38 protein-coding genes and 8 pseudogenes (1 of these 46 only partly in view) are annotated in these 57,671 nt (G+C 62.9%); 18 read left to right on the forward strand and 28 right to left on the reverse strand.

Going from position 1 to position 57,671, the window contains the following annotated elements:
• From KWO_RS16790 to KWO_RS16805, 4 genes are all read left to right on the forward strand, one after another.
• A protein-coding gene (locus tag KWO_RS16790) for a glycoside hydrolase family 43 protein (RefSeq protein ID WP_026113113.1) crosses the window boundary here: on the forward strand, positions 1-1,228 show its 3' portion. 431 nt of this gene lie to the left of the window's left edge; the window shows 1,228 of its 1,659 coding nt (coding positions 432-1,659); its start codon lies off the left edge, out of view; it ends in the stop codon at positions 1,226-1,228.
• A 2-nt stretch (positions 1,229-1,230) separates the two neighbouring features.
• Positions 1,231-3,939, forward strand: a complete 2,709-nt coding sequence (locus KWO_RS16795) for a glycoside hydrolase family 3 protein (RefSeq protein ID WP_010377886.1) — start codon at positions 1,231-1,233, stop codon at positions 3,937-3,939.
• 227 nt (positions 3,940-4,166) lie between these two features.
• Complete coding sequence (locus KWO_RS16800; protein WP_010377882.1) at positions 4,167-5,630, forward strand: mannitol dehydrogenase family protein; 1,464 nt, start codon at positions 4,167-4,169, stop codon at positions 5,628-5,630.
• Positions 5,631-5,839: 209 nt separating this feature from the next.
• Positions 5,840-6,943, forward strand: coding sequence for a type I restriction endonuclease (locus KWO_RS16805; RefSeq protein ID WP_010377880.1), 1,104 nt, complete (start codon positions 5,840-5,842; stop codon positions 6,941-6,943).
• 91 nt (positions 6,944-7,034) lie between these two features.
• Here the strand turns inward: KWO_RS16805 and KWO_RS16810 are convergent, their stop codons facing one another.
• From KWO_RS16810 to KWO_RS16825, 3 genes are all read right to left on the reverse strand, one after another.
• Entirely contained in the window at positions 7,035-7,421 is a 387-nt protein-coding gene (locus KWO_RS16810) for a bleomycin resistance protein (RefSeq protein WP_010377878.1), read from the reverse strand.
• 25 nt (positions 7,422-7,446) lie between these two features.
• Positions 7,447-7,782 carry a hypothetical protein gene (locus KWO_RS16815; RefSeq protein WP_010374520.1) on the reverse strand — a complete coding sequence of 112 codons (336 nt, stop codon included), beginning with the start codon at positions 7,780-7,782 and terminating at the stop codon, positions 7,447-7,449.
• A 422-nt stretch (positions 7,783-8,204) separates the two neighbouring features.
• The gene (locus KWO_RS16825; protein ID WP_010374524.1) at positions 8,205-8,624 is read right to left on the reverse strand and encodes a hypothetical protein; all 420 of its coding nucleotides are present in this window, start codon (positions 8,622-8,624) and stop codon (positions 8,205-8,207) included.
• A 229-nt stretch (positions 8,625-8,853) separates the two neighbouring features.
• Between KWO_RS16825 and KWO_RS16830 the strand changes: the two genes are divergently transcribed.
• The 3 genes and pseudogenes from KWO_RS16830 (at position 8,854) to KWO_RS16845 (ending at position 11,343) form a co-directional block, all read left to right on the forward strand.
• On the forward strand, positions 8,854-9,012 hold the full coding sequence (locus KWO_RS16830) for a DUF2256 domain-containing protein (protein ID WP_010374525.1): 159 nt from the start codon (positions 8,854-8,856) through the stop codon (positions 9,010-9,012).
• Between the two features lie 293 nt (positions 9,013-9,305).
• A pseudogene (locus KWO_RS22620) lies at positions 9,306-9,768 on the forward strand (hypothetical protein).
• Positions 9,769-10,320: 552 nt separating this feature from the next.
• On the forward strand, positions 10,321-11,343 hold the full coding sequence (locus tag KWO_RS16845; RefSeq protein ID WP_026113115.1) for a Kelch repeat-containing protein: 1,023 nt from the start codon (positions 10,321-10,323) through the stop codon (positions 11,341-11,343).
• Between the two features lie 100 nt (positions 11,344-11,443).
• Here KWO_RS16845 and KWO_RS16850 read toward each other — a convergent pair whose 3' ends face one another.
• The 14 genes and pseudogenes from KWO_RS16850 to KWO_RS16925 form a co-directional block, all read right to left on the reverse strand.
• Complete coding sequence (locus KWO_RS16850; protein WP_010377872.1) at positions 11,444-12,193, reverse strand: TetR/AcrR family transcriptional regulator; 750 nt, start codon at positions 12,191-12,193, stop codon at positions 11,444-11,446.
• 212 nt (positions 12,194-12,405) lie between these two features.
• Positions 12,406-13,058: pseudogene (locus KWO_RS16855) on the reverse strand (aldehyde dehydrogenase family protein); the annotation flags it as partial.
• Positions 13,045-13,490 (reverse strand): annotated as a pseudogene (locus KWO_RS16860) (TorF family putative porin); the annotation flags it as partial. The pseudogenes KWO_RS16855 and KWO_RS16860, both read right to left, overlap by 14 nt.
• 83 nt (positions 13,491-13,573) lie before the next feature.
• Positions 13,574-14,020, reverse strand: a complete 447-nt coding sequence (locus tag KWO_RS16865; RefSeq protein ID WP_010374538.1) for a DUF2147 domain-containing protein — start codon at positions 14,018-14,020, stop codon at positions 13,574-13,576.
• A 551-nt stretch (positions 14,021-14,571) separates the two neighbouring features.
• A pseudogene (locus KWO_RS16870) lies at positions 14,572-15,578 on the reverse strand (SMP-30/gluconolactonase/LRE family protein).
• Between the two features lie 210 nt (positions 15,579-15,788).
• Positions 15,789-16,976: an endo-1,4-beta-xylanase gene (locus tag KWO_RS16875; RefSeq protein ID WP_407830804.1), complete on the reverse strand. Its 1,188-nt coding sequence runs from the start codon at positions 16,974-16,976 to the stop codon at positions 15,789-15,791.
• Between the two features lie 583 nt (positions 16,977-17,559).
• The gene (locus KWO_RS16890) at positions 17,560-18,615 is read right to left on the reverse strand and encodes a hypothetical protein (protein WP_026112077.1); all 1,056 of its coding nucleotides are present in this window, start codon (positions 18,613-18,615) and stop codon (positions 17,560-17,562) included.
• 398 nt (positions 18,616-19,013) lie between these two features.
• Positions 19,014-19,891 (reverse strand): annotated as a pseudogene (locus KWO_RS23415) (hypothetical protein).
• A 585-nt stretch (positions 19,892-20,476) separates the two neighbouring features.
• Positions 20,477-21,322: a hypothetical protein gene (locus KWO_RS16905; RefSeq protein WP_017112403.1), complete on the reverse strand. Its 846-nt coding sequence runs from the start codon at positions 21,320-21,322 to the stop codon at positions 20,477-20,479.
• Positions 21,226-22,863, reverse strand: coding sequence for a glucuronate isomerase (gene uxaC / locus KWO_RS16910; protein ID WP_017112404.1), 1,638 nt, complete (start codon positions 22,861-22,863; stop codon positions 21,226-21,228). Before uxaC ends, KWO_RS16905 begins: the two co-directional genes overlap by 97 nt.
• Before the next feature lie 40 nt (positions 22,864-22,903).
• Positions 22,904-23,881, reverse strand: coding sequence for an endo-1,4-beta-xylanase (locus KWO_RS16915; RefSeq protein ID WP_010376986.1), 978 nt, complete (start codon positions 23,879-23,881; stop codon positions 22,904-22,906).
• A gap of 64 nt (positions 23,882-23,945) precedes the next feature.
• Complete coding sequence (locus tag KWO_RS22630; RefSeq protein ID WP_159102187.1) at positions 23,946-24,401, reverse strand: hypothetical protein; 456 nt, start codon at positions 24,399-24,401, stop codon at positions 23,946-23,948.
• Positions 24,398-25,389, reverse strand: a pseudogene (locus KWO_RS16920) (endo-1,4-beta-xylanase). The gene KWO_RS22630 and the pseudogene KWO_RS16920 overlap by 4 nt, the downstream one beginning before the upstream one ends.
• A gap of 9 nt (positions 25,390-25,398) precedes the next feature.
• The gene (locus KWO_RS16925; protein ID WP_026113116.1) at positions 25,399-26,712 is read right to left on the reverse strand and encodes an MFS transporter; all 1,314 of its coding nucleotides are present in this window, start codon (positions 26,710-26,712) and stop codon (positions 25,399-25,401) included.
• A gap of 456 nt (positions 26,713-27,168) precedes the next feature.
• Here KWO_RS16925 and KWO_RS16930 point away from each other — a divergent pair, with 456 nt between their 5' ends.
• The 4 genes from KWO_RS16930 (at position 27,169) to KWO_RS16945 (ending at position 33,627) form a co-directional block, all read left to right on the forward strand.
• On the forward strand, positions 27,169-30,102 hold the full coding sequence (locus KWO_RS16930; RefSeq protein WP_010376993.1) for a TonB-dependent receptor: 2,934 nt from the start codon (positions 27,169-27,171) through the stop codon (positions 30,100-30,102).
• 98 nt (positions 30,103-30,200) lie between these two features.
• Complete coding sequence (locus KWO_RS16935; RefSeq protein ID WP_010376995.1) at positions 30,201-31,688, forward strand: MFS transporter; 1,488 nt, start codon at positions 30,201-30,203, stop codon at positions 31,686-31,688.
• Positions 31,689-31,722: 34 nt separating this feature from the next.
• Entirely contained in the window at positions 31,723-32,757 is a 1,035-nt protein-coding gene (locus KWO_RS16940; RefSeq protein WP_010376997.1) for a glycoside hydrolase family 43 protein, read from the forward strand.
• Between the two features lie 336 nt (positions 32,758-33,093).
• Entirely contained in the window at positions 33,094-33,627 is a 534-nt protein-coding gene (locus tag KWO_RS16945) for a lipocalin family protein (protein WP_010376999.1), read from the forward strand.
• 59 nt (positions 33,628-33,686) lie between these two features.
• Here KWO_RS16945 and KWO_RS16950 read toward each other — a convergent pair whose 3' ends face one another.
• From KWO_RS16950 to KWO_RS16960, 3 genes are all read right to left on the reverse strand, one after another.
• Complete coding sequence (locus tag KWO_RS16950) at positions 33,687-34,040, reverse strand: ribonuclease E inhibitor RraB (protein ID WP_010377002.1); 354 nt, start codon at positions 34,038-34,040, stop codon at positions 33,687-33,689.
• 208 nt (positions 34,041-34,248) lie between these two features.
• Complete coding sequence (locus KWO_RS16955) at positions 34,249-34,452, reverse strand: DUF5076 domain-containing protein (RefSeq protein ID WP_010377004.1); 204 nt, start codon at positions 34,450-34,452, stop codon at positions 34,249-34,251.
• Positions 34,453-34,708: 256 nt separating this feature from the next.
• Entirely contained in the window at positions 34,709-35,281 is a 573-nt protein-coding gene (locus KWO_RS16960; RefSeq protein ID WP_010377006.1) for a hypothetical protein, read from the reverse strand.
• A 152-nt stretch (positions 35,282-35,433) separates the two neighbouring features.
• Between KWO_RS16960 and KWO_RS16965 the strand changes: the two genes are divergently transcribed.
• Positions 35,434-35,637, forward strand: a complete 204-nt coding sequence (locus KWO_RS16965) for a YdcH family protein (protein WP_017112409.1) — start codon at positions 35,434-35,436, stop codon at positions 35,635-35,637.
• A gap of 277 nt (positions 35,638-35,914) precedes the next feature.
• Here the strand turns inward: KWO_RS16965 and KWO_RS16970 are convergent, their stop codons facing one another.
• The 3 genes from KWO_RS16970 to KWO_RS16980 all read right to left on the reverse strand — a co-directional run bounded on the left by KWO_RS16970 (position 35,915) and on the right by KWO_RS16980 (position 40,857).
• Positions 35,915-36,895 (reverse strand): zinc-binding dehydrogenase, encoded by a 981-nt coding sequence (locus KWO_RS16970; RefSeq protein WP_010377007.1) that lies wholly within the window; start codon positions 36,893-36,895, stop codon positions 35,915-35,917.
• A 321-nt stretch (positions 36,896-37,216) separates the two neighbouring features.
• Positions 37,217-39,886 carry a glycerol-3-phosphate 1-O-acyltransferase PlsB gene (gene plsB / locus KWO_RS16975; RefSeq protein ID WP_113622317.1) on the reverse strand — a complete coding sequence of 890 codons (2,670 nt, stop codon included), beginning with the start codon at positions 39,884-39,886 and terminating at the stop codon, positions 37,217-37,219.
• The gene (locus KWO_RS16980; protein ID WP_017112458.1) at positions 39,886-40,857 is read right to left on the reverse strand and encodes a hypothetical protein; all 972 of its coding nucleotides are present in this window, start codon (positions 40,855-40,857) and stop codon (positions 39,886-39,888) included. Before KWO_RS16980 ends, plsB begins: the two co-directional genes overlap by 1 nt.
• Before the next feature lie 410 nt (positions 40,858-41,267).
• Between KWO_RS16980 and KWO_RS16985 the strand changes: the two genes are divergently transcribed.
• The 4 genes from KWO_RS16985 to KWO_RS17000 all read left to right on the forward strand — a co-directional run bounded on the left by KWO_RS16985 (position 41,268) and on the right by KWO_RS17000 (position 50,225).
• Entirely contained in the window at positions 41,268-42,320 is a 1,053-nt protein-coding gene (locus KWO_RS16985; protein WP_017112457.1) for a LacI family DNA-binding transcriptional regulator, read from the forward strand.
• Between the two features lie 167 nt (positions 42,321-42,487).
• Positions 42,488-45,244, forward strand: a complete 2,757-nt coding sequence (locus KWO_RS16990) for a TonB-dependent receptor (RefSeq protein ID WP_010377014.1) — start codon at positions 42,488-42,490, stop codon at positions 45,242-45,244.
• A 319-nt stretch (positions 45,245-45,563) separates the two neighbouring features.
• A complete protein-coding gene (locus tag KWO_RS16995) occupies positions 45,564-48,596 on the forward strand; it encodes a TonB-dependent receptor (protein WP_010377016.1) in 3,033 nt (1,010 codons plus the stop codon).
• 108 nt (positions 48,597-48,704) lie between these two features.
• Positions 48,705-50,225: a tryptophan halogenase family protein gene (locus KWO_RS17000; protein WP_010377019.1), complete on the forward strand. Its 1,521-nt coding sequence runs from the start codon at positions 48,705-48,707 to the stop codon at positions 50,223-50,225.
• 392 nt (positions 50,226-50,617) lie between these two features.
• On the opposite strand, the gene pyrF is transcribed toward KWO_RS17000, so the two are convergent.
• Both pyrF and KWO_RS17010 read right to left on the reverse strand, forming a co-directional pair.
• Positions 50,618-51,349, reverse strand: coding sequence for an orotidine-5'-phosphate decarboxylase (pyrF, locus tag KWO_RS17005; protein ID WP_010377021.1), 732 nt, complete (start codon positions 51,347-51,349; stop codon positions 50,618-50,620).
• Positions 51,346-52,305 carry a 5'-nucleotidase, lipoprotein e(P4) family gene (locus KWO_RS17010; protein WP_017112454.1) on the reverse strand — a complete coding sequence of 320 codons (960 nt, stop codon included), beginning with the start codon at positions 52,303-52,305 and terminating at the stop codon, positions 51,346-51,348. Before KWO_RS17010 ends, pyrF begins: the two co-directional genes overlap by 4 nt.
• A 458-nt stretch (positions 52,306-52,763) precedes the next feature.
• On the opposite strand from KWO_RS17010, the pseudogene KWO_RS17015 reads away from it, so the two are divergent.
• Positions 52,764-53,431: pseudogene (locus KWO_RS17015) on the forward strand (YceH family protein).
• Between the two features lie 285 nt (positions 53,432-53,716).
• Here the strand turns inward: KWO_RS17015 and KWO_RS17020 are convergent.
• The 3 genes and pseudogenes from KWO_RS17020 to rep all read right to left on the reverse strand — a co-directional run.
• Positions 53,717-53,908, reverse strand: a pseudogene (locus KWO_RS17020) (DUF4272 domain-containing protein); the annotation flags it as partial.
• A gap of 152 nt (positions 53,909-54,060) precedes the next feature.
• Positions 54,061-54,615, reverse strand: coding sequence for a GNAT family N-acetyltransferase (locus KWO_RS17025; RefSeq protein ID WP_010374593.1), 555 nt, complete (start codon positions 54,613-54,615; stop codon positions 54,061-54,063).
• 88 nt (positions 54,616-54,703) lie between these two features.
• Positions 54,704-56,680, reverse strand: a complete 1,977-nt coding sequence (gene rep, locus KWO_RS17030; protein ID WP_010377030.1) for a DNA helicase Rep — start codon at positions 56,678-56,680, stop codon at positions 54,704-54,706.
• Between the two features lie 207 nt (positions 56,681-56,887).
• On the opposite strand from rep, the gene KWO_RS17035 reads away from it, so the two are divergent.
• Positions 56,888-57,517 (forward strand): thymidine kinase, encoded by a 630-nt coding sequence (locus KWO_RS17035; RefSeq protein ID WP_010374599.1) that lies wholly within the window; start codon positions 56,888-56,890, stop codon positions 57,515-57,517.
• The last annotated feature ends 154 nt before the right edge of the window (positions 57,518-57,671 follow it).

A 57,671-nucleotide genomic window follows, 5' to 3' on the forward strand; every position in this document is an offset into this window, starting at 1 on the left:
GTGGTCGGCACTGACGTGGTTGCCCAGCATCGATGGCATCGACCCGTCATTGTTCTTCGACACCGATGGCAGCGCCTACCTGCTCAACAACGGCCCGCCGGAAGGCACGCCGTTGTACGACGGGCACCGCGCGATCTGGATGCAGCGCTTCGACATGGCCACCAACCAGCCGGTCGGCCCGCGCAAGGTGTTGCTCAACGGTGGCGTGGATCTGGCCAGCAAGCCGATCTGGATCGAAGGCCCACATCTGTATCAACGCGATGGCTGGTACTACCTCTCGTGCGCCGAGGGCGGCACCGGGCCACAGCATTCGCAAGTCGTGTTGCGTAGCCGCACCGTGTGGGGGCCGTATGCGCCCGCGCCGGGCAATCCCATCCTGACCCAACGCGATCTGCCGGCCGAGCGCGCACACCCGATCAGCAATGCCGGCCACGTGGATCTGGTGGACACACCCGATGGGCAATGGTGGGCGGTGTTTCTCGCAAGCCGCCCGTATAGCGGCGATCGCTACAACACCGGGCGCGAAACGTTTTTGCTGCCGGTGCAATGGCGCGATGGCTGGCCATCGATCTTGCCGGCGGGGCAGCCAATCCCCTACGTCGCCAAGGCACCCGCTGGCATGAAGGCAAGTGCTGCGCAGTCGCCATCGTCGGGTAACTTCATCTGGCATGACGACTTCGACCAAGCCACGCTGCAGCGCGAGTGGCTGACCGTGCGCGTGCCAAAGCGCGACGTGGCCGATCTGCGCACGCGTGCAGGCTGGTTGACGCTGCATGCAGACGCGCAGGGGCTGGACAGCACCCGCACGCCGGCGTTCCTCGCACGCCGCCAGCAACATATGCGTTTCACCATCAGCACCGCGCTGGAAGTGCCGACGCAGCCTGGCGTGCGTGCGGGGTTGGCCGCATTTCAGAATTCCAATGCGTGGTACGCGCTCGGCGCCCGCCGCGATGGCGACGCGGTGCAGGTATTTCTGGAAAAGCGCGATGGCACAACCACCACCACGCTGGCGCAGACCCGCATCCCGGCAACGGCACAGCTGCGGCTGCAGATCAGCGGCGATGGCAGCGCGTACAGCTTCGCCTTCGATGCCGACGGCCGCGGCTGGCAATCGCTACGCCGCAACGACGACGCCAGCTTTCTCAGCACCGAACAGGCCGGCGGTTTCGTCGGCAGCATGATCGGGCCGTTCGCCCAATCGCACCCCGACCGCTCCTCACAGGACTGACCATGCCTTCGCATCCGCCCGCCCCGTTTCGTTCGCTCACACATGGCGTCCTGCTCGCGCTGGCATGTGCCGCAAGCGCTGCCCATGCCGCGACACCGCCGCCGTACCTGGACACCCAACGCAGTTTCGAACAACGCGCCGCCGATCTGGTCTCGCGTATGACGCTGGAAGAAAAGGCAGCGCAGATGCAGAACGCCGCGCCGGCGATTCCGCGTTTGGGGGTGGCTGCCTACGATTGGTGGAACGAGGCGCTGCATGGCGTGGCGCGCGCAGGCGGCGCAACGGTATTCCCGCAGGCAATCGGCATGGCCGCTACGTTCGACCTGCCGCTGATGCACGAGGTCGCCACCGCCATCAGCGATGAGGCGCGTGCCAAGCATCATCAGTTCCTGCGCCAGAATCAGCACGAGCGCTATCAAGGGCTGACCTTCTGGTCGCCGAACATCAATATCTTCCGCGATCCGCGCTGGGGCCGCGGTCAGGAAACCTACGGAGAGGATCCCTTCCTCACCGCACGCATGGGCGTGACCTTCGTGCGGGGCCTGCAAGGCGAAGGCGGCGACGCACCGAAGAACGCGCAGGGCGAGAGCTACCGCAAGCTCGACGCCACCGCCAAGCATTTCGCCGTGCACAGCGGCCCGGAAGCCGATCGCCACCACTTCGATGCGCGCCCCTCACAACGCGATCTTTACGAGACCTACCTGCCCGCGTTCGAAGCGCTGGTCAAGGACGGCAAGGTAGACGCAGTGATGGGCGCCTATAACCGCGTGTATGGCGAGTCGGCCAGCGCCAGCAAATTCCTGCTGCAGGACGTACTGCGCCAGCAATGGGGCTTCAAGGGCTACGTGGTGTCCGACTGCTGGGCGATCGTGGATATCTGGAAGCACCACAAGATTGTCGCCACCCGCGAACAAGCCGCCGCGCTGGCGGTCAAGCACGGCACCGAGCTGGAATGCGGCGAGGAATACTCAACCCTGCCGGCGGCTGTGCATCAAGGCCTCATCGAAGAGGCACAGATCGACACGTCCCTGCAGACCTTGATGACCGCGCGTATGCGCCTGGGCATGTTCGATCCGCCGGGGCAGTTGCCTTGGTCGAAAATTCCCGCCTCGGTCAACCAATCGCCGGCGCATGATGCGCTGGCGCGACGCACTGCGCGCGAATCGCTGGTGCTGCTGAAGAACGATGGCCTGCTGCCGTTGTCGCGGACCAAGCTCAAACGCATCGCGGTGATCGGCCCCACCGCCGACGACACCATGGCGCTGCTCGGCAATTACTACGGCACGCCGGCCGCACCAGTGACCGTGCTGCAAGGCATCCGGGCCGCGGCGCCGAATGCGCAGGTGCTGTACGCGCGCGGCGCCGATCTGGTCGAAGGGCGCGACGACCCCGCCGCCACGCCACTGATTGAACCGCAATACCTGCGGCCATCGGCCAACTCGCCCGAGCGCGGTTTGCGTGGCGAGTACTTTCGCAATCGTGAGTTGTCCGGCAAGCCGGCCTTGGTGCGCGTGGATGCGCAGATCGGCTTCAAGTGGGACCGCGGCTCGCCGACCGACAACCTGCTGGCGCGCGGCGAAGCCGGTCCGAGCGAGGCAGTGCCGGCAGACAATTTCAGCATCCGCTGGAGCGGCCAGCTGGTCCCACCGACCACCGGCAACTACCACCTGGAAGCGGCCGCCGATGACGGTGTGCGCCTGTACCTGGATGGCAAGCCGGTGATCGATCGCTGGAGTACCAGCGACCGCCTGCACGCCGACGGCGTCGATGTGCAGCTACAAGCTGGCCGCACTTACGACCTGCGATTGGAATACTTTGAGGGCGAACGTGATGCCGCAGTACGCCTGGCCTGGCGCCAACCTGGCGCCAAGCCACCGTTGCAAGAAGCGCTGGACGTCGCGCGCAGCGCCGAGGTGGTGGTCTTCGTCGGTGGCCTGACCGGCGATGTCGAAGGCGAAGAGATGAAGGTGAACTACCCCGGCTTTGCCGGCGGCGATCGCACCGACCTGCGCTTGCCCAAGCCACAGCGCGAACTGCTCGAAGCCCTGCAGGCCACCGGCAAGCCGGTGGTGGCGGTGCTGACCGCCGGCTCGGCGCTGGCCATCGATTGGGCGCAGCAACACGTGCCCGCCATCCTACTGGCCTGGTATCCAGGTCAGCGCGGCGGTACCGCGGTGGCCGACACGCTGTTCGGCGATGCCAATCCTGGCGGCCGGCTACCGGTGACGTTCTACAAGGAAAGCGAAGCCCTGCCGGCGTTCGACGACTACGCCATGCATGGCCGCACCTACCGCTATTTCGGCGGCACACCGCTGTATCCGTTCGGCCATGGCTTGTCGTACACGCAGTTCGCGTATTCCGATCTGCGCCTTGACCGCAACACGGTGGCGGCCGATGGTTCGTTCACGGCCACTGTCACAGTGAAGAACACCGGCCAACGCGCAGGCGATGAGGTGGCGCAGCTGTATCTGCATCCGCTCACGCCACAACGCGAACGCGCAGGCAAAGAGTTGCGTGGCTTTCAACGCGTCGCACTGCACCCGGGCGAACAACGCGAGCTGCGCTTCCCCATCAACGCAAAGGAGGCGCTGCGCATCTACGATGAACAGCGCAAGACCTACACGGTGGACCCGGGCGCCTATGAAGTGCAGATCGGCGCCTCTAGCGCAGATATCCGCGCCAAACAGCGCTTCACCGTGACTGACAAGTAGCAGCCATCGACACGCTCGCCATGCGGCCATGGGCGAAAAATTCCTTCGGCCGCGGCTGCCCTAAAGCCTCTTTTTCCCTTTGGAGCGAAGAGGCACCGCTCACGCGCGCCTTGCACGCGTGCCTTGGAGCGCCCGCGTCGCAAGCGCGGGCCCGGGCGCGCAGCGGGCTTGGGACGCGGCGACGCTGACCGAGAGACCTTGCGGCACATCCTTCGAATTGAACACTTATGGCCATCACACGACTCTCCATCACGACCCTCGCGCAGCTACCGAGCGCCGTCCTCACCCCTAACTACACTCCCGAACATACCCGCATCGGCATCGTGCATCTCGGCGCGGGCGCCTTCCACCGCGCACATCAGGCCGTCTACATCGACGACCTGCTTGCCGAAGACCCCAGCTGGGCGATCTGCGCCGTCTCGCTGCATCGCCCGCAGGTGCGCGATGCCTTACGTCCGCAGGATGGCCTGTATACCCTCGCCCTGCTCGACGAACAGCCGCAACTGCATGTCATCGGTGCGATTCGCGAAGTACTCTGCGCCGCCGACGAACAGGCTGCCGTGCTCGCGCGGCTTGCCGACCCTGGGGTGCGCCTGGTCACGCTCACCGTCACCGAGAAAGGCTATTGCCTGGCCGGGGACGCCCTTGACCTCACGCATCCCGACATCGCGCAGGACATCGCCACCCCCGCAAGCCCGCGCAGTGCCATCGGCTACCTCGTTGCCGGGCTGCAACAGCGCATGCACAACGGCACCGCGCCGTTCACCGTGCTCAGCTGCGACAACCTGACCGACAACGGCACGCTGCTAAAGCGCGCCGTTGTGCGGCTTGCAGAACAGACAGCCCCCGCGCTCGCGGAGTGGATCACGCAGCACGTGGTCTTTCCGCGCTCGATGGTCGACAGCATCACGCCCGCCACCGATGACGCGCTGCGGACGCATGTGCAAGATCAGCTCGGTGTGCACGATGCCTGGCCGATTCAGCGCGAGCGCTACAGCCAGTGGGTGATCGAAGATCGCTTCTGCAACGGCCGCCCTGCATTCGAACGTGTGGGCGTCACCTTGAGCCAAGACATCGCCGGCTACGCACGCGCCAAGCTGCGCCTGCTCAACGCACCGCACTCTGCGCTGGCGTATCTCGGCAGCCTGCTGCAGCTGGAGACGGTGGCCGACGCCATGCGTCACCCAGAGCTTGCCGGGTTCGTCCAAACGCTGATGCGTACGGAAATCGCCCCCACCCTGCAACCGATGGAAGGCTTTGATGCGCAACGTTACAGTGCTGCCATCCTTACCCGTTTTCGCAATCCCGCCATCCGCCACCTGCTCGCCCAAATCGCCTGGGACGGCTCGCAAAAAATTCCGGTGCGACTGCTCGGCACGATCGGCGACGCCCTCGCTGCCGGCCAACCGATCCAGCGCTTATGCCTGGCGGTTGCCGCGTGGCTGCACTTCATCCGCAGGCAAGCACATGACAGCGTGCCGCTGGTCGACCCGTTGAGTGATCAGTTGAGTCAGATTGGGCACGACGCCAAAGGCTCCGCCAAAGATGACATCGCAGCGTTTCTCGCCGTCGATGCCGTATTTTTCCAGCTTTCTGGCGATGTCCGCTTTTTAGAAGCACTCCATGCCGCCTACGACACTTTGAATACAGGCAGCCCAGCGGACGTGCAGCATGCGCTCGTGGCTAACTAGTCTCGCAGGGCTAAATCACTCCTTCTTGGATGCAAATTTCGCTCTACTTAATTGAAAGTAGCGGGTCTTCCAACGGTGGGGCTAATCATGAAATCTGGGCGTTTGGCAACCGAGCTGATCCGCAACCACAAATAAAAATCAAATGATCAGCAATTTAAGTCCGCTCTCTGTGGTAAAAATTGCTCAACAGGGCAAAGGAGCAAAAAACGATGGACTTCATCGATCAGCTGCGCGTACTGGCAACGCGCATTAGTACGACGCGTGCACTAATTCAGACCGAAGAAGCCACCAAAAATGCGATGGTGATGCCTCTGATCCAGATTCTTGGATACAACGTCTTTGACCCGCTTGAGGTCACGCCTGAAATCGTCGCGGACGTGGGAACCAAAAAAGGCGAGAAAGTCGACTACGCCATACTACGCGACGGTAAGCCCATCATTCTCTTCGAATGCAAGAAAGCGGGTGCTGAGCTGAGCATCAATCATGCTGGACAGCTGTTTCGCTACTTCCATGTCACCGCCGCACGCTTCGGCGTTCTCACTAACGGCTTGGTCTACCGATTTTTCACTGATCTGGAACAGCCAAACAAGATGGATGAAAAGCCTTTCTTCGAGTTCAATGTATTGGACTTCAAGGAACGGGATGTCGACGAGCTGAAAAAGTTTGCGAAGTCTGCATTCGACCTGGACACAATCCTAACGACCGCGAACGAGCTGAAGTACACGCGCGCCATTCAGACACGACTCGCAGAGTGGATGCACCAGCCTACCGAGGACTTCGTCAAACTTGTTTCTGCAGATCTTGTAGGGAATCGACGTTTTACACCTGCGATACGCGATCAATTCACATCGATAACGCGCCGGGCCTTCGATCAGCTGATCAGCGAACGAATCAATGAGCGGCTCAAAGGCGCAATGGCGCCTGAGGCAATTTCAATCAATGATCCCGCACCGGTTGTCGTTGCCGATACGCCCACCTCCACGACGGCACCATTAGCAGTTGACCCTCTAATCGTTACGACTCCGGAAGAAATTGAAGGCTTCCATATCGTTCGAGCCATCGTGCGCGAGATTATTCCTGGCAAACGTGTTTTCATGAGAGACGCTCAGAGCTACTGCGCTGTGCTACTCGACGATAACAACAGAAAGCCGATTTGCAGACTTCGCTTCAACAACCTTCAGAAGCTTCGACTGGGCATTTTCAATCAATACAAAGAAGAGGAGCAACTCGACCTTAGCTCTATCGACGAAATCTACAGCTTTGCAGACAGGATTAAGGCCACTGTAACTTCCTACCTACCTCAGGAAGCCTGACCACGAGTGAGTGGGGCTTGGTTGATGACTTCTGTAATCGACCCCACTCCTTTCAGCACCAAATAATCAGCCTAGTTGGTGGATATAACACTCAGCCTCTAATCACCTGCCCGATCCGCAGCAGATTGCCGCTTTCATCGACAATGGCGAACTCACGCATGCCCCAGGGCTTGTCGCCGACCGGATCGAGCCGTGGAATGCCGCGCTCAGGCAGCGCGGCGACCTTCATCGCTGCGTGGATGGCATCCACATCGCCCACCCGGATGTAACAGCCCGCATAACAGTCGACCGGATCCAGGTCCGGATGCGCGAAGAAATGCAGTTCCACATCGCCAAGTCGCAGAATCGCGTAACCCGCATCGTGCGGATGCGCATCGCCGACGAAGCCGAGTCGCCGATAGAACGCCACCGTCTGCGCGATCGAACGGCTCGGCAGTGTTGGGATGGTTTGCGCGTCTACGTTGATGCTGGTTTCCATCGCCAAGCTCCGTCGGGTCTAAGCGTTAGAGTCGCACGCTGGCAACGACAGTTGCACAGCCAGTTTGTCTGACATACCAACTCAGCTGGCGCAGATAGCCGCCAATACAGCAGCTGAAAACGTAACCCAACGCCAACACCAGCTTACCGCCCCATCCCATGCAACTCTCACGGCAACCAGGCATCAGCCTACCCAGCACCACCGCACCAAACTGCCCTGCCAGCACATAGGCGAATAAATCCAGACCCAGCGTATCCAGCATTGGCACCAGCGCTACGAGTTCCGGATTCGAAGCGATACATGCAATGACCACCGCGGTCAGCGCGAAGAGTAGCTTGCGGTTCCATTTGATTCGCCACATCTTAGAGAGCTCCCAAGGCACCAACCACGACTAAATTTTTCGAAAGGACCAGGCCGCTCTGGCTCTTATCATTGATGGACTCGTTGCCCTATTGCCGTACCCCGGCCACAACTCAGAACTTCGATCTGTCTATTTGGCGAGCAACTGAAAACTTGATAAAAAATAATACCGCCATAGGTGGAATCAAACATGCCACGCCATAAAGCCACGGGTTCTTACCCATTCCCTTTGCCGCTCTTGACATGAACCATGCAACCAAAGGCATCACAGCCCACAGGACCAAAATCGGCACGCTATCGTGGTAGCCGTTTTCTGCAAGGATAGGTGCGAGAAGAACAGACCCCAGTAGCCCGAATAAAAAATAACCGCGGATCGACCGAGATTTTTATCAAAATTCTGCATGACTGTAGATACCAAGTCCGTTAACTGATTGCTTTTGGATTAACATCACGATTTTGGGCCATATGCATCAATACCACGACCAGCAGCGCCAGAAAGCTCAACTCCCAAACGTAGAAGGCTGCACCCACATGGTCGATGATGACTTCATGCCCGGCTTCGTTCTTTAGATAACGGGTGGCACGAAAGGTATCCACGCCGACCAGACATGCCAAAAGCAGCTGGCCAAATGCTGCTCTATCAGATTTGAAGACGTAACAGAGCCACGCACCGAAGAACAGCAGGTTGCCTAACCAGGCGAAGCATTGGCCGTCGAGTACCTGGATCCAGCCGAACATGAGGAGCACCACACCGCTCACTTGCTCGGCACCGCCATGCAGCGCAGGAAGATAGAGTGCGGCAACGTACAAAAGTGCCGACACGACCAGCAGAGATGCTTTCACGAACGTCCTTGTTTGAGATGGTGAGCGTGTACAGTTAGCGCTTTCCGGTATCGGACGCCAAACCGCTGCCTGCGGACTATAACAAAGCGCGTGCGCTTGCATCCCAACGCCATGTCCCGCTGTGTGCTGGACCTTTGCTTGCATGACGTCCGAGACGGAGTTCTGCATTCAACGTCCCTATGACATGCTTGCACCCGTTCACCAACACATGCTTCAGATCCTTCGACCTATGGCGATGCGTAAGAAACAGGATCTACCGGAGAAGGTCTGCGTGCAATGCGGGCGGCCGTTTCGTTGGCGCAAGAAGTGGGAGCGTGTTTGGGATGAGGTGAAATACTGCTCGGACCGATGCCGCGGCGACAGCAAGCGTCACCGCTCCACGCCTTAGTCGGCATTCCCGCAGAGCGGGCCGCCTGCTACACGTCATGAGCATTAGCTGCACACCTCCGAGCGCAGCATATAGTGCCCACTGCGCTTTACCGATACCGCTATTTCTTTGCTGCACGTTTGTTTGTGGCACTGGACTTGGCCGCGCGCTTGGTCGTGCTGCGCTTGCTCGCCACCGCCATGTTGTCCACCAGATTGGGATAGGGCCGGCCGGCAGCGTTGGCGCGCTTGCGTGCCTGAGTCTTCTGTGCCAGCGACAGTGGCTTTGAGCGCGAAGCGCTCTTCGGGCTGGGCGTGTTCCAGGGCGCGGACGTCTTGGTTGCGCGCTTTTTCGCAGCGCTTGCTGTGGACGTGCTCTTTTTCCCCGCACTGCGCTTTGCCGGCGCTTTCTTGGTCGCATTTTTCTTTTTGGTCGCGCTGCTCGTTGTTGCAGCTTTCTTGCTTGCCTTCCTTGCGACCGTCGATGATGGCGTCTTTCTAGCGCGGGTGCTCCCGGCCGCAGCTTTTTTCGTGGCGCGCTTTGTCGTTGTGGCCTTTTTCGCAGCAGCTTTTTTTACTGATTTCTTTAGCGCTACTGCTTTTGCCACAGCTTTCTTGGTTGCGCTCTTCTTCGCTGCGGCCTTCTTTACAACAGTTTTTTTTAGAGCCATTTCTGCTGCTAGCGCCCTGCTTCGCGCTTGCCTCCTGCAGACGCGCGTACAAATGCGCTGCCCAACGCTGGCCTGCATCGCCGCCCCACAGCAACCAGGCGATGTAACCAGCCGATGGCGCCTTGGCATCCGACCATCCCTTGCCGTTCTTATCCACGCTGTGCCGCGCGAAGTAAGAACGCATACGTCCAATGGTCTGTGCGGAGAGCGACGTTTGCGCAGAAAGGTCACGCGCACGCGCCACACCGATCGCGGTACCGCCACGGCCATGCTGCTCGCGCAGGCGAAGTCCACGCGCTGCCGCAGCGGCAACGCTCTTGGGCGGCGTTGTCGCCGAACGGGGAATTGTCGAGGAATGCGCCACACCGATCTCCTGCCATTGCGATGTCTGTCGTGTTCGCATCTGCGGTGCTGCTGAACGTGAAGAGCCGGCGTATGCGCGGCCGCGTGCAAGCAATGCAGGGCACTGCGTTAGATAAAGCGCGCTGCGTAGACGGCACGCACCCAGCAGTGCAGATGGTCGACCACTGCCATCGTCGGTCACGGCAACACGGCACTGTCCTGGTCGCTACATGCATGGCGGCTCTGTCCGCTTTCTGCTGTTTCTCTGCGTTGATAGGTGAGTAGACTGGCCGCTCTCGGTAACCAAGGGAACACCGATGCATCGATTGGCAACGTCTTTGTGCGCGATGTTCCTGCTCGTCGTTACCGCGGGCGTGCTTGCCAGCGGTAGGGCGAATGACGTCGAACAAACTGCATCGACGCGCAAGCTGCAATGGCGCCCAGCGCCATCGCAGGGCGAGCCGCACGCACGCCATGAAAACAGCATGGCCGCAATCGGCGATCGCCTGTATTTATTCGGCGGTCGTGGCGAACGCCCGCTGGATATTTTCGATACCCGCACGCGACGCTGGTCGCATGGCAGCGCACCGCCGTTGGCGGTCAACCACGCGCAGGCTGCGGTCTGGACAGGCAAGCTCTACTTGGTGGGTGGATTCACTGGGGACTATCCCAACGAAGCATCGTTAACGCATCTGCTGATCTACGACCCTGCCACCGACCGCTGGCAGGTGGGTGCGGAGATTCCAGCCGATCGCCGCCGCGGTTCGGCCGGCACCGTCGCGCACGATGGCGTGCTGTATCTGGTGGGTGGCAATACGCGCGGCCACAACAGCGGCTACGTGCCGTGGCTGGATGCTTTCGACACGCGGACCCAGCGCTGGACGCGCCTGCCCGATGCACCGCATGCACGCGATCATTTTCAAGCGGCGGTACTCGCCGGCAAGCTCTACGCAGCCGGCGGGCGCAGGTCTTCGCACGATACCGGCGACACGCTGTCGCAAACGATCCCGCAGCTGGATATCTACGATCTTCAGCAGGCGACCTGGTCGGTGGCCGATGCCACGCTGCCAACCCCGCGTGCGGGCGCGGCGGCCATCGCGCACAACGGCCGGATCATGCTGTTAGGCGGTGAAAGCACCGCCCAGGTCGCCGCGCATGCGGATGTGGAGTTCTACGATCCGGCCACTGCGCGTTGGGACACTGGCCCCGCCTTGCCGCGCGGCAGGCATGGCACGCAGGCGGCACAGGTGGGCGGTGATCTCTACATCGGCGCAGGCAGCGGCAACCGCGGCGGCGGACCGGAACTGCAGGATCTACTCGTGTTGCGGCCGGTACCCTGAGCGCCGCGGTTGGCGTTCGCTTGCGTGCGGCGCTCGGTGCCTGCGGGCAGTCGCGTTGCGACGCTGAGGATGCGTCTGGGCGCGCGCCTGGCGTGCACCGTCACTCAGCGTGCGTTGAACGACGTGCCGCCGCTGTGCGGCGTCGCGGCCGTTCCACGGTGTCATCCTTCGGCGCATCGGACGTCGCATGACGCAACTGCTCGATGTGGCCGGCGATCATCGTGCCGACTGTCTCGGCCACCGCCCGGCTACTTAAGCGCACGTCGAACAGCAGCTCCACGGTCGCATAAATCAAATCCACCACGATGCGGCTGACCAGACGCAGCTGGCGCGAATCGGCATCGGAAAAGAAATCGGAAAGCATGCGCACCTGCGCCTTGGTGACCTGCGCGTGCGAATCCAGGCGCACCTGCTGCAAGGCCGGCACCGCGCGCAGCGCGCGCAGGATCCACACCCCACCCTCGGTCGCCTTGGTCACCCGGTAGGTGTCCAGCACCAGGCCAGTGAGCGCCTGCTGCACCTGCTCGCGCGAACCGGACATCGCCTGCGGCGTGATCCACTTGGGCACCAACGCGTTCTGCCGCTGCATCAGCCGCGTGCCGAGTTCGGACAGCAACGCGTACTTGTTGGGGAAGTAACGGTACAGGGCCGGCGGCGTCAGCCCGGCATGCGCGCACACCAGATTGGTGGACAGCCGTTCCACCCCGACATCGCCGAGCAATTGTGCGGTAACCGCCAGGATATGTTCGTAGGTCTCGGTCGCACGATGCTGGGCCGGACGCTTGTTGCCGGTCAGCCTGGGCGCGGGCGCCTTGACCGGTGCCTGCGGACGGGACTTGGTCGTGGACATGGGCAGGAAATTCCTCGAACACAGAGTGATGCGTCGGCCAGACCACCGCGATTGCACCTGAGCCGTTGCGCCGCCGCTGCATTGCGCCGGCCAGGCGGCGTCCATCGTCCGCAGCAGCGTTATGCCACCGCCAAGTCGTGCGCCTGCACGACCGGTGTTTGCCATCAACACATCATACGCGTTGCGCCGCGGGCGATCCGTGCCGGCGCGCGTTATCGGCGAGCCAGCCAGGCGGTCAATGCGGTGGCCAGGCGCTGCTGCCATCCCCGATACGGTGGAAAAAATGCACGCGCGGTGAGCAGAGGGCCGCCGCGCAAGACCGCTCGTTCGTGCGAAAACGCCTTGAATTCATGCACGCCGTGCGCACTGCCGATGCCCGACTGGCCGATGCCGCCGAACGGCAAGCCGGTGTGCATGAACTGCTGCAGGCAATGATTGACCACCACGCTGCCGGAACTGCTGCGCGCCAGCACGCTGGCGACCTGCGCGGCATCGTTGCTCCACAGATACAGCGCCAAGGGCTTGGCGGCGCCATCGAGCCGGGCGAGTACATCGTCGATGTGGTCGAAGGTCACCACCGGTAAAACCGGGCCGAAGATTTCTTCCTGCGCAACGCGCGCCTGCTCTGGAACATCGGCCAACACGGTTGGGGCGATGAAACGCTGCGCCACGTCGTGCTCGCCGCCGGCCACCAACTCGGCACCGGCGGCGCGCGCTTCGTCGATCAAGGTCGCCAACCGCGCCGCATGGCCGACATGGATCGTGCGCGCCAGGTCGGGGCTGGCGGGCACCGCTGCCGCAGTGCTGCCATAGCGCTACGGCAGCGCTGCAGCAGCGCGGTGCGGACCTCGCGATGCACGAACATCGGTCGGCGTGCCGGTTTCAAGGTCGATGCTGTGCGGCGCCATGAAGCGTGCCCCCGGGAATCGCTCGGTGGCCAGGCCCACGCCGGCGTGCCAGCGGTCCGGATCGCCGAAGCGATAACCGCCGGCCAGGGTGACGCCCAAGCCATCGCCATTGACGAACTGTTTCTTGCTGACCCTGCCACTTCCAGCAGCGCAACCAGCCCGCTGGCGTGGACGAACTGCGTGCTCCACGTGGCCGAGGGCCGCAACAGCGAATCGGAGATGCCGCGCGTGCGCTGCTCGCTCATCAGCTTGAGTTGGTTGTCGAACTGATAGGTGGCCACGGACCCTTCGCTCGCGGTGCCGGTTTGCTGGGCCTGCGCCGGCAGACAAGCCGCACCCTGCAGCAGCAACGCACACGCGACGACTGCGCTGACGTGGATCTTCGCCATCTGGATTCCCCCCGGTAGATGTAAGTGAGGACCGACGCGAGCGCGGCGGTGGATGCTGCGCGGTCGTACCGCGCTGGCCGCAGCTAGTCGCTAGCGCACACCCGCGTGGACGGCAAGGTCTGCACGCGCGTGAACAGCATGTTTTCGCCCAGCACCTCAGCGCCGATGAAGGCGCGCAAGGTCAGGCTGGCGCCCTTGCTGCGCAGCGTGGCCTTGTAGCGCTTGCCGCTGCGCGGATCGAACGCCCAGCCATCGCGCCAGGTGCCGTTGTCGTCGCGATCCAGGCGCGCGATCTGCACGCCACAGGTGTCCTTCGGCGTGTCGGCGTCCTTGTCCCACACAATCCGTCCGCACACCGAGCTGGCCGCATCGCTGCAGGGAGCGAAGGCGATCACCGCATCCTTGGCCGAGGTGAGCCATAAGCCCTGTACCGGCGAGGACGCGGCCGCCATTGCAGGCATCAGCGGCAGTGCCGCTAAGAGCACGCACGCCAGGGGGCGCAGCAGTCGGGAAAGGCCAACTTCGTTCATTGCCGCACCCCGCGGGCAAGCCGCTCAGTAGTGAAAACTACCGTATAGCGATGATTATCTTTTTCGCAACAGCCTCGAGCGTGGCGGCTGCGTAAACAGCGCCGCGCCTTGTCGCAGCAAGGGTTGCTGCGATCGGCACGGTCTGCAGCGGCTAGAGGGCCCGGCTGTTTTGACGCGGCGCACCACGGTTGTGGCTACCAGCGGTTGTTGGGACCGCGAGATGTATGGCCCTGGTGCGCGGGCGCTGCACTCGGGTACCGGTGGAGCAGGCATGCGGACGCGCGCTACACGTAAGGCACGCAAGGGGGGGCGTCGCTACCGGCGAGGACGCTGCGTATGTGTGGATCGTTTGCGGGAAATCGTCGTGGCCGCCGATCCATGGCTGCAACGGAGTGGCCTGCGACCAAGCCACGCCTTACAAAGCAGTACGCAACGCAGCCGACGAAGCGGCTGCACGAAGCGATCCGCGCTGCCGTCAAATGCGAGCGCCGTTAGATGCTTGGTGGTTTTTCAGCCAGGGCACGGCGATGCCGCGGCATCGCCGCGCTCGTCTAGCGCACGAACTGCAACCCCAGCGACTTCACCCGCACGCGCGTCAGCATCGCGTGCGAGGTCATGTACAGCGTGTGGCCATCATTGCCGAAGGCACAGTTGGAGACCGCATCGCCGGTGGCAATGCGGCCAGTCGCTGTCCAGCTGGGTTGAACACGATCACCCAGCCGGGGCCGGTGGCGAACAGCGTGCCGTCGGCGGCCACGGTCATGCCATCGGGCAGACCCGGAACATCCTTGGCAATGAGATCGGACGCATCGGCAAACACGCGCTTAGCGGTAACGGCGCCCCGCGCATCGAGCGCGTACGCCATCCAGATCGGGCGTTGCGGATCGGAGTTGGAGACGTACAAGGTGCGCGCATCCGGCGACAGTGCGATGCCGTTGGGAAAGCTCAAGCTGTCGTCCAGCAGATGCACACTGCCATCGGTGTCCAGGCGATAGACGCCGTTGAAGCGCAACTCCTTGACCGGCGATTTATCCAGGTCTTTCAGCCCGTACGGCGGATCGGTAAAAAACACCACACCGTCATCGCGACGCACGACATCGTTGGGGCTATTAAAACTGTGGCCTTCGAAAGCGGTCGCAAGCGGTGTCTTCTTGCGCGTGCCAGAATCGGCAAGCAGCACGGTGCCGCTGGGCTCGGCGTACAGGCCATTGGCGCCGGCTTCGCGCAGCGTCGGCAGTTCCGGGCCGGTGTAGCCGGAGGGTGACAGCAAGACCGACAGGCCAGCCTCCTCCGACCAGCGATACAGCTTGTTTTCCGGTACATCGGTGAATAACAGGTAGTCGCCGTTGCGTACCCATGCCGGGCCTTCGGACCAGGTAAAGCCTTCGGTGAGCTTCTCGATGCGCGCATCGCTTGCAACCACATCATTGAAGCTGCGGTCGAATGTCTGCAGCTGGCCGATGGCCGGAAAACGCGGCGTCGGTGGGGTCTGCTTGGTGCATGCAGCAAGCACCACCAGCAACAGGACGGCCAACAACAGATAAGGCGGCAAGCGCATCGGTCAGTCCTGTCTCATGGTTGAGGAATGATGCCATCATGCGTGTGCACGCTACTGCGTCGCGCGGCAATCAATCCGTCGTACGCTTCCATCAGCTGCATGGACGGCACCCAGAAGCCGCAGTATCGCGCAACATCCACTGAGCAGCGGCAGCGCTCGCGTGGCGATAAGCGCGGTTGCATTACCAGCGTCTCTTAGGTGCAGCAAACGCTAGCGTGCGCCCGCCTCCGCGGGCACCGCCAGCACCGCGTCGAGTGCCGGCTTGGGCTGGCGCTCGCGATCGAACAGCAAGGGATAATTGATACGCCCCGGCACCGGATAATCGTTCTTCCATGACATGCCGTCGCTCACACCCCACGCGCTGACGCGCGCGAGTTTGTCGCGCTTGCGCCAGAACAGCACGAACAGTTCGGCGTAGCGGTCGCGCAACTGCGCCTGCACAGTGGCAGGCAAGCCATCGCGATACGGATCGAGAAAGCGCTTGAATTCCGGCAATTGAAACTGCTTGTGCGCCATGCCGGTGCCGATGACCTGGCCCTCCTTGGTAAGCGGCAACACGTCGATGTCCAGCTCGGTGATCATGACCTTGACGCCGAGTGCGGCGTACGCATCAATCGCATCTTCGATATCGCGCAGACTTGGGTAATCCAGCCCCCAATGGCCTTGCATGCCCACGCCATCAATGCGAACGCCGGCTTGCTGCAGCATCTTGACCATGCGCACGATGCCGTCGCGCTTGGCTGGCCGCCAGGCGTTGAAGTCGTTGTAATAGAGTTGCGCATCTGGCGCATAGCGCTGCGCGAAGGTGAAAGCGTTGCGGACCACGGTGTCGCCATTGCCAACACGCTGCACCCAGTTAGTCGAACGGTAACTGCCGTCTTCGTCGATGATTTCGTTGACCACATCCCAGGCCTGCACCTTGCCGGTGTAGCGCCCTGCCACCGTTTCGATGTGCGCACGCATGCGCTCTATCTGCTGTGCCGGCGTATTGGGTTGACCACCGGCGGTAGTGAAAAACCAATCCGGCGTCTGGTTGTGCCAGACCAGGGTGTGACCCACCACAAACATGTGCTGCGCGCGCGCGAAATCGACAAAGGCATCGGCGGCTGCGAAGTCGTTGACGCCACGACGCGGCGCCACCACTTCGGCCTTCATGACATTCTCGGGCGTGAGCGCATTGAAGTGGCAAGCGACCAAGGCCGCAGACACAGCATCGTGGCCGGACACAATCTCGGTATTGACGGCCGTGCCGATCAGGAATGCATCGGCATAGACCTGCCTAAGCGTTTGCGCCGGACACGGCGAGGTAGCGACCGACGAAGGCGCAGCGGTGGCGATTGCGATGTTGCCCACCACGCCGGCCAGCAACAAAAAGGACAACCGGCGACGTGCGGACATGGCGGCAGGCTCGATCAGGAAAGGGACGGTGCACATGGCTGGAACGCAGCGACACACGGAAATGCATCCGTCAGCCGCGGATGCGCAAGCCCATGGCACAGCTCGGCTGCAGCACCGGGCAGTAATGCAGCATAGTTGCTTCCGCTCGCGATGGCAGCACCGATCCGCGTCGAAAACAAAAAATCACCGAACGTCCGTGGTGGCCTCGATCATGCCACGGCAGTTTGCGCATCTGCGGCAATCGCTTCATGGCACAGCAATTAAGGCAGCGCCTATGCTATCGAGAGCGCATGCACAGCATCGAACGATGCAGGGTGTCGGTTGCCAAAAACACTGTCCGCACACACACGGCTTGCCGGATGGTGGCGCAAGGATTGCGTTGTGTGAAGCACTACGCAGCAACGCACCTGTCGAAATGGTCGAGTTGTGCAGTTCGGGATGTTCTGTTTGAAGGTCTCGGTGATGTTGCGCACGCAGATTGGGTACTGCGCACGCACCAACTCACGCTGCAGACAGCGCCCGGCAGCCACGGCAACGAAAAACGCCCGGCAAGGCCAGGGCCTTGCCGGGCGTCACACGCGCGTCAGTTGCTTTCGGTAAAGGTGATGGAAGGCGAGGCACCACCAGACGCGGTGCATTTGCCAAGCGTGAGGTTGTTCTCTTGCGCCGAATAACCGGCGTTGGGACCCAGGCACCTCGGAGCATTGGAGGTCCCATCTTTGACGGCCACGTTCACGGTGACATGCGAGCCCGAATTGAACAACACCAGCGGGTGGTCACTGCCGTTGCCGAATATATTGAACTCCGAGCGCCGCCAAATCCTGTTGATGTTCAGAGTGTCGGCGTTTTGACTCACGCTGTAGGCCCTGCCGTTGATCGAGAACGTCACGGTGTCCACGCCGCCCGCGGTCGCCGAAGCGCTCATCTTGATGCTGCCGATCTGCGAGATTGGAACCAGCGGCACAATCACCCCATCGCTGGTGCTATAGCACGCGTTGTAATCGAAGGTGGAGTAGGAATTCCAACCAGACGGGCAGCCCTTTGCCTCAAATTCCTCGGCATTGCCGGCATAGAACCAGTTCTCGATAAAGATGACCGGCGTGCGGCCGTTGATCGGGTCGCCGTCGTAGTCGGTGGAGTAGAAGAACTGCTGCCAGGTCCAGCACGAGGAATATCCGAACTGTGCGCAGGTGACAGCGTTCCTATCGAGATTGGTGTTGATCTGTAGCGAATAGTCGGCCACGCCAGTGGCCACGCCAGTCACGCTCGGGAATGTTCCCAACGTCGATTGGATAAGCTGGCGTGTGCCTGCAACGTAGTCGACACTGTTACCGGCGGTCAGCGCCGCATCGGTGCGCGCGGTGATGGTGCCATCCTTGTGGACAGTGATGGCCGGCGGCCTCGAGCGCAGCTTTGGCGAGGGCACGCAGGCGGTTGCCTGCCAGCCATTGTTGGGGAACGACGAACGGAAGCATCCCTCCATCGTGGGAGCTTCCTGCCGGATCGTCGTTTCCCAGGACGAGATCGCCGCGGTGCGGCCCGCCGATGCGCTCGCCGCAGTTTGCCCGGTTTCCGCTGCATTAGCCGTGCTTGCGATGATGCAAGTGGCAAGCAAGAGCTTGGCTCCGATATTCATCATTTGCGTTCCTGGTGATGGGTTGAGCGCTGGATCATGCTCGTCAGCGACGCGGCACGACGGCCAAGCCGGAAGCGATCTGCGCGTTGGCGAAGGCGCCGATAAGGCGGTATGTACAAGTCGGCTTCCATCACAAGCATGCTGCGATGCAGTGCAATCTGCGACCCGCTGGGTCCGGACTGCGGCACCGATATCGGAGCGATGCGGCTATCGACGGCGATAAAGGCGATAGACATGTTTCAGCAGCACCGCGCGCGAAGGCACGGCACGCGTGATCCGCAGACGTAGCGCATGCCACGGGCACAGCGCAAGCATCGCTTCATAGGACGGCTAAAACGCATACAACGACAAACGCCCGGGAAGGCCAAAGCCTTCCCGGGCGTTGAGCACGCATGCGTCCTTTAGTTGCTTTGGGTGAAGCTGATGCGCGGCGACGAACCACCCGAGGCGGTGCAACTGCCGAGGGTCAGGTTGTTCTGCTCAAACGTGGTACCGGCGTTGCCCAGGCACGTCGGCGCATTGGTCGTGCCGTCGTTGACGGCCACGTTCACTGTGACACTCGAGCAGCGGTTGAACGACACCACCGGATTGTCGCTGCCATTGCCGAAGATATTGAACTCGGACTGCCGCCAGATCTTGTTGATGTTCAACGTGGAGGCGGGCTGGTTCACGCTATAGGCCTGGCCGTTGACCGAGAACGACACCGTGTCCACGCCACCAGCGGTCGCCGAGCCGGTCAGCTTGATGCTACCGATGTTCTTGACCGCGACCAGCGGCGCACTCACCGCGTCGCTGTTGCGATAGCAGGCGTTCTGGTCGGGATAGGCGTTCCAGCCGGACGGACAGCCCACCGAGTTGTACTGCGAGCTGCTGCCGGCCAAGAACCAGTCCTGGATGAAGACGACCGGGGTACGGCCATTGGACGACCGGGGTACGGCCATTGCTGGCGTGCTGCGTAATCGGTGCCATTACCGACCGTGAAGACGCCATCGGTACGTGCGGTGGTGGTGCGGCTGTTGCCATTGGTGACGGCCGGCGGTACCGACACGAGCTTCGGGGGCGCCGCGCAACGCGTCGCCTGCCAACCGTTGTTCGGGAACGCCGAGCGGAAGCAACCCTCCATCGACGGCGCTTGCTGATGGATCGTCGCTTCCCAGGACGACATGGCCTCGGCACGGCCGGCGGCGCTGATGGCCGATCCCTGCGTCGCGGCCCCTGCGCTGGCGACACTTCCGATGATGCAGACAACAAGCACTGACTGTAATCCGAACTTATTCAGTCTCGCTCCTTATGAAAGTGTAGTAAACGACCTTCCTCGCACGGCCGGTCCCGCGATGCGCAGTCATGAAGAGGCATACGGAAAAGCGAAGTCGACCGTTCGCAAAAAGCGACAACTATGGGGCCCGTCACGTTCTTTTGTTAAGCACGCATCCGCACGGCGTCGATGCTGCGTTACGGCACCGGCAATCGGAGTCGCCGATGCGTTCACTGCGGGGTGCTGCCATGTCAGTGCCGCTGGTCAACCGCCGGGGTTTGCATGGGCACCGTCATGGGCGCCCGTAAACCTGCGCACTGTCACGCAAGTTTTGTGACGGATCAGCTTTGAAGAGGGATTGCCCGCCAGAGTCGGCTGGTTCGGCCGTGGACAGCGCACGGCGCCCTTGGGTTCACGCCTTGCTGCCACTGCCGATGCTCGCGGGTTGCGCATCCCTGTGATTGGCGCATGGGCCGCACCTACCAATCGCTGCCCACGACCACAGGCTAGCGTCTATGCCAGCTGGAAGCAGGGCTCTGCGGCGATGGGAAGCTACCAGAATGACAAACGCCCGGAAGGCCAAGGCCTCGCCGGGCGTTTGCGCAGGCGTCAGTTGCTCTGGGTAAAGGTGATGGCAGGCGATGCCCCCCCAGACGCGGTGCAGCTGCCCAGCGTCAGGTTGTTTTGTTCGAACGTCTGGCCGGCGTTGGGACCCAGGCAGGTCGGCGACCTGCGCGTACCGTCGTCGACGGCCAATTTCACCGTCACTTGCGAGCCGGAGTTGAACGAGACCAATGGAGCGTCGCTGCCGTTACCGAAAATATTGAATTCGGAGAGCCGCCAGATCTTGTTGATGTTCAGCGTATGGGCGTTCTGGCTGACACTGTAGGCTTGACCGTTGATCGAGAACATCACGGTGTCCACACTACCGGCGGTCGCCGAGCCGCTCAGTTGGATGCTGTCGATCTTCGAGACTGGCACCAGCGGCACCTCCACCCCATAGCTATTGGTGTAGCAGGCGTCCTGTTCGGGATAGTCATGCCAGCCACCCGGGCAACCCTTTGCCTTGTATTCGGCCGTGCTGTCGGCATAGAACCAGTCCTGGATAAAGGCGACCGGCGTGCGGCCGTTGCTGGGATCGCCGTCGGAGTCGGTGGAATAGATGAACTGCTGCCAGGTCTCGCACGAGGTATAGCCGAACTGCACACAGGTGACGGAGTTCTTGTCGAGGTTGGTGTTGATCTGCAGCGAATAGTCCTCCACGCCGGTGGTCACGCCGTTCACCGCGGGGAACGATCCCACCGCCGAACGGGTGCGCGAGCCGGTGCGTGCGGCGTAGTCGACGCCGTTACCGACGGTCATCGTACCTTCGGTACGCGCGGTGATGCTGCCATCCTTGCGGTGAGCGATCGCTGGCGGCCGCGAGACCACCTTCGGCGACGGCGCGCAGCGCACTGCCTGCCAACCGTTGTTTGGGAACGACGAACGGAAGCAGCCCTCCATGGCAGGCGCGTCCTGCCGCAGCGTCGCCTCCCACGCCGACATCGCCGCGACGCGGCCAGCGGCGTCGATCCCCGCGGACTGGGTGGCGGCCGCTGCACTGAAGACACTTCCGAATCGATCGCCACCTCGGTCGCCTCGTCTTCTTCCAGCCGATGCTCGGCGACGAGTTTGGCGAGGAAGGCGCTATCCACGCGCCGCGCCACATCGTGCCGCGCCGGAATCGACAGGAACGCGCGGGTGTCGTCGTTGAAGCCCACGGTGTTGTAGAAGCCGGCGCTGGCCAGGGTCTGCTCGCGGAAGCGCCACATACCCTCGGGCGCGTCATGGAACCACCATGCGGGGCCGAGCAGCAGGGAGGGGTAATGGCCGGCCAATGGTGCGAGTTCGCGGCTGTAGCTGGTCTCATCCAGGGTGAACACGATCAAGCGCAAACGCGGGTCGTTGCCATAGCGATCCAGCAATGGCTTGAGCGCATGCACGTAGTCGGTGCGCATTGGAATATCGGCGCCCTTGTCGCGTCCGTAGCGCTCGAACAATGCCCGGTTGTGATTGCGGAAACAGCCCGGATGCAGCTGCATCACCAGGCCATCGTCCAGGCTCATCGCCGCCATTTCGGTCAGCACCTGCGCGCGGAACAACTCGGCCTGTTCCGGCGTGGCCGCACCGCGCACCACCGTGTCGAACAGGCGCTGCGCTTCGGCCGGCGATAAATCGGCGGTGGCCGCTCTGGGGTGTCCATGGTCGGTCGAGGTGGCACCGTGCGCTGCAAAAAACGCACGCCGCTGCCGATGCGCGCGCAGGTAGCCATTCCAGGTCAACACATCCTCGCCAGTGAGTGCGCCGAACTGCTGCAATGCACCGACAAACTGCTCGTGTTCCGGGTCCACCACCGGGTCGGGGCGATACGCCGTCACCACCCGTCCCTGCCAACCGCTGGCGGCAATCGCTGCGTGGTGGTGCAGGGGATCCAGCGGCGATTCGGTGGTGGCGATCACCTCGATATTGAAGCGCTCGAACAGCGCTCGCGGCAGGAAGCCCGGCGTCTGCAGCGCAGCGGTGATGTGATCGTAATAATGGTCGGCGGTGCCGCCATCGAGACGAATACGTAGATCGAACACGTCATGGAACACATGATTGAGCCACAGCGCCGACGGCGTGCCGCGCAACAACGTGTAGTGCTCGGCAAACACACGCCACGCCGCACGCGGGTCGACTGCTGCGCGGGTTCCATCTGCGCGCCGGATGCCAAGGGCATCGAGGTCGATGCCCTGGCTGTACAACATGCGGAATACATAGTGGTCCGGCACCACCAACAGTTCGGTGGCGTTGGCGAACGGTGCGTTGGTGGCGAACCAGGCCGGGTCGGTGTGGCCATGCGGGCTGATGATCGGCAGCGTTGCAACCTGTGCATACAGGCGGCGGGCGATCGCGCGCGTGCCGGGATCGGCCGGCAGCAAACGATCGGGATGCAAGGACAACACGGAAGAACGCATGATCGATATCAGCCCTATGGACAAGAGGTAGGAAGCCTGGTCAGGGCTTGCTGGCAACGTAGCTGCGTAGCCAGGTCAACGCCGGGCGTTCGCTGCCGTCGTAATTGATCAGATAAGCACCTTCATTTTCGCGCCATAGACCGTGACGGAAACCCCACAGGTTCACGCCACGCACGGCTGGGTGCTCCCAGAACATTGGGAAGAAGCGCTGCCAGGCTGCCAACTGCTGAGCGTCGGTACGCCCATCCAGGTCGAACTCGGTGATGTAGATCGGCAGTCCGGTCGATGCCAGCAGGTCGAGGTTGGCACGCTGCACTGAAACTGGGGGGCCGTTGCTCGACAGGTGCCCCTGGATACCGATCGCATCGATCAGGCGCTCTTGCTGCAGCAGCTGGATGGTGTGCAGGTACAGCCTGGCTTGGTCGTTGTACTCGGTGACGTTGTAGTCGTTGATCATCAACTTGGTATGGGGGAAATACTTGCGTGCCAGGCGGAACGCCTCAAGCACCCAGTCCACGCCGGTCGCCCCGGTACCGCCCAGTGCCCGCATATAATTGCCCGAATCGGCGTGGCGATTGTCCGGCTGGTTGTGACCCGGCAGCGTCTCGTTGGCCACCTGCATCAGATCGATGTCGGGGTAGCGCTGCGCAATCGCGGCAAACCAATGCTCGATCGCCGCAAGCTGCTCGTTTGGCGACAGGTTGCTCACCCACGTCGGCTGCTGCTCGCCCCAGAGCCCGCAATGGAACTCGAACTGCATATGGTTGCGTTTGGCCAGCTGGTAGGCCTGGTCAAGCGGGCCCCAGTTCATCTGGCCGCGCACGGCTTCGACGCTGCCCCATTTGCCGGCATTTTCTGGAACGTCGCCATCCCAGTCATTGGTGAAATCCTTCGCTTGCGACGGACTGTAATCGCTGCCCAGGATGCGCTGCTTGCCGGCAGCGATGGGCCCGGCAACAGCGGACGCACAGGCGCCCAGCAACAGCACAAGCGTGAGCGGGTAACGTAGTTTCAACATGTTGGCATCCTCGATAAGTGAGCAAAGCAGCCACGGAAAGGACAGGTGCGCTGACGTGCGTCCGCTAGACGCCAAAGTGCAGACTCCTGGAACCGCGTCTAGTCCGGTTGCTCGCGCCGGCTGCGTCGTGACACCAGGCGGTGCACCACCGCCAGCGCCAGCGCCAGCGCCAGCGCCAGCGCCAGCGCCAGCGCCAGAATCTAGGCAGCACCCACCGTAAAAATATCGAAATGTAGCTGCCGATGGCCTGCAAAACGAAACCAATGAACGGTGCGATCACGATGGCGCCGAGGCTGTCCATTCTTGCGACTGCATGACAAGCAAGCAGGTCAGAAAGCAGGTCAGAAAGCAGCTTAAAAGGACATGCCGACCCGCCTTGGTGTGCGGCAGTGGTCAGCGCGGTCAGCGCGGCTATTTGCCACACGGTGCATGCAGCCAACACGATGACGTGCGGGCATCGGCATAAGGTCAGGACACCAGACAAAGGTCTGTGAGCGCGGCGCGCATCAGCAATTGTCATGGCGCAGGTGTACCGGGATGGGCAGCAACGTAATCGCGCAGCCACGTGAGCGCGGGACATTCGGTGCCGTCGGTGCGGATCAGGTATGCAGCTTCCTTGTCGCGCCATAAGCCGGGCCGAAAGCCCCACAAGGTGATGCCATGCGCTGCCGGGTGTTCCCAGAACACCTGAAACACCCGCTTGTAGTCGGCCAGCTGCTGCGCATCGGTCGGCCCGTCCGGATCGAACTCGGTGATGTAGATCGGTAGTCCGGTGGCGGCCAACGCATCCAGATTGTCGCGATGCACCGACATCGCAACCTCCGACGTGGTCTCGAAGGCATGCTTCTGCACGCCGATGGCATCGACCAGGTTCTCACGCTGCAGCAGCCGCACGATCTGCAAATACTTCTGCGTGGCCTGCGCGCTATTGGTGATGCTGTAGTCGTTGATCATCAACTTGGTGTTCGGAAAAATGCTGGCGCGCAAGCCGAAACGATTGCAGCACCCATTCCCAGCCGCTGTCGCCGCCCCCCCAACGCCTGCAGATAATTGCCGCCGCCGGTATCGGCCTTGCTGGGCGGGTCGTTAAGTGGCTTGTTCACCACCTCAGGCAATGCGATATCCGGGTAACGCTGCGCGACGGCGGCATACCATTGCTCGATCTCGCGGCGCTGCTCGGCCGGCGGCAAGGTCTTGATCCATTCCGGCTGCTGGTTACCCCATACCATGACATGCATCTGGAACGGCTTCTGATTGGCCTGGGCGAACCGGTATGCGGCATCCAGCGTGCTCCAATCCATCTGGTCGCGCACCGCCTCCACGCTGCCCCATTTGCGGCCGTTTTCCGGGGTGAGCTTGTTCCAGTAATGCGCAAACCCCGGCACCTGCTGCGCGCCGTACGCGCTTCCGAGGAACTTGGACGCCGTCGCTGCCAGAGGTGCCGCGTGTGCAGGCGCGACCATGTCCGCCGCCATCAACAACCCCCGTGTTACTGCGCGCATGTGCATAAGCTCACCTCAGGACGATGTCGGCGCTGGACCGGCAGGCAACCGCGCCGGCTCCAGCCGCGGCACTAGCGTGTGTACGACGGCCAACGCCAGCAGGTAAGCCGAGCCTGCCATCAGAAATACCGGCACGTAGCTGCCGGTGGCCTGCAACAAGAAGCCGATAAAGGTGGCGATCAACATGCCGCCCACCGCACCGGCGAAGCCACCGATGCCCACCACGGTGGCAACCGCATGCCGCGGAAACATGTCAGAGGGCAACGTAAACAGATTGGCCGACCAACCCTGGTGTGCGGCCGTGGCGAGGCCGATCAACGCGACCGCCAGCCACAAGTTGTCTGCACGCGCGGCGAACACAATAGGCACGACACAAATGGCGCAGATCAACATTGCGGTCTTGCGTGCGCGATTGACGCTCCAGCCACGCGCGATAAAGCGCCCGGCCACCCAGCCACCGGCGATACTGCCGATATCGGCCAGTACGAAGATCACGATCAACGGTGCGCCCAACTGCAGCAGGCTCAAACCGTATTGGGCATGCAGGAACTTCGGCAGCCAGAACAGGAAAAACCACCAGATCGGGTCGGTGATGAGCTTGCCCAGCACAAACGCCCAGGCCTGCCGATGCCGCAGCACCTGCAACCACGACAGCCGGCGCTGCACCGGCTCATGCGCATCGTTGCGAATATGTGCCAACTCTGCGGCCGACAACCCGGGTTGTTGCTCGGGCGGGTGATAACTGAACCACCACACCGACAGCCAGGTTGCACTAAGAACACCTGTGAACAAGAACGCCGCCTGCCAGCCCCAGGCGGTGGCGATCAAAGGCACCAGCAATGGGGCCACGATAGCCCCGATATTGGAACCGGAATTGAAGATGCCGGTAGCCAATGCGCGCTCGCGGCGCGGAAACCATTCGGCCACGGTCTTCAGCGCCGCAGGAAAATTGCCCGATTCGCCCAGGCCCAGAAAAAACCGCGCAATCGCAAAGCCCACCACGCTGGTGGCCAAGGCATGCCCCATTGCTGCCAGGCTCCAAATGCCAATCGCCATCGCATAGCCGAGCCGCGTGCCGAAGCGGTCGATGACTGCCCCGCTACACAGCAACCCCAGCGCATATGCCGCCTGGAATGCGGTGACGATGTAGCCGTACTGGATTTCGTTCCAGCCGATTTGCGTCTGCAAAAACGGCGCCAGCACGCCCAGCACCTGGCGATCCACATAATTGATGGTGGTGGCGGCCAGCAGCAAGGCGCAGACCCGCCAGCGCACCCGGCCGAGCTTTACCGATGCAGTGACAGGCGCGGCGGTGGGCACCTCACTCATGTGCGAGGCCTGCGCAACTGCGCCGGAGCGCATTCAGCCCGCACGTTACACGGCGCATGCCTGCGTGCGCCGGCCAGTTGCCAGCGGGGCGCGCCACTGCCGCGTTCTTCGGTTCGACTCATCGACCACTGCACCTGCACGAAGGTGGCTTTGCGCCACGGGTGATAGCGCTACCATTACCACGGCCACGCGATAAATCCATCGCGCAGTGCAGCACTGCGCCACCGTATGTGGGCGCCTTGGCAACATTGCGCGCCTGCGCCGGCGCCTTGCCGCTCTGCACGCGCAACTATGCTGCCCTGCAGCGTGATGTTGCGAATTTGTTAGCGCTAACATCGAGCGCGCTGATCGTCCATCTCCCCCATCGCACCATCGTCGCGCCGCACACCGGCAGCGGCACTCCCTGCGCAGGGGCGATGCGTGGGACATCTGCTACCTGTTAGGGAAGGGATTACGGTGAAGAACAGCTACGCACGAACCGCGTTGTCCTGCGCGTTGGGATCCACCCTGCTGAGCATGGCTAGCACTGCCGCCTGGGCACAGTCCGTTACGGCCGACAGCGCCGCGCAAACGCCACCGCCTGCTGCCGGCGACACCGATGCAGTGAAGCAGCTCGATACCGTCACGGTTTCCGGCTACCGACGCAGCATCCAGTTCTCCACCGACGCCAAGCGCGATTCGGTGGGCTTTGCCGACACGGTGTTTGCCGAAGATATCGGCAAGTTTCCGGACATGAACATCGCCGAGTCGCTCAACCGTATTCCCGGCGTGCAGCTGGCGCGCGACGTCAACGGCGAAGGTCTCAACATCGCCATCCGCGGCCTGGGCACCAGCTTCACCAAGACCACGCTCAACGGCGCCAGCATCGCCACTGCTTCGATCGGCCTGAACGCGCAGAACCAGAACCGCGAAGTCGATCTGAATCTGTTTCCCACCGAATTCTTTACCCAGCTCACCGTGAGCAAGACACCGACCGCGAGCATGCTCGAAGGCGGCGTGTCCGGTGTGGTGGACATGCGCAGCGCGCGCCCGTTCGACCGCCCTGGCGTGCACTTTACCTATCAGGCGCAGGCGGACTGGAACAGCACCAGCGAAAAAACCACGCCACGTGGCGCTTTCATGGGCAGCTGGACCAATGAAGCAGGCACCTTCGGCGCCTTGTTTGGGGTGGCTTCGGTGCGCAGCAAACTCGGCGTGCGTGGCTTCGAGAGCGTGGGCTCGACCAATCCCGGCCTCACCTACACCCAGTGCGGGCTGACTCCGCCGGCGGGCACGCCGGCCACCAATCAACCCACCGCGTGCAACGTCAATGGCGGCGGCAACTGGCGCATTCCCGACACGGCGCCCGCCACCGCCGGCAGCGGCCTCACCACCGGCGAAACCATCGATGCCGCCTGGCTGCTGGCACGCAACCCAGGCCTGAGCATCGACCAGATCAGCGATGCGCTGATCCCGCGTCTGGGCCGCCGCGTTTACATGAGTGGTGATCGCGACCGCGATGCGTCGGTGATGTCGCTGGAATGGCGCCCCTCCGACAGCATGCATTTCTACCTGGACACGCTGTACTCCGAAGCCGAGCGCACCACAGAGCGCATCAGCATGAATCTGATCGGCCGCAACGGCAACATGATCCCGCTCGGCATGCAGCTGGATCAGAACAACGTGGTGACCAGCGCCAGCTTCGCCAATGCGCAGTATTTTCTGGAAGCGCGCCCGTACCATGAAAACGTCAAGTTCTGGAGCGTCAATCCTGGTGCGGAACTGCTGTTTGGCGCCGAGCAGGACATCAAGCTCAATGTGCAGGCCAATGCCACCCGTAGCTGGCTCGCGCGCGAATCGCCCAGCATTCTGATCACCTCGCCGTTCACCACCGTCGAGTACCGCAACGAAGGCGGCGACCGCCCCAGCATCACCAGCCCGCTCGATCTCAACGACCCCAATCTGGGCTGGGGCTGGACGGGCGGCCGGGTCAATATCCAGAACGAAAAGCGCCAGACCGAAACGCGCGGCGCGCGCGCCGATCTGCAGTTCGGCGAGGACAAGCGCAACGTCAAGATCGGTGCGTCCTACGACATGGCCGAGCGCACCATCCGCGGCTTCGACAACAGCACCGCCTGGGAACAGGTGGTGTGCCGCGGCGACGGCGGCAACGTGTGCAATGGCGGCGCCGGCTCGGCAATCCCGAACTCGGCCCTGGCCAGTTATCTGAAACCTGGCCCGGACGGCTTTATCACTGCCGACTTCTCCCGCTTCCTGGCCGACACCAACTACTACGCGCTGCGCGATGCCGCACCAGAGAGCAACTCGGCCAACACCGGCGCTTCGACCGGCGGCATCCGCGAAAAAAATCTGGGCTTCTACATCGAGACCAATGCCGAAGCCGAGGTCTGGAACCGCACCATGCGTTTCAACGCCGGTGTGCGTTATGTGACCACCGACCAGACCATTACCGGCCCGGTCACCATCAATGGTGTCCGCAGCGTGCAGGTGCTGGATTCGGGTTACAAGGAAACCCTGCCCTCGTTCAACGTGGCGTGGGACGTGGCCGACAAGGTGGTCATGCGCCTGTCCAGCTCACGCACGCTGACCCGCCCCGATCCCAGCGCGATGCTGCCCAACACCAACTTCAGCGATCCTTCCGCGCAGACCGCCACGCAGGGCAATCCGAACCTCAAGCCGTATCTATCAACCAATGTGGATTTCGGCGGCGAGTGGTACACCGGCGGCGAAGGCTATGTGGGCCTGACCCTGTTCAACAAGCGCATCACCGGCTTCACCGTCAACGGCATCCGCCGCATTCCGTTCAACGAGCTGGGCGTGAGCTACGACACCCTGTTGCCGATCCAGCAGGCCGGCCTGGCCCAGCGCGGCGGCCCCAATGCGGCCACCGTGGATGTGCAGACGCAGGTCAATGCCGATGGTGTGCTCAATATCCGCGGCACCGAGGCCATCTGGGTTCAGCCGCTGGACAAGCTGTTCGATGGCCTGGGCTTCAGCCTCAACTACACCCACGTCAACCAGCAGTCCGAAGGCGAAGGCGTGCCGGCGGTAGCCGTCGGTGTCGCACCCAACCTCTGGAACGGGACCGTCTACTGGGAAAAGGATGCGGCCTCGATCCGCCTGTCCTACACCTGGAACGACGACATGGTGATCTCCGGCGCCAACCAGAACGGCATTCCGTATGCGCGCCTCAACGCCGACGCGCGCGGCCAACTCGATATGTCGGCGAGCTACGCACTGGATTGGCTGCCGTCCAAACCGCAGATCACGCTCAACGTCACCAATATCACCAACGAGCCGTTGCGCACGACCTTCGCCTGGCCCAACGCCACCTACGATCTGTACGAGCCCGGGCGCACCGTCATGCTCGGCATCCGCGGTACCTTTTGAGTGTTGTCGTCATCGGTCGCCGTTCCTCCCAGCGGCGACCGGTGACGCAATGCGCGCCGCGGCGTTTTCCACGGCCTTCTTCGAGTCCGCCCCACCTCATGAACGATCGGTCACAGCAGCTCTCCGTGCGCGAAAAGATCGGCTACAGCCTGGGCGACCTGGCCGCCAATCTGATCTTCCAGACGCTGGTTACTTTTCTGGCGTTTTTTTATACCGATGTGTTTCGCATTCCTGCGGGCGTGGCGGCCACGTTGATCTTTGTGGTCGGCATGCTGGGCGCGTTCGTGTTCACACCCATCATCGGCATCCTGGCCGACCGCACCCGCACCCGCTGGGGCAAGTTCCGCCCATGGATCCTGTGGACAGCGCTGCCCTTCGGTGCCTTGTCGCTGGCCGCCTTCAACACGCCCGCGCTTGGCGAGCAGGGCAAGATCGCCTACGCGTTTGCCACCTATACCTTGCTGATGCTGGTGTATGTGGCCAACAACCTGCCGTATTCGGCCTTGAGCGGCGTGCTCACCGGCAGCATGGAACAGCGCAACAGTTTGTCGGCGTATCGCTTCCTGGCGGTGACCTTTGCGCAGTTCATCATCCAGGTGCTGCTGCTGCCGTTGGTGTTGATCCTGGGAAATGGCGACAAGGCACAGGGCTTTCGCAACACCATGGCGCTGTTCGCGGCGGTCGGCACGCTGTGCTTTTTGATCACCTTCTTCACCACGCGCGAGCGTGTGCTACCGATCAGCGAACAACGCAACAGCGTGCGCCAGGACCTGACCGATCTGGTCCGCAACAAACCCTGGCTGGTGATGCTGGCGCTCACCATCCTGGTCTTCATCAATCTCGCCATGAAGGGCGGGATGTACATCTACTATTTCAAGTACTACCTCGACGCCAACGCGTTGACGCAGTTTCTCGATCACGCCGGCTTCAACCGCTTCATCGGCGGGATCAACAGCGTGCTGACCGGCGCCGGCATGAGCGCATTGCACTGGCCGCAGGACGCACCAACTTCCGCATTTAGCATCTTCAGCGCCGGCGGCATCCTGGCGATGATCGTGGGCATCGGTTTTTCCAAACGCCTGGCCGACCACTATGGCAAGCGCAATGTGTTCGGCGGCGCGCTACTGATCTCCACGCTGTTCCTGCTGGCGTTCTACCTGTACCCGCCGAATGCCATCGGTTGGGTCTTCGCCTCCTATGTTCTGCACGGGTATTTCTACGGCATCACCATCCCGCTGCTGTGGGCGATGATCGCCGATGTGGCCGATTACTCGGAATGGAAGAACCACCGCCGCGCTACCGCGATCATCTTTTCGGCGATGTTGTGCGGCTTGAAGATCGGCCTGAGCGTAGGTGGCGCACTGGTCGCCGGCATCCTGGCGTTCTATGGCTACGACGCCGCACTGCCGCAGCAAAGCGCGGCAGTCACCAATGGCATCCGCCTGGCCATCAGCGTGTACGCCTCGCTGCCGTTCCTGGTCGGCACGGCACTGCTGGCGCTGTACGAAATCGACAAAGCGCTGGAAACCCGCATCGAACACGAACTCGGCGTGCGCCGACAAACCGCCACGCTCGCCACTCTCTGACCTCCCCTTTTTTCCTTTATGCACAGGTACGCGCATGTCCGATGAGCTGCAAACCGCTGCACTGCAGGTCCTGGCGCGCACCGCCATTTCCGCACCGCTGGTCACCCATCTCTACACCGCCGACCCGTCCGCACATGTATTCGACGGTGCGTTGTATATCTATCCCTCGCACGACATCGATGCCGGTGTGGCCTTCAGCGATGATGGCTCGCATTTCGACATGGCGGACTACCACGTGTTGCGCATGGCACACCCGGGTGCAGCGGTGGAAGATCTTGGGCAAGTGCTGCACGTGCGCGACGTGCCATGGGCGCAGCGGCAGATGTGGGCACCGGATGCGGCCCAACGCAACGGCAAGACCTATCTGTATTTCCCCGCCAAACGCGCCGATGGCATGTTCCAGATCGGCGTAGCGGTGGGTGACCGCCCCGAAGGTCCGTTCGTCGCAGAGCCACAGCCCATCGCCGGAACGTATTCGATCGACCCAGCCGTGCTTGCTGCCGACGACGGCGCGCACTACCTGTACTTCGGCGGCATCTGGGGCGGCCAGCTGCAGCATTACCGTGACAACGCGTATGCGCAGACGCATCAGGAACCGGTGGGCGACGCACCTGCACTCGGCCCACGCGTAGCGCGCCTGCATGCGCACATGACCGAACTGGCCGAACCCGCCCGCGAAATCCTCATCCTCGACGAATACGGCCCCCCCCTCCGCGCCGACGACCATGCCCGCCGTTTCTTCGAGGGCCCCTGGGTCCACCAACACGCCGGCCGCTATTACCTGTCGTATTCCACCGGCGACACCCATCTGATCTGCTACGCCACCAGCGACTCACCTTACGGCCCGTTTACTTATCAAGGCGTCCTGCTTGCACCAGTCGTGGGCTGGACCACGCATCACTCCATCTGCGCGTTTGAAGACCAGTGGTATTTGTTCTATCACGACAGCGTGCTCTCCGGCGGCCAGACGCATCTGCGCAGCATCAAGATGGCGCCGCTGGAACATGCTGCAGATGGAACGATCGCGATGATTTATCCGTATGGGGAAGAGGCGGTGTCGCCTTGGTAAGTGCTGTTGGGCAATGTCTCCTGATATCCATGCAGCCCTTATCGGTGGACCGCAGTGATGGAAGAAAAGTCCTTTCACCTCGACGCTGCAACGCACCGCGTGGCCATCACTGCAGCTGATCGTTGAACCAGCACTCCCCGGCGCTGATTGGGCATTCCTGGCGTCTGCGTGTTTCTTCATCTGCCTCTTGAACACCGATAACCTGGCAACGTCACCGTCATGTCGCAGGCACGATGGACGGCCTTTCGCATGGGCTGGAACTACATCGCATGGGCTCGCATCCGGACGCAGAGCAGCTACATACTGCTGAGACGTGCCCTCTTAGGAAGAAGTGCCATGCGACGCAGTTCGATGCTGTTGTTACTCACGCTCGCGGTTTACGGGAGCGCTAGCGCAAGCGATGTACGCGCCGCCCTGCCCCGCGCAGAAACCGTCGACGTGCCGCGTTTCATGGGCAACTGGTATGTCATCGCACATATTCCGACCCGCCCCGAGCGCAACGCCTACGACGCGGTAGAGAGCTACGCGCTGCGCCCGGATGGTCGCATCCAGACCACCTTCACATTTCGCAAGGCCAGCTTCCAGGCGCCACTCAAGTCTCTGCATCCGGTCGGCCAAGTTGCAAAGGAGGGCAATGGCGCGCTCTGGCGCATGCAGTTCCTCTGGCCGTTCAAGGCCGAGTACGTGATTGCCTGGCGGGACGCAGGCTATACGCAGACCATCGTGGCGCGCAGCAAGCGCGATTACGTCTGGTACATGGCGCGTACCCCGCAGGTCTCAGATGCCGACTATCAGCAGGCCGTTCAACGCATTGCCGCCATGGGTTACGACGTCTCACAGCTGCGACGTGTGCCGCAGTCAATGCGCTGATGCGGGCTGGCTATAGGAGGATCTGCACGCCGTGCGGTCCTCCGAACTGGCCGAGCCCGTCAGGCGTCTTTCGTGTCCACAGAAAACTCCCATCCATCGTTCAAGCCGCCCAAGGGCTTAGCTTCGGTTGCCAGCTCTTCCTCGAACGCGCAAATCGCCTTGTACGACGGCACCATGCTCGGATACACCGTGACATCCATGGGAAACGCCGTGTTTTCCGGGTAATGACAGCAACGAACTTTCTGCTCAAAGCGAAGCAGCATCACTGAGAACTCAAGCGCCGACTCCTTGGTAGGGAAAACCACCGAAAAAGCGATTTCCCGCGGCTTTGAAAGGTCGACTCCTTGTTGCGCAATGTGCCAAAGAGTGTCGCCGTTGTCGTCTTTGGGATACAGACTCGGATCTCGCTGCATAACGCTCTCATCAAATATTGGCCGGAACAGCCAGTAACGCCAGGATCTTCGCCGTTGGGCTGGAAAGCCAGCGTCGATAGTATCCAAAGGCGGCACGGCGATGCTTCCGTCTCCGGCCTGCTGCTGACCGACTGACTGACAATGAAACGGAGTTAGCCCGGGGCGAGGAGGCATGCGCGATTGTGCAACTTGGGCTTAAACCGTGCCGCTAGTGTTCAACCGGTAGTGCTCCCTCTCGACTAGCACTGGGGTCGGCGATCCGCCGCAGGAAGTCGTCCGAGATCAGGGTGCGACACTGCGCCAATGGCATGCTATCGCGCTGCGCGTACATCCGTAAGGCGTGCTCGAAGAGATCGGCGAGCAGCTCGCCAAAGTCCTCTGCACCGCCGCCCAGATCGCTACTGATGCTCACATGCAGCGGTTCATTCGCCGCCCACAGACGCAATCATTCAAAGGCATCCGGATCTGCCAATGCATCGAGCGGGATCATCAATTCTCCATCGTGCATATTTCCCTCGTCGGGTGGGGACGCACGGCAACGCGCCATGTGGCAGCATCGCTGCCTTGCGTTGGCAGCGCGCACTTGCGAAATCGGTGCTAGCGACGCCGGCAGTGATGAGGCTGATAGACGCCAGCTCAGGCCGGCGCCGTCTGCGTCGCGTTGCGCCTCAGGGAACCCAAATCAAATTCATCAACTGCGGATCGGCGGTCACCTTCACCAGCTTGCCGCTGGGGCCGAACTGCACCTGGTACTCGGAGAAGCTGTCGCGCCAGTAGCGCCACAGCGAGGCTTCCAGGTTGGGGTTTTCGCTGCTGATCGGGTAGCCGACCGCCATCAGCACCTGTTCGCGGGTCATGCCGCCAGTGAGCTTGCCGTCGGTAATGGCCTGGCGAATCTTGGGCGGGAAGGTGGCGAGCTTGAGCTTGGGATCGCCGGTGACGACGTAGCGGGCGGCAAAGGCGGTGTTGTCCAGGTCGCGGCTGTAGTCGTTGCCGATGGACTGCTTTTCGCCGGCGATCTTGAGGTTGACGCGGTTGCGGCCAAAACCGGTGACGCTGACCGGGGTGCCGACCGGGAGCACGCGCTTGCCGTCTTCGGCGTAGTTGCTGTCGCTGATCCAGCGACCGTCGGTGCGCAGGTTGCAGCACAGGAAGCCGTCGTACTTGGCGACGTCGGCGGCGCTGGCCAGGTTGGCGGCGGTGAACAGGCACAGGGCCAGCAGGGAAGAATGCAGACGCATCGAAAGACTCCTTTCTCGACGGCCGTAGCCGCGCGGCAATGATGAATGGGGCGCGCCGCCGTTTCCCCGCGGCGCGCCGGCATTGTCGCAGTCCACCGCCACTTGGCAAGCGTGGGTGACGCGCGCAGCCTGGGGTTGTGTATGCTCGGGGGGTGGAAACCCTGTCAACCGCCGAGATCGTCGAGCAGATCGCCGAGTTGCGACGCGCCCATCGCGCGTTGGACGAGGAGATTCAGCGCGTGCCCGCGAACATGGACGACGAGCTGCAGATGAAGCGCTTGAAGAAGCGCAAGCTGCACATCAAGGACTGCATTACGCGCTTGGAGATGGAACTGGTGCCTGACGAGCCGGCCTGAGGGCTGGTCGGGGGTTGGCGGTGGTTTGATATGGCTGCTGGGTGGTCTGTTGGGCTGAGCCGCAAAGTCTTGGCGCATGTAACTGCGCATACGCAGCGAGAGGCTCCTTCTCCCACCGGGAGAAGGAGCCCCGACGGGGCGGATGAGGGTACGAGTGCTGAGAATTTCATCGGGCCACGTCGCTCTACGCCGACAGCGCGCGTCGGACTCCAACCAGCGCGCGCCCTGCCAGTTCCAATCCCGTGCTGGCGCCGTTTCAGTAAGCGCGCGAACCCTTTCAACCAGCACGCAGCAAAATCTTGCCGCGGCGGCCCGGTTCGGCGCTGGCCGCTGCCGCCTTGGCCGCATCTTCCAGATCGAACACCGCTTCCACCGGCAGCGCCAGGCTACCGTCGAGCGCGGCCTTCAATAGCTCGCCGATCATGCGCCGCTTGTCCTCGGACTTGGTGGCCTGCATGACCTTGCTGCCCCAGAAGCCGCGCACGGTGGCCTGCTTGAAGATCACATCGCCGCTGGAAATCTCCAGGGGCTCGCCGGTCATCGAGCCGAAGGAAATCAACTCGCCACCTTCGGCAAGCAGGCCCATCAGCTCGCCAGCTGCCTTGCCGGCAACCGAGTCGATCGCGCACACGATCGGTGCATCGCCGGCCAGCGCGCGCACGGCGTCTTGCCAACCATCTTGCGCATTCGACACCGCGTTGCCGATGCCCAGCGCTTTCAATTCGTCCACGCCGGCGTCGCGACGCACCAGGTTGATCACGTTGATACCGCGTGCCGCAGCGAGCATGGCGACCGTCTTGCCGACTGCACCGTTGGCGGTGTTCTGCACGATCCAATCGCCCTTTTTGACCTGCAGGAATTCGATCAGCATCAACGCGCTCAACGGCATGGCGATGAGCTGGCAACCACGGTCGTCATCCAGTGCGTCGGGCAGCGGAACCACACCGGTTGCGTCGGCCAAAAAGTACTCGGCCCAGCTCTCATGCACGCCGGCCGCGACGACACGCTGGCCGACCTGCAAGCCCTCGACACCTTCGCCCAGCGCATCGATCACGCCCGACCCTTCGCTGCCGCCGATCGCCGGAACTTCGGGCTTGTAGCTGTAGTTGCCGCGCACCGTCCACAGGTCGTGGTTGTGGATGGGCGAGCGCCGCATCGCGATGCGGACCTGGCCCTTGCCGGGTTGCGGTGTGGGTCGGTCGCCGAGTTCAAGCACCTTGGACGGATCGCCGAACTGGGTGTGGATCGCTGCGCGCATCGAGATCTCCTGCCGGGCACGCCTGTGGTCCAACGCACCCGATCGTGATGAAAGGTGGCGCGATGCTATCGGCACGGCTGCAAGAAGCGGATGAAACGAACGGAACTGCTGTGTGAAGTTCACGGCGTTGGTGAACAACGTTGGGGGTGAATCTGGTCTGCTGCAGCGCTGGAGGATTTGCGTGCTGACCAACCCTCATCCGCCCTTCGGGCTTCCGTGGGAGAAGGGAAGCCTCTTGCGCGTCTTCGCCTACCTACATGTGTCATGCCATTGGCCCGCCCTCACGTACTGCAGGGAGACGATGGCAGTTGCGCCGCCGACTTACTCAGCCGGCGGCGGCACCACGTCCGGCTTGGCCGCCGCCGGGCTGACGCGCTCGATGGTGTGGCGCAGCTCGCGGCCGAGAATGAACTTGGCATCCTTGGCCCAGGCATCCAGACGCTCGTCGAACATCAGCTTGCTGTTCTCGTCCGGCCACACCAGACGCAGCTCGCGCAACTTCTGGATGAAGCTGCGGAACAGGGTCTTGTCGAAGAACTCCGGTGCGGCCGGTGCGTACAACAGGCTCAGGCGTTGCGCGGCCTGTTGGCACAGGCTTTCCAGTTCGCCGGCACCGAGTACGCCGGGACCGTTCTTCACCAACACTGAAATGGCGATGTAATAGCGCTCGAACGCCTGCTGCAGCGAATGCCCAATGGCACGCAGGCGGAACACCTCGTCAGTCTGCCCGGTGTTGCGTGCCAGGATGCCGCCATCGTCGTCGGTGACGTTGAGCAACAGCCCTTCGCGCACGAACATGTCGATGGTTTGCTCAATGCGTTCGGCAAAGCGATCTTCGCTCCACGGCAAGAACAACTCGGCCTGCAGGAACGGGTACACCGTGCGGCCCAGGCGCAACAGACCGGCGCGGCTCATGCGGCGGTTGTTCTGGAAGCAGCACGCCACCCAGGACGATGCCGTAAACAAATGCAGCACGTTGTTGCGGAAGTAGCTGAGCAACACCGCAGTGTCGCCGCTGACGCTCAGCACATCGCCCAGCGGGTGCGACACGCGCGTGAGCACGTTGATCTCTTCGGCGTGAGTAATGATGCGCGCTGGCGTATGCGGGGTGACGGTGACGCGGTCCGAGTACGGCATCTCGGCCAGCAGCTTCTTGCACAACTGGATCTGCGCGATCAGGTCGGCCTCGCCCATCGCGTGCTTGGGCGTGGACAGCAAGGCCAGCGCCAACAGATTGATTGGATTGACGTCGGCGGCACAATTGATGCGGGTCTGGATCTGCGTGGACAGCGTGTCCACTGCCGGTGCCAACCAGGTGGGTTTTTCATCTTCCGGCAGCGGTTGGCCGTCCCAGTCGGGTGCGTGCTTGGCCAACACGTCGTTGAGTGCGATCGGCTCGCCGAAGTTCACCACCACCTGGCCATAGTTCTGCTTGAGCACTTTGGGAATGGACCACAGCAGGCCCCAGATGGATTCCTTTTCCTTCGGCCGTCCGGTGAGTTCGTCGAGGTAACTGTTACCTTCCATCAACTTCTCGTAGCCGATGTACACCGGCTGGAACAGCACCGGCTTTCGCGGCTGGCGCAGATACGCGCGCAGCGTCATCGCAATCATGCCGCCCTTGGGCTGCAGCAGACGCCCGGTGCGCGAACGCCCGCCTTCGACGAAGTATTCGATGGAATAGCCGCCGGCCACCAGCTGGGCGACGTATTCGCTGAGCACTGCCGAATACAGCGCGTTGCCTTTAATCGAGCGACGGATGAAGAACGCGCCGCCCTTGCGCAGCAACGTGCCGACCACCGGCAGGTTGAGGTTGATGCCGGCCACGATGTGCGGCGGCACGATGCCGCGTTCGTATAGCAGGTAGCTCAGCAGCAGGTAGTCCATGTGGCTGCGGTGGCTGGGCACGTACACCACTTCGTGCCCGGGCGCGGCCTGCTTGAGCTTGTCCAGGTGATGCACCAGCACGCCGGCGTAGATGCGGTTCCACACGTGGGTCAGCAGGAAGCTGGCCGAGCGGACCACAGGGCTGGAATAGTCGGCGGCGATTTCCCACGCATAGGCATGCGCCTTGCGCCAGGCATCGACCGGCTTGGAATTGTCGCGCTTGGCCTGGATGGCGATGGCTTCGCGTACCGACTCGGCGGCCAGCACCTGGTCCACCAGCAAACGGCGGGTAGACAAGTCCGGGCCGATCACCGCTTCGCGGATGCGCCGGAAGTGCGTGCGCAACACGCGCTGCAACTTGCGCAAGGTACGCTCGGGCGGCAGCCCTTCGGCCATGGTCTGGCGCAACGAAATCGGCGGGGCGAAGCGCACGATGGTGGTGCGGCCGTTGAGCAAGACCGACAGCAGGCGGCGGAAGCGGCCAACCAGCGCCCAGTTTTCCGAGAACAGCACGGCGAACCAGCCGCTCTGCTTGTCCGGCGCGCGGCCGACGAAGATCGATACCGGCACCAGATGCACGTCCAGGTCGGCGCGCACGCGGTGCGCCTGCAGCAACTTGGCCAGCGAATCCGAGTGGGTCTTGCCGCCGCGCTGCTCGGGAATCAGCGAATTGCTGCTGCTGCGCCGTGAGAGCGCCAGGTAGGCCCGCTTGCGCTCCAGCGGGTCGCCCGGCAACGGCACCAGCGGCGACGGCAGGCCGACTTCGCGACAGGCCTTGTCCAAAATCAGCGCATTGGACATGCCGTAGTCTTCCAGCACGTACACCACCGGGCGGCCGTCGTCGTAGCGACCGGGCTGGTCCGGCTCGATGGTCAGGCTCAGCCAGGGGTCGGCCAGGCGGCCGAGCAGGCGCGCCCACCACGGGCGCTTGGCGCTGCGCGCCGCGGCAACGCCAGGGGCGATCGATGGCGCAACCGCCGGCGGCACCGGCTCGGCGAGCGGCAAGGCCGCCGTCGTGGCGCCGGTGTCGGCTGCGGCAGTGCTGGGCGGGCTGGGCTGGCCGTCCGGGAACGGCAGGGGATTCTGTTCTGGCATCACGGTCATTATCGCCCAGCCGGGCGTTGCCCGGTGTCGGCAGCCTTCGCCGGCGCGACCGCTGCGGTGTCGGGCACTGCAGTGGCGCTGGGTAAGGGCGCGGCCTGGGCATCGAGCAGCGCCTGCACTTCGTTCTGGGTCTGCAGCTGGTACCAGTGGCCCTCGCGCTTGATCAGCGCGACGTTCAGATCGATATCGTGGGCGGCCAGCGGATAGCGCAGCCGTACCTGGGCGGTGTCGGCATCCTGCTTGATCAAGCCGGTCCGCAGCGCGTCCAGGCTGCTGTCGATCGACAGGTCGTAGCGCTCCAGCACCTTCTTGCAGGTTTCCCAGAACGGCCCGAGCCGGCGCAGGCTTTCCTCCATGCCCAGCCGCTGCAGGTCGGCATCGGAGGTGATGCCGGTGGCACGGGCGGCGGTCACCAGGTCGGCGATGCTGGCCTTGGCGCGTGGGCGATCGGCCAGCGGCGCAGTGGCGGCCCACGCGCTCAAGGCGTCGACCAACTGCACGTAATGGGCGCGCTGCTCGGGCTGGTAGTCGTTGCGGCTACGCAGGTATTGCACGCCGAACTGGCCCAGCGATTGCGCCGCCTGCGCGATGCCCTGGGCCTGGCCGGCCAGCTGCGCATCGAAGGCCTGCTGCAGGCGGCGTTCGGCATCGGGCGCCGACAACGACCCGAGCAGCGCGCCGACTTCATTGGGCAGCGGCAGTTCGGTCAGCGGCCAACGGCTGGCACCGCTGCGCCACGCCGCCTCCAGCTGGGTGTATTGCGCAGGCGTCACCCGGATACGCGCATACGCCACCAGATCATTGCGCCGCAGCGGCAGGGTCATCGCCTGCATCGCCGCGGCCGGCTCGGCCTTGGCGCCGGGCAGTGCGGGCGCGGTCTGGTTGCGCTGGCAGCCGCTCACGCACAGCGCGGCCAGCAGCAGCCACGCGGCGAAGTGGAACCGCCCTGCACGGACGGTAGGTAGCGACATGCGCACGATGTTCCCCCTGATCGATCGGCGCATCTTGCTGGCTGGAGGCATTGGCGGCAAGGCAGGCGCAAACCGTGCGCCACGGTATGGTAGGTAGATGTTACGTTTTCGTAGTTCCTGGCACGTTGTCGACCAGTGTCCGACATTGGCTGCTGATGTCTTATTCGGACAAACTTGTCCAGCGATCGGGCTTCAGCCCTTGCGCCACTTGCGTTTGGCCCAATGCTGCGGCGCATCATGTAAGCGCTTGCAGTTCCTGCTAGCGTGCGCTGCATCTCGCTTGGGGGTCTCCATCAGATGGGGCTGATGTCATTCATGTGCCTGTGTGACACGGGCGCTCGGTGCCAGCAGGCCGTGCGCCTCACCCTGGCGCGCGGTGCCACGCGCGTTGACCTGGAGAACGCCACAGCATGAGTCGGCCACGGTCCGAAGGCGGCAGCGTCACCATCAAGGACGTTGCGCGCGAAGCGCAGGTGTCGGTGGCGACGGTCTCGCGCACCATGAACGGGCATCAGCACGTGGCCGAGTCGGTACGCGAGCGGGTCTTGCAGGTGGCGCGTGCGCTCAATTACATCCCGCACCACGCCGCGCGCAGCCTGAGCAGCCGGCGCACCCACACCATCGGGGTGGTGCTGCCGGACCTGCATGGCGAATTCTTTTCCGAATTGATCCGCGGCATCGACCAGGTGGCGCGCGAGCAGGGCTATCACCTGCTGGTGTCCAGTTCGCACGGCGACCCGCAGGCGCAGCGCCGTGCACTGGAGCGCCTGCCCGGGCGCGTGGACGGCGTGGTGGTGATGTCGCCGTCGCTGGGCGATTCGGGCGTGCATGAAGACGCGCTGCCCGGTGGCCTGCCGGCGGTGCTGCTCAACTGCGCCGGCAGCGCCAGCCAGCGCCCGGTGCTCAATGTGGACAACTACGGCGGCGCGCGGGTCATGACCCGGCATCTGCGCGACAGTGGCCACCGCCGCATCGCCTTCATCGCCGGGCCGGACGACAACTTCGATGCGCATGAGCGCCTGCGCGGGTATCGCGACGAACTGGCGCTGGACCCGGCCGCGCAGCCCTGGGTCTTGCCCGGCAATTTCGACGAAGAATCCGGTTATCGCGCCGGCCAGGCGCTGGCCCGGGACACGCAGCCCGACGCCGTGTTCGCCGCCAACGACATGATGGCCTTGGGCTGCCTGTTCGCGCTCGGCCACGCCGGGCTCAAGGTGCCGCACGACATTGCGCTGGCCGGATTCGACGATGTGCCGATGGCGCGCTACGTGCTGCCTGCGCTGACCACGATGCGGGTGGATATCGCCGGCCTGGGCGCGCGCGCGTTGCAGTTGTTGCTGGGCCAGCAGTTGGTCGATGCGCCTGCACCGCCTGCCGACGCTGCACCGCCGGCGTTTTCGCAGATGGTTCCGGAACTGATCGTGCGTGCGTCCAGCGCCGCCCGCGGCACACCGGGCCATTGACGTCTATGCACCCTGTCGCATCTTCACGAATTCTTTACGGTTTCTTATGTTTTTTATAACTCTATCGTTGCCGCTACCGCTGCTCGTTCGTCCTTGAAACAACGCGTCACCCTGCGCCACGCCGACCACGCTGCCGGTACGCGCCTGACCCCTGGGAGGGGGAAGTCATGAAGACCTACCGTACCGTCTCCACCCTGCCGGCGCGCAGCCTGCTGTGCTGCGCCCTTGCCGCTTCGTTGCTGGCCGCCAGCCCGGCCATGGCCCAGTCCAGTAATGCCACCCTGCGCGGGCAAGTCGCCGCGTCCCAGGCAGGCACCACGGTGACCGCCACCAATGTCGCCACGGGCACCACGCGACGCGTGGCGACCGGGCCGGACGGCAGCTATGCCCTGGTTGGCCTGCCGCCGGGCACCTACAAGGTGGATGCCGGCCCGGGTACCGAGAAGACGGTGACCTTCTCGGCGGTCAACGTCTACATCGATGGCGTGGGCCAGAAGAGCTATCTGTTCGGCGGCGTCTCCGGCCAGGAGCAGAGCGCGGGCAACCCGTTCCCGCAGCTGGCGATCGGCGAATACAAGGTCATCACCTCCAACTACAAGGCCGAGTTCGACCAGGTGGGGTCGGCGGCGATCGTGGCCTCCACCAAGTCTGGCGGCAACGAGTTCCACGGTGAGATCTTCGGGCGCACCACCAATACCGACTTCCGCGCGCGTCAGGCCGACGAGCGCGCCGGTGCGCCCAATGCCGACGGCAGCAAGCGCCAGACCCACCAGGACGAATACGGCATGGCCTTCAGCGGGCCGATCGTCAAGGACAAGGCGCATTTCTTCGTCAGCTACGAAGGCAAGGGCTTCGAGGTGTCGGCCAACCCGGTCTCGGTGCCGGACAGCTTCAGCGCCCTGAGCGACGACCTGCCGGCCGGCGTGCAGAGCCGCCTGGGTTCGGTCACCCGTCCGTTCAAGGAAGATCTGTACTTCGGCAAGATCGACTGGGACGTGGGCGAGAACGATCGCCTGGAGTTGACCGCCAAGTACCGCGACGAAAAGAGCCGCGACGACGTGGGCGACCGCAACACCGCCATCGCCGGCAAGAACAACCTCAACACCGAAGAGCGCTATGACCTGCGCTGGCAGCATTTCGGCGAACGTTACGTCAACGAGGCGCGTGTCTCCTACGAGGACGTGCTGTTCAACCCCAATGCCTTCACCCTGGGCAACCAGAACATCTATACCCGCGGCGTTGCCGAAGACGATGTGCTGATCCGCGACAACGCCACCAGCGGCCTGGCGATCCAGCGCAAGGGACAGAAAGGCCCGAGCTTCCAGAACGACCTGACCTTCAACAGCATCGACTGGCACGGCAGCCACGTCATCAAGATGGGCGTGAAATACAAGGAAGTGGAGCTGACCCAGAGCGAAAATTCTGCAGCCAATCCCTCGTTCTACTATGCGGTGGCCGATGGCCAGGGAACAGCGCCGATTCCCTACCAGGTGCGCTTCAATCTGCCGTTTGCCGGTGCGGCGCCGTCGGTCACGACCAAGAGCAAGCAGCTGGGCCTGTACATCCAGGACGATTGGGACGTCAACGACAAGCTGCAGTTGAATCTGGGCGTGCGCTGGGATGGCGAGAAGATTCCGTCTTACCTGGATAACGTGACCCCGCCAGAAGTGATCGCCGCATTGAATGGCCCGGGCACCGACCCGGCCGTTAGCGCCACCTATGCCGAACAGTTGGCCAAGGGCGGCGTGAACATCAACGACTACATCAGCAATGGCCGCAACCGCAAACAGGACAACAATAATTTCGCGCCGCGTCTGGGGTTTTCGTATGATTTCCGCGGCGACGAATCGTTGGTGCTGTTCGGCGGTGCCGGGCGCAGCTACGACCGCAATCTGTTCGACGTGATGGGCCTGGAGCAGGTCAAGTCGGCGCTGTCGCAGTACACCATCCGTTTTGTCGAATCCTCCGGCTGCACGCCGGCGCCCGGCACCTGCACGAACTTCAATCCGTCCTTTGTCAGCAACCCGGACAGTCTCGGTGGCCTGGTCGATGCACGTGTGCGCAACGGCGAGATCGACCTGCTCAATAACGATCTGAAGACACCGTATTCGGACCAGTATTCGCTGGGTCTGCGTACCCGCGCAGGCGAGTGGAGCAACTCGGCCACGGTGTCGTACATCCACAGCAAGGATGGTCTGATCCTGACCCTGGGCAACCGCTATCCCAATGGCGATTTCTTCCAGAATGGCGGACAGCCCTGGGGCCAACCACCGCCGGGATTCGGCTCGCTGATCATCGGCAACAACGGTGTGGAAACCAAGACCGCGCAATTGCTGCTATCCACCGACAAGGCTTACACCAAGGAAAGCGGCTGGGGCCTGACGGCGGCGTACACGTTCTCGCATGCGCGCGGTAATCGCGGCAACGATGAACAATACGGCTTCGATGCGGCCACGATCGCCAACTACCCGTTCCTGGATCTGAACTCCGTGCCGCGCCATCGCCTGGTGGTGACCGGCATCTACGATCTGTTCTGGGGCATCAGCGCCTCGGCCAAGCTGACCCTGGCCACGGTGCCGCCGCGCAACGAAGCGGTATCGTTCGATCAGTACGGCGGCCAGCCGTCGGAGAACATCCGTATCGTGTCGGTGGGTGCGCCGGGCGGCAAGTTCATCACTGGTGGCGATATTTTCGGCACGCGGCAGCTGGATCTATCGCTGTCCAAGGACATGCATGTCACCGACGCGCTCACCGTGCAGGTGCGCGGCGATTTGATCAATGCGCTGAACTTCCGCAACTACGACCAGTACGCCATCGACTGGGGCCAGGGCGGCGTCTATAACCCACGCGTCAGCATCAACCAATACGGTGCGATTTCCACCCCGCCGCGCACTCTGTTTTTGAGTGCCCGCATCATCTGGTAAGCCGTGCCTGATGTGCCGGCTCGCCGACCAAGCCAGCCCGGGTCTGTCATCTATGCTGGTGCGTTGTGCCAGGCGTCGCAACTGGTGCGTGGCGCCGGCACGCTGTCTGGCATCGAGCAGGTTGATCGGCGACGCCTAGCCACTGCATTTCCTGTCTGAAGCCGTGCCTGAAGGAGCAAGCACTCGTCACCGCAGACCTTCGTTGTTGCAGCCCTTGCGGCTGTTGTTGCCTGTTGTCCCTGTATTCCACACCAAAGCACCAACCCAACGCGCCAGTCACTCCACTGCGTCGCGCTTTACCCCTGGGAGGGGGAAAGTCATGAAGAATCACCGCACCGTCTCCACCCTGCCGGCGCGTAGCCTGTTGTGCTGCGCCCTGGCTGCCTCGTTGTTCGCCACCACTCCGGCCATGGCCCAGTCCAGCAACGCCACGTTGCGCGGTCAGGTCGCTTCCGCGCAGAGCGGCAGCGAAGTCGTCGTCACCAACATCGCCACCGGCTCGGTGCGACGTGCGCCGGTCAATGCGAACGGCAACTACACCATCGTCGGTTTGCAGCCGGGCACCTACAAGGTCGAATCCAACGGTATCAGTCGCACGGTCACCCTGTCGGTGGCCTCCAGCGCTACCGTCGATCTGGGCAACGAGACGGCTGCGGCGCCCGCCGGCGATGCAACAACGTTGGATACGGTGACGGTCAGCGCGCCGATGATTCGCGACGTCAAGACCTCTGAAGTGGGGAACACGGTGTCGCTGCGGCAGATCCAGCAGTTGCCGCAGGCCACGCGCAACTTCCTCGAGTTTGCAGACACGGTTCCCGGCATGGTGTTCACCATCGACCAGGACGGCAACACCAAGCTGCGCGGCGGTGCATCCAACGCCAGTTCCAGCAATCTGTATATCGACGGTGTAAGCCAGAAGAGCTACGTCTCCGGCGGCGGTATTGCCGGCCAGGACGAAACCCAGGGCAATCCGTTCCCACAGCTCGCCATTGGCGAATACAAGGTCATTACCTCCAATTACAAGGCCGAATACGGCCAGATCAGCGGCGCGGCGATCACTGCTGCCACCAAGTCCGGTACCAACGAATTCCATGGCGAGGCGTTTTACCGCTTCACCAATCAGGATCTGCGTAAGAAGCGTCCGGACGAAGAGAACGGCAAGGTCGACTCGCAAACCAAGGAATACGGCTTTGCTATCGGCGGACCGCTGATCCAGGACCGCATGCATTTCTTCTTTGCCTACGAAGGCAAGGACAATGTGGCGCCGAAAAGTGTGCAGCCCAGTGCCGAAGCCTCGCCGTTTGTCGGCTTGTTGCCCTCGAACCTGCGCGATCAGTTCGGTGCGTCCAACATGCCGTTCACCGAAGACCTGTACTTCGGCAAGATCGACTTCGAACCCACCGATAACGATCGCATCGAACTGGCAACGCAATACCGCGACGAAACCCAGGTCAGTAACGTCGGCGGCCAGAACGCACCGGATCGCGCGGTGGACAAGATCAACAAGGACAAGCGCACCAGCCTGCGCTGGCAGCACAGTGCCGACAGCTGGTTCAACGAAGCCATCATCACCACCGAGGATTCGAGCAATGTGCCGACGCCGCGCGGCACTGGCAACGGGTCCATCTACACCTACATCGACCGCACCGAAGCCGATCCGCGCCAATGGGTGTTCCTCAATACCGGAGCCGCCAGCGGCGAAGATTTCAAATTGCGTAGCCAGAAGGGCTGGTCGTTCCAGAACGATCTGACCTTCAACGCGCTGGAGTGGCATGGCGAACACACCATCAAGACGGGTGTGACCTACCGCGACATCAAGCTGACTTCGCGCGAGTCCAGCTCGCTCAATCCGCAGTTCAGTTATGAAGTCGGCCAGAACGGTATTGCGCCCGTGCCATTCCAGGTGCGCTATATCCGTGCGTTCGATAATCCGGGCCAGGTGCCGGTGGTGGAATCGCCGTCCAAGCAATACGGCATCTACCTGCAGGACGACTGGGCGGTGAACGACAAGTTGATGCTCAACATCGGCGTGCGTTACGACTACGAAGACACACCGGCCTACACCGACTTCGTGACCTCGCAGCCGTTTATCAATGCGCTGTATTCCGACGATCCGGACAACCCGGGCCAGCCGTGGGCGAACCGCTTGTTGCCCAGCGGCATCAACGTGGCCGATTACATCAGCACCGGTAACAACCGCAAGAACTTCAAGGATGCCTGGGCGCCGCGCTTCGGCTTTTCGTACGACTTCTTCGGCGACGAGAGTGCAGTACTGCATGGTGGTGCCGGCCGCTCTTACGATCGCAACCTGTTCGAACAGCTGGCGCTGGAATCGGTCAAGGCGGCGTTGTCGCCGGTGGTGGTGTATTTCAGCGATGCCGCCAGCGGTCAGCCCTGCTTCCGCGACGACCGCGCATGCACGGCATGGAACCCGGGATATCTCAACGGTATCGATCAGCTCAATACCATCCCGGGCACCAACGACAGCTCCGAGCTTTTCATGTTCAACAACAAGCTCAAGACGCCGTATAGCGATCAGTACAGCATCGGCATCAGCAACCAGGTGGGCGACTGGCTGACCGACGTGACCTTCCAGCGCGTGCTTGCCTACGACGGCCTGGTGATGAGCCTGGTGAATCGTTATCCGAACGGCGCCTACTTCGATGCCAACGGCAGCGTGCCGTGGGGCGAGCCGGTACCGGGCTATCGCAACACGATCCTGGGCTACAACGGCTTGGAGCAACGCAGCAGTCAGTTCCTGTTGTCGGCCGAAAAGCCATACACCAAGGAATCGGGCTGGGGCTTGAACCTGTCCTACACCCACACCAGCGCGCGCCAGAACCGTACTATCGACGAACCGTTCGCCTTCGACAAGGCGACCATTCGCGACTACCCGTTCGTGAAGTCGGATGCCGTGGCGGCACATCGGTTTGTGGCGTCCGGCTCGATCGATGGTCCGTGGGGCGTGACCTTCGGCGCCAAGCTGGTGCTGGCAACGCCGGAGCCGATCAACACGATCGCCTGCTACGGGTTCACCGATCCGGATGGCGGTACTTGTCAGGCCGTCGGCGTGACGCCGCCGGGTAATGGCAAGTTCCTGGTGGGCGGCAAGATCTGGGGGTATCGCACCGTCGATCTGCAGGCGAACAAGGAGTTCACGGTGGTGGGCGACTTCAAGCTCAACGCGCGTATCAACGTGCTCAACGCCTTCAACTTCAAGAACTACACGCAGTACCAGTACAACAGCTTCGGTAGCGACGGTCGCTTGCAGCCTGATATCACCGTGGTCGACAACGGCGAAATCAGCTACGTGCCACGTAGCGTCGTGCTGGAAGTCGGCGCCAAGTTCTGATGCATGTGCATTGCCACATGCGCCGAGACGGGCATGTGGTCGTTCGAACGGGGCCAACTGGCCCCGTTCGTGTGTCCGTCCGCTGTTTTTGCTCAGGAATGCATCGACATGATTCCCGCTCCACTTCGCAACATCGTCGTTGTCGGCGGCGGCACCGCCGGCTGGATGGCAGCCGCCGCGTTTGCGCGCGTGCTTGGACCCACCTTCAACGTGCAGCTGATCGAGTCCGAACAGCTAGGCACTGTCGGTGTGGGCGAAGCCACCGTGCCGCACATCAAGGCCTTCAATAATCTGCTCGGCATCGATGAAGCCGAGTTCGTGCGCCAGACCCAGGGCAGCTTCAAACTCGGCATCGAGTTCGTCGATTGGCAGCGCCGCGGCAGCGCGTACATGCATGGGTTCGGCACCCAGATCGGGCACCCGCTCGGGCTGTTGCCGTTCCACCAATACTGGATCAAACAACACGCCCGCGGCAAAGCGCAGCCACTGGGGGCGTACACGCTCAATACCGTGGCGGCGGCGCGCGGCAAGTTCATGACCTCGGCCGGCGATGTGCCGGCCAACTCGCCGCTGGCCAACATCGCCTACGCGTACCACTTCGACGCCACGCAATACGCGCACTTTCTGCGCCGGTATTCGGAGCAGCGCGGCGTGACCCGCATCGAAGGGTTGGTCGAACAGGTGCAGCTGCATCCGGAAAGCGGCCATGTGCAATCGCTGCAGCTGGCATCCGGGCAGACGGTGCATGGCGACTTGTTTATCGATTGCTCCGGCTTCCGTGGGCTTTTGATCGAAGAAGCGCTGCACACCGGCTACCACGATTTCACCCACTGGCTGCCGTGCGACCGCGCATTCGCAGTGGCTTGCGAAAAAGTGGGCCCGCCCACGCCATACACACGCTCCACTGCGCGCGCGGCCGGCTGGCAGTGGCGCATTCCACTGCAACACCGCACCGGCAACGGCTATGTGTATTGCAGCGCGCACATCAGCGACGACGAAGCTGCCGCCACCCTGCTCGCCAATCTGGACGGCAAGCCGCTGGCCGACCCGCGTCCACTGCACTTCACCACCGGCCGGCGCAAACAGTTCTGGAACCGTAATGTGGTCGCACTCGGTCTGGCCAGCGGATTTTTGGAGCCGTTGGAATCGACCAGCATCCATCTGATCCAGTCCGGCATTTCCAAGTTGCTGGAGCTGTTTCCGCGCGAGGGCATCAGCCCGGTGCTGGTGCAGCGCTACAACGACCGATCAGCGTTCGAGTTCGACCGCATCCGCGATTTTCTGCTGCTGCATTACCACGCCACCGAACGCGACGACAGCGCGTTCTGGCGGCATTGCCGCAGCATGCCGATCACCCCGGAGCTGCAGACCACCTTGGACTTGTTCCGCGATAGCGGCCGCTTCTATCGCAATGCCGAGGAAATGTTTGCCGAGATCAGCTGGGTGCAGGTGATGGTGGGCCAGGGCATCCTGCCGCAGGGTTACCACCCGCTGGTGGATCAGGTACCCGACCGCGATGCCGAAGGCTTCCTGGCCAGCGTGGCGCAAACCATCGCGCACTGCGTGGATGTCATGCCGACGCACCAGCAATTCATCGAGCGCTATTGCAAGGCGGCTGTGCCGGCGTAGGTGCATTGGTTTGCACTGCGGCGGTGGCGATCGCGGTGGCTGATAGCCGGCGCAAGGGTCGGACTGAGGCGTCTGTATAGCTGGCCCAGGCTTGCAAGCTATACGGTCCGGCTTGGTGCACACAATGCCGCACCGTCGACCTTACACGCGCCCAGCCATTGCCATTGGTCCCTGGCGAAACGCAAACATGACGGCCAAAAAAAAGGATCGGGCACAAGGCGCGATCCCTTCGAAAACCGGGACAAGCCCGGTAGACAATGAGTGGCACAGCTTCCGACTGACATCGGACGCCGGCATGTTAACGAGACTTTTACGTTAAAGCAATACATTAATTACTGTTGTCTAACTTATTGATTTTCATCGACAGGGCTGCGCCACGGCTGCAGCCCTGCTCAGTCGCGGCGCTCCCCCAGCGCCGTGCGGATCTCGGCCTGGATGGCATTAGCAGCCGCTGCGGGCTCGCTCGCCAGGCGGATCGGGCGGCCGACGACGATCGCGTCGGCGCCATCGGTGAAGGCCTGCGCCACGCCTACCGTGCGTTGCTGGTCGTCGCCGACCGGGCCGCCGGGGCGGATGCCGGGGCAGACGATGGAAAACGCAGCGCCAGTGGCACGGCGGATCGGGCCGGCTTCCTGGCCGGAGGCGATGACGCCATCGATACCGGCGGCCTGTGCGGCCAGCGCGCGCTCCACCACCACCTCCACCGGTTCGCGGTCGATGCCCATCGCCGCCAGGTCTGGCCTGCCCATCGAGGTCAGCACGGTCACCGCCAGCAGGCGCATGTCGCCATGATTGGCCTCGGCGGCAGCCTGCATCATGCCGACGTGCCAGCCGTGCACGGTGCAATAGCTCACCGGCCACTGCGCCAGGCGGCGGATGGTGCCGGCCACGGTGGCGGGAATGTCGAAGAATTTGAGATCCACGAACACGCGCTTGTCGCGCTTGGCCAGCGCATCGAGCACATGGAAGTACTCGCCGGAGGCCAGCAGTTCCATGCCGATCTTGTAGAACGACACGGAATCGCCGAGACGGTCCACCCAGGCGATCGCTTCGTCGTGGCTGGGCACATCCAGCGCGAAAATCAGCCGCTCATGCGCGGCCAGCGGCAAAGGCGCCCGGCTCATCGGGCCACCTCCAACGCAGCGCGCTTGGCGTCGTGGCGCTTTTGCCATGGCTGCGCATAGTCGTTGTTGAACTGCGCCGGCTCCCAGCCGCCGTAGCTGGGGTTGGGCAGCATCCACCACCGTTCGCCGAACCAGTCGTGATACTGCTGCAGCAGCGCGTCACGCGCTTGGCTGGTGTTGGCGGTGACTTGCACGAAGTCGCCCAACTGGTCACCGAACTGCATCAGCACGCGATACTTCTGCCCGGCCAACTGGCGGCGGCAGTTCTTTTCGCTGCCGTTCTGCTCGCAGCCCTGCACTACCGTGCCCAGGCCGAGAAACACGCTGTCGTCGGCCACCGGCAAGCCCACGCTGCGCAGGTTGGCCAAGGTGGCGTCCTTGAGGTGCACGGCGCGGTTGGAGATGTAGATCAGGGTGATGCCGCGCGCATTGGCAGCCTTGGCGAAATCCACCACACCGGGGATGGCGGTGGCTTTCTTCTCGGCCACCCACTGGTCCCAACTCAGCTCGTCGTATTCCTTGCCATCGCGCAGCAGGCGCGCTTGATACGGCGAGTTGTCCAGCACGGTCTCGTCCACGTCCAGCACCACGGCCGGCTTCAGTATGGTGGCGGCGTTGTCGCGTTCTTCCGGCACCAACGCGTCCCAGTTGGGCTGCTTGAGCGCGCTATCGAGCTTGTCGGCAGCGGCGCGGTAGGTCTGCTCGGCCACGGCACGGTATTCCTCCGAGCGCTGCATCCACAGCACCGCGTTGAGGTTGTCGTCGCCAGCAGGTGCGGTGGTGGTCGACGTCGCGGCCTTGCTGACCGCAGCGCTGGCGTCGGCATTGGCAGTTGCGGTGGCTTCCTGCGCGTGCGGGGCCGGTTGTGTGCCGGCGGGCTTGCAGGCGCTCAAGGCCAGCGCGGTGCAGGCGAGCAGGGACAACAGTGCGTAAAGCGAGGGGCGCATGGCATCCACCAGGACAGGAGCGGCAATCAAGACCGCGATTTTAGCGGTTTCGCGAGGTACTGCCTGCTCTGGCGCATGGCAACGCTGTTGGAAGTGGCGCAGGCACGCGCGGATGAGGGCTCCACCACACGGACCATCTAACCGCCTGGCCGGACGGGTGTTCCACTCGATTGCCGATGCGTGTTTGTGGCCGTCCGTACGTGCGTGGCGGACGATCTGAGCCGCTCCGACGCTGTCAGCGTGGAGCGATGCTGCGCGCCGGGGGCTGTCAGTTCGAGGCAGTATCCCGCCCTGCGTTCGGGGAGGATTTTTAAGGGGATGCGCTCAAGCAGGTCCATCGTAGCCACACGGCCCAGCCTTCTCACTACACGCGTCGATGCCATCAGCCAAGCCGCATGATCGCCGCATGGGAAGAACGCCGGCGGCAGATCGGCATATCCTTGTGCGCTGATTGCCCGGAGCCACCCATGACAGAGACCTCGCCCCCGCCCGTCCTCGACACCGCCCAGGCCCGCGTGCTCGGCTGCCTGATCGAAAAAGAGGCCACCACGCCGGACGCGTACCCGCTCACCGTTAACGCCGCGCAGGTGGCAGCAAATCAGAAGACCGCGCGCGAGCCGGTGTTGAATCTGCAGACCGGCGTGGTGCATCACGCGCTGCGCCAGCTGGAAACCCTTGGCCTGGTGCGCCAGCAGTTCTCCTCGCGTGCCGAGCGCTACGAACACCGCCTGGGCAGCGTGCTGGATCTGACCCGCCAGCAAGTTGCCTTGATTGGCCTGTTGCTGTTGCGCGGCCCGCAGACGCTGGGCGAGCTGTACGCACGCAGCGAGCGGCTGGCGAGCTTCGCCGATACCGACGACGTGCGCCATCACCTCGACCGGCTGATCCAGCGCGGCCTGGCCGCACAGCTGCCGCGTGCCAACGGCCAGCGCGAAGATCGCTACGCGCATCTGCTCAGCGGCGAACTGGATGTGGAAGCGCTGCAGGCCGCCGCGGCGCGTGCCGCACCGAGCGTGCGCGCGGCAGCGATACCAGCGAACTAGAAGCACGGGTGCAGATACTGGAAGCCACGGTCACCGAACTGCAGGAAGTACTCGCTGCGCTACAGGCGCGGCTGGACGCGGCAGGAGCTTGATCTGTCGGTTGCGCCGGCCGACAGATGCAGTGGGTAACGCCGCAGGTGTTCTGCAGCGTCGGCGCATTCGCTTTGGGTGATCCTACGGCAGCGGCGGATCACTCGATAACCACTACGGCAAGTTGAGGCAGGCCGCATCGCCGCTAGATCCACAGTGTCAGCATTCAATCGCCTGCCTAGACCTGTCACCACAGACACGTGCTGGATGAATGCACAGACCTGTATTGCATCGGCATTGCACGAGCGCCGTCGACGCCTCAATGCCGTCGCTGGGGCGTGTCCAGCTCAGGTCGGCGTATCCACCTCGTCCCACTCGGCATCTTCGAAGTGCGGTAGCCAATTGAGCGCGTAATGCCGTTCGTACACCACGCCCGGCACGATGCCGGCGGGTACCGGCTGACCGGAGTGCCCGGCCTGGCGTACCGCCCAGTGCAGGCGCAGGTATGGACTACGTGCAGGAACTGGAGCGTCGAGCGGTGCATGCCGCACCGAGTAGCAGCCGCGTCCGTCTGACTGCCAGGCAGCTTTTTAGCCCGGGCTAAACACGCCGTACGCGTCCAAACTGCAGCGCACGCACTGGTAGTCCAGCCGCGTACCGTCGGGTCAGTGCATCTGGCGCGCGAGCCTGCTCAGCTAGCGCTACGCGCAGGCCCCAAATCGATTTCGTAATACAGCACTGCCGCTGTCTCCGGGCTCAATTCCCGCAAACCGTGTTGCTGCAGCCCGAGCTTTTCCAGCGCACGGATCGAATTGGCATTGTCCGGTGACACGATGGCGCACAGCTGCGACAAGCCCAGTACAGCGCGTGCGTAGTCCAACACCGCGCGACCGGCTTCGGTGACATAACCCTTGCCGCGATACGCAGGCAGCAACGCAAAGCCGATATGCGGCACCGGCAAGGTGTCGCGACACAACAGCCCCAACGTACCGACAAACGCGGCGTCCTCGCGCGTTTCCACCGCCCAATGTGCGAAGCCATATCGCTCCTGGTGCGCCTGCGCCCACGCGCGTAGATGCGCGCGCGCCTGCTCACGCGTGCGAATACCGCGGTCGTTAATGCCGGCGATAAAACCAGGGTCGTTGACCAGTTCCAACATCGCATCGGCATCGTGCTCAGGGTCGAGCGTACGCAAGCGCAGCCGCGGGGTTTCGATTACGACAGTCACGTCACACTCCGGCATCATGAAAAGCCAGACTGCTGTGCCGGCGCGTCACTGGCAAGCGCGATGCAGCATGTGGTTGCGCGTTGCGCGTGCAACGGCACACCGCACATCAGTCGAACAATGCCTGGATCGCCGCCAATCCCGCACTGGCGCGTTCTTTCTTGCGCTCGGCATCGGCCACCGGGTCGGCACCGTCGCGTTGTAATTCTTCGGCCGGAATCTCGTCGAAGAAGCGACTCGGTTTGAGTCGCACATGCTCGCCAAACTTACGCGTCAGCTTGCTGTGGCTCATCCACAACTGATCCTTGGCGCGGGTGATGCCCACGTACAACAAGCGGCGTTCTTCCTGCAGATTGCCTTCTTCCAGGCTCACTTCGTGCGGCAGTACGCCGTCCTCGCAGCCGACGATGAACACGTAGCGGAACTCCAGGCCCTTGGACGCATGCATGGTCATCATGCGCACCTGGTTGCCGCCATCGTCCTTGTCGTTGCGCGACAGCAACGCCAGCTGCGCGGCCAGATCGCTGGCACTCGCGCCACGCGGGCCGCCTTCGAACCACTCGGCCAGCTCGTCCAGATTGCGCTTGCGCCGCTGGAAGCCGGTTTCGTCCTTGGATTGATTACGCAGGTCGTTGAGCAGGCCGGATTTTTCGGCCAGCATGCGCACCAGCTCGCCGGCCGGCATGCTGGAAGAGTGCTCGCGCATGTCGCGCAGGATGTCGGTAAAGGCACTCAAGCCGTTGGCTGCACGCGGCGGCAGATGCTGCAAGGCACCCATCGACTCAGCCGCACGCGACATCGGCACCGACTTGGCGCTGGCAAGCTCAGCCAAACGCGCCAGCGAGGTCGCACCAACCTCGCGCTTGGGCGACTGCACCGCACGCAAGAACGCCGCATCGTCGTCCGGGTTGACGATCAACCGCAGCCACGACAACACGTCCTTGACCTCCTGCCGTTCCAGAAATGCGGTGCCCCCGGTCAGGTGATACGGCACGCGCAGCAGCTGCAGCGCTTTTTCCAGCGGCCGCGACTGAAAATTACCGCGAAACAGAATGCAGAAATCGCTCCACGGCACCTGCTTGGCGGTGCCCAGGAACGCAATCTCCGCAGCGACCTTTTCGGCCTCATGCTCGCTGTCGCGGCATTCCCACACGCGGATGCGCTCGCCGTCGGCCTGATCGCTCCACAAGGTCTTCAAGTGCTCATGCGGGTTGTGCGCGATCAAGGCATTGGCTGCGCGCAGCACACGGTTGGAGCAGCGGTAGTTCTGCTCCAGCTTGATGATTTCCAGCGCCGGATAATCGCGCGCCATCTGCTGCAGGTTTTCCGGATTGGCACCGCGCCAGGCGTAGATGCTCTGGTCGTCGTCGCCCACGCAGGTGAAGTTGCCGCGTGGCCCGGCCAGCATCTTCAACAGCCGGTACTGCGCATCGTTGGTGTCCTGGCACTCGTCCACCAGCAAATAGCCGATGCGCTCGCGCCAGCCCATCACGATGTCTTCGTTGGCTTCCAAAATCTGCACCGGCAGGCGGATCAGGTCATCGAAATCCACCGCGTTGAAGGTCGTCAGCCGCGCCTGGTAGCGCTCGTACAAGCTGGCCGCTTCCTTTTCGCGGGTGCTGCGTGCCGCCGCCATCGCCTGCTCGGGCGACAGGCCGGCATTCTTCGCGCGCGAGATCAGGTTCTTGGCATCTTCGATCGCGTCGGGCTTGGCGCCATGCATCAGGTCCTTGATCTGCGCGGCGGCATCGTCCGAATCGAAGATCGAAAAGCCGCGCTTCAGGCCGGCAGCAGCGTGCTCGATCTGCAGGAACTTCAGCCCCAGCGCATGGAAGGTACAGATGGTCAGGCCATCGGCACCGTCGCCGCGGATGCGCTTGGCCACACGCTCACGCATTTCCTTGGCGGATTTGTTGGTAAAGGTGATCGCGGCGATGCGCTTGGCCGGATAACGGCCGATGGCGATCAGATGCGCGATCTTTTCCACAATCACGCGTGTCTTGCCGCTACCGGCACCGGCCAGCACCAACAAGGGACCTTCGCAGTGCAGCACCGCGGCGCTTTGCGGGGGATTGAGACCGTACATAGAGGCTTCCGACAGAGCGCGCCATTGTACCGGGGCTGCCTGCGGCTGGCCGGCGCGTTGGGTTCATGTATCCATTGCAGGTAGCCCGGCCCCACAGCGAGCGGCTATACGTCCATGGGCGAGGGCCAGTCGTTCACCCCGCTATGGGAGGCCAGCTCGGCACACACCAGCGCCGCATCTAGCCGCCCGGCCCGGTAAAATCGTCCGATGGCCAAGCTCTATTTCTACTATTCGGCAATGAATGCCGGCAAGACCACCACCTTGCTGCAGTCTGCGCACAACTACCGCGAGCGCGGCATGCGCACGCTGATCCTGACGCCCAAGCTCGATCACCGCGCCGGTAGCGGCGTGGTCGCCTCGCGGATCGGCCTGCGCGCGGACGGGCGTATCTTCGAGCGCGACACCGAGTTGCAGCAGCTGGTCGAGCGCGATATACACAACGACGGCCCGTTGCATTGCGTGCTGGTGGACGAGGCGCAGTTCCTCAGCCGTACGCAGGTGTGGCAGCTGAGCGAGGTGGTCGACCGCCTGCGCATTCCGGTGCTGTGCTATGGCCTGCGCACCGATTTCCGCGGCGAGCTGTTCGAAGGTAGCCAGTTCCTGCTGGCCTGGGCCGACGAGCTGGAAGAGATCAAGACCATCTGCCACAGCGGTAGCAAAGCGACCATGACCGTGCGTGTGGATGCGCACGGGCACGCGGTGCAGGACGGCCCGCAGGTGGAGATCGGCGGCAACGAGCGCTATGTCTCGGTCAGCCGCGCCGAGTTCAAGAAAATCATGCGCGGCGAAGGCCGTATCGATCCACTGCAGATCGCCTTGCCGCTGCCAGTTGCCTAGCGCTGAGCATTGGGAGCGTACCTGCGGTGCTGATGCGGCTGCGGTCTATTAAGGCCGGGCTGCGCCTAAGTGATGAGCAGTTCGATCGCATCCATTTTCGCACTGTGGCACGCACCGCGGTATCGCCCTAAGAAGGCACCCCAGCTTTGGTCTC

Source organism: Xanthomonas vasicola pv. musacearum NCPPB 4379 (assembly GCF_000277895.2).
Taxonomy (GTDB): domain Bacteria; phylum Pseudomonadota; class Gammaproteobacteria; order Xanthomonadales; family Xanthomonadaceae; genus Xanthomonas; species Xanthomonas vasicola.

Coding starts and splice junctions, on each gene's coding strand:
- KWO_RS16795 (WP_010377886.1), top strand. CDS start 1,231: ATGCCTTCGCATCCGCCCGCCCCGTTTCGTTCGCTCACACATGGCGTC.
- KWO_RS16800 (WP_010377882.1), top strand. CDS start 4,167: ATGGCCATCACACGACTCTCCATCACGACCCTCGCGCAGCTACCGAGC.
- KWO_RS16805 (WP_010377880.1), top strand. CDS start 5,840: ATGGACTTCATCGATCAGCTGCGCGTACTGGCAACGCGCATTAGTACG.
- KWO_RS16810 (WP_010377878.1), bottom strand. CDS start 7,421: ATGGAAACCAGCATCAACGTAGACGCGCAAACCATCCCAACACTGCCG.
- KWO_RS16815 (WP_010374520.1), bottom strand. CDS start 7,782: ATGTGGCGAATCAAATGGAACCGCAAGCTACTCTTCGCGCTGACCGCG.
- KWO_RS16830 (WP_010374525.1), top strand. CDS start 8,854: ATGGCGATGCGTAAGAAACAGGATCTACCGGAGAAGGTCTGCGTGCAA.
- KWO_RS16845 (WP_026113115.1), top strand. CDS start 10,321: ATGCATCGATTGGCAACGTCTTTGTGCGCGATGTTCCTGCTCGTCGTT.
- KWO_RS16850 (WP_010377872.1), bottom strand. CDS start 12,193: ATGTCCACGACCAAGTCCCGTCCGCAGGCACCGGTCAAGGCGCCCGCG.
- KWO_RS16865 (WP_010374538.1), bottom strand. CDS start 14,020: ATGAACGAAGTTGGCCTTTCCCGACTGCTGCGCCCCCTGGCGTGCGTG.
- KWO_RS16875 (WP_407830804.1), bottom strand. CDS start 16,976: ATGTCCGCACGTCGCCGGTTGTCCTTTTTGTTGCTGGCCGGCGTGGTG.
- KWO_RS16890 (WP_026112077.1), bottom strand. CDS start 18,615: ATGATGAATATCGGAGCCAAGCTCTTGCTTGCCACTTGCATCATCGCA.
- uxaC (WP_017112404.1), bottom strand. CDS start 22,863: ATGCGTTCTTCCGTGTTGTCCTTGCATCCCGATCGTTTGCTGCCGGCC.
- KWO_RS16915 (WP_010376986.1), bottom strand. CDS start 23,881: ATGTTGAAACTACGTTACCCGCTCACGCTTGTGCTGTTGCTGGGCGCC.
- KWO_RS22630 (WP_159102187.1), bottom strand. CDS start 24,401: ATGACAATTGCTGATGCGCGCCGCGCTCACAGACCTTTGTCTGGTGTC.
- KWO_RS16925 (WP_026113116.1), bottom strand. CDS start 26,712: ATGAGTGAGGTGCCCACCGCCGCGCCTGTCACTGCATCGGTAAAGCTC.
- KWO_RS16935 (WP_010376995.1), top strand. CDS start 30,201: ATGAACGATCGGTCACAGCAGCTCTCCGTGCGCGAAAAGATCGGCTAC.
- KWO_RS16940 (WP_010376997.1), top strand. CDS start 31,723: ATGTCCGATGAGCTGCAAACCGCTGCACTGCAGGTCCTGGCGCGCACC.
- KWO_RS16945 (WP_010376999.1), top strand. CDS start 33,094: ATGCGACGCAGTTCGATGCTGTTGTTACTCACGCTCGCGGTTTACGGG.
- KWO_RS16950 (WP_010377002.1), bottom strand. CDS start 34,040: ATGCAGCGAGATCCGAGTCTGTATCCCAAAGACGACAACGGCGACACT.
- KWO_RS16960 (WP_010377006.1), bottom strand. CDS start 35,281: ATGCGTCTGCATTCTTCCCTGCTGGCCCTGTGCCTGTTCACCGCCGCC.
- KWO_RS16970 (WP_010377007.1), bottom strand. CDS start 36,895: ATGCGCGCAGCGATCCACACCCAGTTCGGCGATCCGTCCAAGGTGCTT.
- plsB (WP_113622317.1), bottom strand. CDS start 39,886: ATGACCGTGATGCCAGAACAGAATCCCCTGCCGTTCCCGGACGGCCAG.
- KWO_RS16980 (WP_017112458.1), bottom strand. CDS start 40,857: ATGTCGCTACCTACCGTCCGTGCAGGGCGGTTCCACTTCGCCGCGTGG.
- KWO_RS16985 (WP_017112457.1), top strand. CDS start 41,268: ATGAGTCGGCCACGGTCCGAAGGCGGCAGCGTCACCATCAAGGACGTT.
- KWO_RS16990 (WP_010377014.1), top strand. CDS start 42,488: ATGAAGACCTACCGTACCGTCTCCACCCTGCCGGCGCGCAGCCTGCTG.
- KWO_RS16995 (WP_010377016.1), top strand. CDS start 45,564: ATGAAGAATCACCGCACCGTCTCCACCCTGCCGGCGCGTAGCCTGTTG.
- KWO_RS17000 (WP_010377019.1), top strand. CDS start 48,705: ATGATTCCCGCTCCACTTCGCAACATCGTCGTTGTCGGCGGCGGCACC.
- pyrF (WP_010377021.1), bottom strand. CDS start 51,349: ATGAGCCGGGCGCCTTTGCCGCTGGCCGCGCATGAGCGGCTGATTTTC.
- KWO_RS17025 (WP_010374593.1), bottom strand. CDS start 54,615: ATGATGCCGGAGTGTGACGTGACTGTCGTAATCGAAACCCCGCGGCTG.
- rep (WP_010377030.1), bottom strand. CDS start 56,680: ATGTACGGTCTCAATCCCCCGCAAAGCGCCGCGGTGCTGCACTGCGAA.
- KWO_RS17035 (WP_010374599.1), top strand. CDS start 56,888: ATGGCCAAGCTCTATTTCTACTATTCGGCAATGAATGCCGGCAAGACC.